General features: G+C 53.6%; 50 protein-coding genes (1 of these 50 running past the window's edge). 5 read left to right on the top strand and 45 right to left on the bottom strand.

The window, feature by feature from the left end:
- The 8 genes from rfbB to uvrB form a co-directional block, all read right to left on the bottom strand.
- A protein-coding gene (gene rfbB, locus IAE55_RS30975; RefSeq protein WP_145162992.1) for a dTDP-glucose 4,6-dehydratase crosses the window boundary here: on the bottom strand, positions 1 to 623 show its 5' portion. Its footprint begins 406 nt before the window's first position; 623 of the gene's 1,029 nt are visible here — the first part of the coding sequence; it begins with the start codon at positions 621 to 623; its stop codon lies beyond the left edge, outside the window.
- Between the two features lie 23 nt (positions 624 to 646).
- On the bottom strand, positions 647 to 1,192 hold the full coding sequence (gene rfbC / locus IAE55_RS30970; protein ID WP_105444812.1) for a dTDP-4-dehydrorhamnose 3,5-epimerase: 546 nt from the start codon (positions 1,190 to 1,192) through the stop codon (positions 647 to 649).
- A gap of 367 nt (positions 1,193 to 1,559) precedes the next feature.
- Entirely contained in the window at positions 1,560 to 4,073 is a 2,514-nt protein-coding gene (locus IAE55_RS30965) for a U32 family peptidase (RefSeq protein WP_145162990.1), read from the bottom strand.
- 506 nt (positions 4,074 to 4,579) lie between these two features.
- A complete protein-coding gene (locus IAE55_RS30960) occupies positions 4,580 to 6,544 on the bottom strand; it encodes a copper amine oxidase N-terminal domain-containing protein (protein ID WP_234489997.1) in 1,965 nt (654 codons plus the stop codon).
- Positions 6,544 to 7,698: a S1C family serine protease gene (locus IAE55_RS30955; RefSeq protein WP_076174514.1), complete on the bottom strand. Its 1,155-nt coding sequence runs from the start codon at positions 7,696 to 7,698 to the stop codon at positions 6,544 to 6,546. Before IAE55_RS30955 ends, IAE55_RS30960 begins: the two co-directional genes overlap by 1 nt.
- Positions 7,699 to 7,935: 237 nt before the next feature.
- Positions 7,936 to 8,145, bottom strand: a complete 210-nt coding sequence (locus IAE55_RS30950) for a hypothetical protein (RefSeq protein ID WP_105444814.1) — start codon at positions 8,143 to 8,145, stop codon at positions 7,936 to 7,938.
- A gap of 771 nt (positions 8,146 to 8,916) precedes the next feature.
- Positions 8,917 to 11,778, bottom strand: coding sequence for an excinuclease ABC subunit UvrA (uvrA, locus tag IAE55_RS30945; protein WP_145162986.1), 2,862 nt, complete (start codon positions 11,776 to 11,778; stop codon positions 8,917 to 8,919).
- Positions 11,779 to 11,878: 100 nt separating this feature from the next.
- Entirely contained in the window at positions 11,879 to 13,870 is a 1,992-nt protein-coding gene (gene uvrB / locus IAE55_RS30940) for an excinuclease ABC subunit UvrB (protein ID WP_105444817.1), read from the bottom strand.
- Positions 13,871 to 14,043: 173 nt separating this feature from the next.
- Here uvrB and IAE55_RS30935 point away from each other — a divergent pair, with 173 nt between their 5' ends.
- Positions 14,044 to 14,841, top strand: a complete 798-nt coding sequence (locus IAE55_RS30935; protein ID WP_076174523.1) for a flagellar motor protein — start codon at positions 14,044 to 14,046, stop codon at positions 14,839 to 14,841.
- The gene (locus IAE55_RS30930; protein ID WP_116233521.1) at positions 14,825 to 15,622 is read left to right on the top strand and encodes an OmpA/MotB family protein; all 798 of its coding nucleotides are present in this window, start codon (positions 14,825 to 14,827) and stop codon (positions 15,620 to 15,622) included. Before IAE55_RS30935 ends, IAE55_RS30930 begins: the two co-directional genes overlap by 17 nt.
- A 105-nt stretch (positions 15,623 to 15,727) precedes the next feature.
- Here IAE55_RS30930 and IAE55_RS30925 read toward each other — a convergent pair whose 3' ends face one another.
- From IAE55_RS30925 to ftsE, 5 genes are all read right to left on the bottom strand, one after another.
- A complete protein-coding gene (locus IAE55_RS30925) occupies positions 15,728 to 17,026 on the bottom strand; it encodes a PDZ domain-containing protein (protein ID WP_234489996.1) in 1,299 nt (432 codons plus the stop codon).
- Positions 17,027 to 17,116: 90 nt separating this feature from the next.
- Positions 17,117 to 18,541 carry a S41 family peptidase gene (locus tag IAE55_RS30920; protein WP_145163043.1) on the bottom strand — a complete coding sequence of 475 codons (1,425 nt, stop codon included), beginning with the start codon at positions 18,539 to 18,541 and terminating at the stop codon, positions 17,117 to 17,119.
- Between the two features lie 136 nt (positions 18,542 to 18,677).
- Entirely contained in the window at positions 18,678 to 19,973 is a 1,296-nt protein-coding gene (locus IAE55_RS30915; RefSeq protein WP_145028273.1) for a murein hydrolase activator EnvC family protein, read from the bottom strand.
- A gap of 77 nt (positions 19,974 to 20,050) precedes the next feature.
- Positions 20,051 to 20,962 (bottom strand): permease-like cell division protein FtsX, encoded by a 912-nt coding sequence (gene ftsX, locus IAE55_RS30910; protein WP_145162982.1) that lies wholly within the window; start codon positions 20,960 to 20,962, stop codon positions 20,051 to 20,053.
- On the bottom strand, positions 20,952 to 21,638 hold the full coding sequence (gene ftsE, locus IAE55_RS30905) for a cell division ATP-binding protein FtsE (protein WP_089550485.1): 687 nt from the start codon (positions 21,636 to 21,638) through the stop codon (positions 20,952 to 20,954). Before ftsE ends, ftsX begins: the two co-directional genes overlap by 11 nt.
- Positions 21,639 to 21,851: 213 nt before the next feature.
- Between ftsE and IAE55_RS30900 the strand changes: the two genes are divergently transcribed.
- The gene (locus IAE55_RS30900) at positions 21,852 to 23,291 is read left to right on the top strand and encodes a VanW family protein (protein ID WP_145162980.1); all 1,440 of its coding nucleotides are present in this window, start codon (positions 21,852 to 21,854) and stop codon (positions 23,289 to 23,291) included.
- Between the two features lie 115 nt (positions 23,292 to 23,406).
- Here the strand turns inward: IAE55_RS30900 and IAE55_RS30895 are convergent, their stop codons facing one another.
- Positions 23,407 to 23,562: a hypothetical protein gene (locus tag IAE55_RS30895; protein WP_181153024.1), complete on the bottom strand. Its 156-nt coding sequence runs from the start codon at positions 23,560 to 23,562 to the stop codon at positions 23,407 to 23,409.
- Between the two features lie 167 nt (positions 23,563 to 23,729).
- On the opposite strand from IAE55_RS30895, the gene IAE55_RS30890 reads away from it, so the two are divergent.
- Complete coding sequence (locus IAE55_RS30890) at positions 23,730 to 23,975, top strand: hypothetical protein (protein ID WP_105444821.1); 246 nt, start codon at positions 23,730 to 23,732, stop codon at positions 23,973 to 23,975.
- 9 nt (positions 23,976 to 23,984) lie between these two features.
- On the top strand, positions 23,985 to 25,112 hold the full coding sequence (gene dnaN, locus IAE55_RS30885) for a DNA polymerase III subunit beta (protein ID WP_145162976.1): 1,128 nt from the start codon (positions 23,985 to 23,987) through the stop codon (positions 25,110 to 25,112).
- A 106-nt stretch (positions 25,113 to 25,218) separates the two neighbouring features.
- On the opposite strand, the gene IAE55_RS30880 is transcribed toward dnaN, so the two are convergent.
- The 31 genes from IAE55_RS30880 to IAE55_RS30730 form a co-directional block, all read right to left on the bottom strand.
- Positions 25,219 to 26,751 carry an MDR family MFS transporter gene (locus tag IAE55_RS30880; RefSeq protein WP_145162974.1) on the bottom strand — a complete coding sequence of 511 codons (1,533 nt, stop codon included), beginning with the start codon at positions 26,749 to 26,751 and terminating at the stop codon, positions 25,219 to 25,221.
- A gap of 37 nt (positions 26,752 to 26,788) precedes the next feature.
- Positions 26,789 to 27,526: a cytoplasmic protein gene (locus IAE55_RS30875; protein ID WP_145028151.1), complete on the bottom strand. Its 738-nt coding sequence runs from the start codon at positions 27,524 to 27,526 to the stop codon at positions 26,789 to 26,791.
- A 137-nt stretch (positions 27,527 to 27,663) separates the two neighbouring features.
- On the bottom strand, positions 27,664 to 28,389 hold the full coding sequence (locus tag IAE55_RS30870; RefSeq protein WP_200634759.1) for a polymer-forming cytoskeletal protein: 726 nt from the start codon (positions 28,387 to 28,389) through the stop codon (positions 27,664 to 27,666).
- Positions 28,390 to 28,393: 4 nt separating this feature from the next.
- Positions 28,394 to 29,029, bottom strand: a complete 636-nt coding sequence (locus IAE55_RS30865; protein ID WP_200634758.1) for a YhbD family protein — start codon at positions 29,027 to 29,029, stop codon at positions 28,394 to 28,396.
- A gap of 226 nt (positions 29,030 to 29,255) precedes the next feature.
- Entirely contained in the window at positions 29,256 to 30,659 is a 1,404-nt protein-coding gene (gene argH, locus IAE55_RS30860) for an argininosuccinate lyase (protein ID WP_089549762.1), read from the bottom strand.
- A gap of 109 nt (positions 30,660 to 30,768) precedes the next feature.
- On the bottom strand, positions 30,769 to 32,001 hold the full coding sequence (locus tag IAE55_RS30855) for an argininosuccinate synthase (protein ID WP_076174549.1): 1,233 nt from the start codon (positions 31,999 to 32,001) through the stop codon (positions 30,769 to 30,771).
- 26 nt (positions 32,002 to 32,027) lie between these two features.
- On the bottom strand, positions 32,028 to 32,984 hold the full coding sequence (argF, locus tag IAE55_RS30850) for an ornithine carbamoyltransferase (protein ID WP_200634767.1): 957 nt from the start codon (positions 32,982 to 32,984) through the stop codon (positions 32,028 to 32,030).
- A 46-nt stretch (positions 32,985 to 33,030) separates the two neighbouring features.
- Positions 33,031 to 34,227, bottom strand: coding sequence for an acetylornithine transaminase (locus IAE55_RS30845; protein ID WP_183585151.1), 1,197 nt, complete (start codon positions 34,225 to 34,227; stop codon positions 33,031 to 33,033).
- A gap of 93 nt (positions 34,228 to 34,320) precedes the next feature.
- Positions 34,321 to 35,154 carry an acetylglutamate kinase gene (argB, locus tag IAE55_RS30840; protein WP_089549760.1) on the bottom strand — a complete coding sequence of 278 codons (834 nt, stop codon included), beginning with the start codon at positions 35,152 to 35,154 and terminating at the stop codon, positions 34,321 to 34,323.
- Positions 35,155 to 35,187: 33 nt separating this feature from the next.
- Positions 35,188 to 36,417, bottom strand: a complete 1,230-nt coding sequence (argJ, locus tag IAE55_RS30835; RefSeq protein ID WP_200634757.1) for a bifunctional ornithine acetyltransferase/N-acetylglutamate synthase — start codon at positions 36,415 to 36,417, stop codon at positions 35,188 to 35,190.
- Positions 36,418 to 36,434: 17 nt separating this feature from the next.
- Positions 36,435 to 37,499: an N-acetyl-gamma-glutamyl-phosphate reductase gene (argC, locus tag IAE55_RS30830; protein ID WP_200634756.1), complete on the bottom strand. Its 1,065-nt coding sequence runs from the start codon at positions 37,497 to 37,499 to the stop codon at positions 36,435 to 36,437.
- Between the two features lie 427 nt (positions 37,500 to 37,926).
- A complete protein-coding gene (locus IAE55_RS30825; RefSeq protein WP_200634755.1) occupies positions 37,927 to 38,814 on the bottom strand; it encodes a YitT family protein in 888 nt (295 codons plus the stop codon).
- Between the two features lie 127 nt (positions 38,815 to 38,941).
- Positions 38,942 to 40,055 (bottom strand): peptide chain release factor 2 gene (gene prfB, locus IAE55_RS30820; protein ID WP_105444828.1). Its coding sequence is split into 2 segments (ribosomal slippage): positions 38,942 to 39,982 and positions 39,984 to 40,055, totalling 1,113 coding nucleotides; the frame shifts between segments, so codons are not numbered across the junction.
- Positions 40,056 to 40,239: 184 nt separating this feature from the next.
- The gene (gene secA, locus IAE55_RS30815) at positions 40,240 to 42,747 is read right to left on the bottom strand and encodes a preprotein translocase subunit SecA (RefSeq protein WP_105444829.1); all 2,508 of its coding nucleotides are present in this window, start codon (positions 42,745 to 42,747) and stop codon (positions 40,240 to 40,242) included.
- Positions 42,748 to 43,194: 447 nt separating this feature from the next.
- A complete protein-coding gene (gene hpf, locus IAE55_RS30810) occupies positions 43,195 to 43,773 on the bottom strand; it encodes a ribosome hibernation-promoting factor, HPF/YfiA family (protein ID WP_145028133.1) in 579 nt (192 codons plus the stop codon).
- A 284-nt stretch (positions 43,774 to 44,057) separates the two neighbouring features.
- A complete protein-coding gene (locus tag IAE55_RS30805) occupies positions 44,058 to 44,255 on the bottom strand; it encodes a cold shock domain-containing protein (RefSeq protein ID WP_105444831.1) in 198 nt (65 codons plus the stop codon).
- A 536-nt stretch (positions 44,256 to 44,791) separates the two neighbouring features.
- The gene (locus tag IAE55_RS30800; RefSeq protein WP_200634754.1) at positions 44,792 to 45,127 is read right to left on the bottom strand and encodes a hypothetical protein; all 336 of its coding nucleotides are present in this window, start codon (positions 45,125 to 45,127) and stop codon (positions 44,792 to 44,794) included.
- Positions 45,120 to 45,518 (bottom strand): flagellar export chaperone FliS, encoded by a 399-nt coding sequence (gene fliS, locus IAE55_RS30795; protein ID WP_200634753.1) that lies wholly within the window; start codon positions 45,516 to 45,518, stop codon positions 45,120 to 45,122. Before fliS ends, IAE55_RS30800 begins: the two co-directional genes overlap by 8 nt.
- 25 nt (positions 45,519 to 45,543) lie before the next feature.
- Positions 45,544 to 47,097: a flagellar filament capping protein FliD gene (gene fliD, locus IAE55_RS30790; RefSeq protein ID WP_325168707.1), complete on the bottom strand. Its 1,554-nt coding sequence runs from the start codon at positions 47,095 to 47,097 to the stop codon at positions 45,544 to 45,546.
- Positions 47,098 to 47,112: 15 nt separating this feature from the next.
- Positions 47,113 to 47,481, bottom strand: coding sequence for a flagellar protein FlaG (locus IAE55_RS30785; RefSeq protein ID WP_200634752.1), 369 nt, complete (start codon positions 47,479 to 47,481; stop codon positions 47,113 to 47,115).
- 138 nt (positions 47,482 to 47,619) lie between these two features.
- Entirely contained in the window at positions 47,620 to 49,353 is a 1,734-nt protein-coding gene (locus tag IAE55_RS30780) for a flagellin N-terminal helical domain-containing protein (RefSeq protein WP_200634751.1), read from the bottom strand.
- Between the two features lie 144 nt (positions 49,354 to 49,497).
- Positions 49,498 to 49,737, bottom strand: coding sequence for a carbon storage regulator CsrA (gene csrA, locus IAE55_RS30775; protein WP_076174582.1), 240 nt, complete (start codon positions 49,735 to 49,737; stop codon positions 49,498 to 49,500).
- A 2-nt stretch (positions 49,738 to 49,739) separates the two neighbouring features.
- Complete coding sequence (fliW, locus tag IAE55_RS30770; RefSeq protein WP_200634750.1) at positions 49,740 to 50,189, bottom strand: flagellar assembly protein FliW; 450 nt, start codon at positions 50,187 to 50,189, stop codon at positions 49,740 to 49,742.
- Between the two features lie 276 nt (positions 50,190 to 50,465).
- Positions 50,466 to 51,032 carry a DUF6470 family protein gene (locus IAE55_RS30765; protein WP_200634749.1) on the bottom strand — a complete coding sequence of 189 codons (567 nt, stop codon included), beginning with the start codon at positions 51,030 to 51,032 and terminating at the stop codon, positions 50,466 to 50,468.
- A gap of 21 nt (positions 51,033 to 51,053) precedes the next feature.
- Positions 51,054 to 52,010: a flagellar hook-associated protein FlgL gene (flgL, locus tag IAE55_RS30760; RefSeq protein ID WP_200634748.1), complete on the bottom strand. Its 957-nt coding sequence runs from the start codon at positions 52,008 to 52,010 to the stop codon at positions 51,054 to 51,056.
- 21 nt (positions 52,011 to 52,031) lie between these two features.
- Positions 52,032 to 53,591 (bottom strand): flagellar hook-associated protein FlgK, encoded by a 1,560-nt coding sequence (gene flgK / locus IAE55_RS30755; RefSeq protein WP_200634747.1) that lies wholly within the window; start codon positions 53,589 to 53,591, stop codon positions 52,032 to 52,034.
- A 155-nt stretch (positions 53,592 to 53,746) separates the two neighbouring features.
- Complete coding sequence (locus IAE55_RS30750) at positions 53,747 to 54,247, bottom strand: flagellar protein FlgN (protein WP_152399982.1); 501 nt, start codon at positions 54,245 to 54,247, stop codon at positions 53,747 to 53,749.
- Positions 54,248 to 54,257: 10 nt separating this feature from the next.
- Positions 54,258 to 54,542 carry a flagellar biosynthesis anti-sigma factor FlgM gene (gene flgM / locus IAE55_RS30745; RefSeq protein WP_163882672.1) on the bottom strand — a complete coding sequence of 95 codons (285 nt, stop codon included), beginning with the start codon at positions 54,540 to 54,542 and terminating at the stop codon, positions 54,258 to 54,260.
- A gap of 178 nt (positions 54,543 to 54,720) precedes the next feature.
- Entirely contained in the window at positions 54,721 to 55,131 is a 411-nt protein-coding gene (locus IAE55_RS30740) for a TIGR03826 family flagellar region protein (RefSeq protein ID WP_105444841.1), read from the bottom strand.
- Positions 55,132 to 55,259: 128 nt separating this feature from the next.
- A complete protein-coding gene (locus IAE55_RS30735) occupies positions 55,260 to 56,420 on the bottom strand; it encodes a ComF family protein (RefSeq protein WP_200634746.1) in 1,161 nt (386 codons plus the stop codon).
- Positions 56,421 to 56,441: 21 nt separating this feature from the next.
- Positions 56,442 to 57,671 (bottom strand): helicase-related protein (locus IAE55_RS30730; protein ID WP_200634745.1); only part of this gene is annotated, 1,230 nt, incomplete at its 5' end.

Genomic DNA, 57,671 nt, shown 5'->3' with positions numbered 1-57,671 from the left:
TAAACAGGCAGCGGCTGCTCGTTGAGGGCGCGGGAAATCATGAGCGGGATCAGCTTTTCCGGAAACTGATACGGACCGTAATTGTTGGAACAGCGGGTGATATTTACGGGCAGTCCAAATGTTTCATAATAGGCCCGGACCATGAGATCTCCTCCGGCTTTGCTCGCGGAGTAAGGACTGTTTGGAGCCAGCGGTGTTTCTTCCGTAAAAAGGCCCGTATCTCCCAGCGTACCGTATACCTCGTCGGTGGACACCTGAACGAATTTGGTCACCTCATGCTTCCGGGCTGCATCGAGCAGCACCTGCGTCCCCAGCACATTTGTCTTCACGAAAATATCCGGTTCCAGAATGCTCCGGTCTACATGGGATTCAGCCGCAAAGTTGACGACGATATCGATCCCTTGCTGAAACCATGATTCCACAGCCTCCGCATCCATAATGTTGGTCGCCGTAAATGTATAATGAGGATGATTCTGGATGGAGCTGAGGTTTTCGAGGTTGCCGGCATACGTCAGTGCATCCATATTGACGATATCCAATTCAGGATACTTTTGCAGCATGTATATAATAAAATTACTTCCGATAAACCCCGCTCCGCCGGTAACGAGCATTTTCCTTCCCATCGTTTGATCCCTCCTGGTCGTAATCAAAAGTTAAGCTCCGCATCCTTCAGCAGAGGATGGCGCTGATCTTTATCCGACAGGATCGGACTGGAGACCGGCCAGTCGATGCCAAGCGCAGGGTCGTTCCACAAGATGCCCCGGTCATGTTCAGGAGAATAATATTCATCCACCTTATACAGAACCTCCGTACCCGGAACCAGCGTGCAGAATCCGTGGGCGAACCCTTTGGGGACAAGCAGCTGCCGCTTGTTATACTCACTAAGAATCACGCCGGTCCACTCTCCAAACGTCGCTGAATCCCGCCGGACATCCACAATCACATCATAAATCGCACCGCTCAGAACGCGGACCAGCTTGGTCTGGGCTTTGGGGTTCAATTGATAGTGAAGGCCGCGGATGACGCCCGCCTCTGCGGAGAGCGATTGATTATCCTGAACGAATGTGTGCGTAATTCCCTGCTGGCGCAGCACAGCCTCGTTATACCCCTCCATAAAAAAACCCCGGTTGTCACCATGAACAACAGGTTCAATCCATACGGCATCTGCCAAGCGTAATTGATTCACTTTCACACGGAAGGCCCCCTAATGGTAGTCTTGTAAGTAACCAAATTTGAATTCATTCTTATTAATATATGGTGCTACCAAACCGTAGGGTGATCTATTGGTCCGCCCTTTTTAAGTCATAAATCATCTTAGGGAAAACTGTTTCAAGGGAGTGGGGTCAGAGAGGTTTAGGGGAGAATCGAATGAGCTGTAGTTAACACTTCCAAATTCCATATATATACAATACACCATACATCCAGCACGAGGAAATGAATATTTTAGAGATAAAAAACAAGCCATTATCATAAGCATACGCTCGGTTGATCTCAGGGTTATCACATAAAAAAGGCAGAATCCGCACGACATGGCGGATTCTGCCTTCATTTATTTTTTCTTATTTCACCAGCTGTCCACGAGTTACGCCCAGCTGATTCGTCGCCTTCAGCGTCTTCCACACCTGTGTGCCGCTGATTTCGCCGCGCAGGGCACGGTTGTACAGGTCGATGACCTCGTGCACCTGTTCAGGCGTTTCCTCCAGGAACTCGACGCGGTAGGTCGAGACGCCGAGATCCATGAAGTTCGTCAGGTACTCGGCACCGGACTGCTCGATGGCGTTGTAGACCGTGTTGCGGCAGCCCTCGTCCACGCGGACCGGGTGGGACATGCCGATGCGGTCCTGCAGGGACGCCCGGTGCGATTCGCACGGACGGCCGCAGTTCGTGAAGTCGGTGCCTTCGCTCAGGAAGGTACAGTACACGCAGTGCTCCGTATGGAACATCGGCAGATGCTGGTGGATGACGATCTCCATCTGTGACGTCTTGGAGCGCTCCAGCAGATCGACCATCTGCTGGATGTTCAGGTCGTAAGACGGCGTGACCAGGTCACAGCCGGCTTCGAGGAACAGATCCACCGCTTTGTGGTTGGCGATGTTCAGCGAGAAATCGCCAATCAGCTGCGGATGATCGGCATCCGGGTTTTCCATCCGGTGGCGCAGGTAGAAGTACAGCGCCCCGGTGTTGCGCACAAGCACGGCGTCCGGCTTGAGGCGCAGGATGTTTTTGTGGTAGCCGTTCTCGTTCGGCATATGGATGCGCGGCGTCGCCAGCGCGATCCGCTTGCCGGCGGCATGAACGGCTTCCACCGCTGCCGGGAACTGCTTGATGAACTCGAAGTCGGCGTATATCATCTCTACGCCGGCTTCGAGCGCAGCCTCCACCTGCGGGAGGCTGCGGCACAGCGCGGTGAGCTTCGCCTCACCGCGGGCCACCGGCGATGCGCTGTGCGCGGCATCGCTGAACACGGTCGCCGCCCGTTTCACGTACACGGGCGGCTTCGGGCGCTCGCCTGCGAGCAGCTCCACCGCCCGGCGGCGAATATTGTTCAGCTCGCGCATCGGCACGATGACGTCACCCTGCAGGTCGACGTCCAGCTTCTCGAGCTGGTAGAAGGTGCCGCCCAGGCGGCCGAACTGCTCTTCGAGCAGAGCGTAATCCATCGGCCGCTTCTTGGCGATTTCCAGCTCCATCTCCGAGTCCACCTGCACCGTCGTGCCCTTCTGCACGTCGGTCCAGACGGTCGTCAGGAGACCGCCGGCATGGCCCACGGCCTTTACATGTACCGGGAACACCCGGTACGGCTTCTCCGTCTCGAACGTTTGGCGCAGACGCTTGTCGAGCGCCGGATCGTTCGTTTTCCAGATACGGTCGCCGACATGCAGCTTACGCAGATCCACGTCGCTCCGGCCCGGAACGATGTCCACGATCCAGCCTTCGCCAGCTTCCCCGTCAATCTTGACGCCTTTGCGGCGCAGGTCGTAAATCCGTCCGCCCTCTTCCTGCTTCGTCGGGTCGCCGGCGTCGAACACGATGCCGTCCCCGCGCTTCAGCGGAGCTTCGATCTTGCAGACGACGCCGTCGCGCAGGATCTTTTCGACCCGGCCGACATACACGCCGCGGCTTTTCGGGAACGTGCCGTCGACCAGCTGTTTGTTGTTCGTGCCTTCGAGGAATCCGTGCGTAAAGCCGCGCGAAAAGCTCTGCTGCAGCTCACGCATTTCCTCTTCGCTCGGCGGTGTATTGTCGCCGTCAAAGTAACGGTCAATCGCCTTGCGGTACTTGCTGACCACGTTGGCCACGTACTCGGGGCTCTTCAGGCGCCCTTCGATTTTAAAGGACGTAACACCCGCCTCGATCAGCTCCGGCATCAAATCGATGGCCGCCAAATCTTTTGGCGACAGCAGATAAGCCACATCGCCCATCGGCTTCTGTTCGCCGTCCACGATCAGGTCGTACGGCAGGCGGCAGGCCTGCGCGCATTCACCGCGGTTGGCTGAGCGGCCGCCCCACATTTCCGACGTCAGGCACTGACCGGAATAGGAGACGCACAGGGCGCCATGAACGAACACTTCCATCGGAAGCTTCGCCTGTTCCCCGATTTTTTGAATCTGCTTCAGGTTGTTTTCACGTCCCAGCACGACACGCTCCATACCCCACGGCTTGGTGAATTCCACCGCTTCCGGCGAAGTGATCGTCATCTGGGTCGAGCCGTGAATCGGGAAGTCCGGGGAAATTTCCCGGATCAGCTTCACCAGCCCCAAATCCTGCACAATCACAGCATCCACGCCCGCATCGATACAGGCGTCGATCAGTTCCTTGGCATCCTCCAGCTCGTTTTCAAACACCAAAATGTTAAACGTCAAAAAGCCCTTCACGCCATAGCTGTGAAGAAACGACATGATCTCCGGCAACTCCGCCATCCGGAAGTTGTTCGCCCGGGCACGGGCGTTAAACTTTTCCACGCCGAAAAAGATCGCATCCGCTCCGTTGGCTACCGCCGCACGCATGCAGTCCCAGTCGCCGGCCGGCGCCAGAAGCTCCACGTCTTCCCTTCTTAATGCCTGTTTGTTCATCTATATCCTCCCAAACCGGTCCTGCCGGTTCAAATTCTAGAATTCTCGTACTCATTGCTGACCTAACGAAAAGAATCACCAGCACAACTTCTGCTTTAACTTATCTAGTGTACCAGACATCTTCCGATCCTTCTACTATCCCCACGAATTATCTCGATTCCCATAGGAAGGCAGCAATTTTCGCATTTGCATATTATCAGGTTATCCGTGTTTGGTAGGGTGCAAACTAAGTGAATGGCCATGCGCGGCTTATGTGGTGTAAAAAAGCTCCATATGCAGCAAAACCGAGCACCTCTAAGACGTTTCCGCCAGACGCCCGGCACAGCTTTAAGCCATCAGATCATCTATAACGACCCAGACCACCTTCACAACTAAAGCCATCACCCTCTAATGCATCTCAGATCCCACCAGCCACACCAAAAACCGGAACAGCCTTCGGCTATCCCGGTTCCTGGTCACATATATTCTACTTCACTTATTCGGCAGCACCATCTAACATCCGCCGGTCAGCTCTGTCCGGCAGCCGCAGTCGTCTTGACTTCATCCTTTTTCGTAAACGTAAAAGAATTCAGCGTCTCATCCAGCGTCTTCTTCTGAATATCCGTGGCGTTGGCGTCATTTAGGGACGCGGACAGCGTATACACCGTACCGTTATGCTGAACGACGATTTGGCGCGCGCTGTACGGAATGCCGTCCTTCACCTGATGGATAGAAAAGACGACAGCCGGCTCGCCGGCAAAGGTCGTGTTCTCTACCTTTTCCAGCTTCAAATCTTTCTGATACTTCACGGCTTCATTGTAGAACGACTTCAGCTGGCTTACGGCTTCTTCAAAAGAGCTATCCTTCTCGGCCGTGATCATCATGCGTCCGCCCACGAACTGATACTCCACCGGCGACAGCTCAAGCTGGTCGCGATTCGCGCTCCAGTACTGCGGAATACGAATTTGGTACTGATAGGTTTTGGACGTTTTGGTCGTTCTCTTGGATTTATCGATCAGGAACGTATTCTCTTCCATACTCCCGAAGGATTCCGGTACGACCGTAAAATCAATGTTGATCCCTTTCATCAAATCCTTGAACTTGGCCACATCCGCCGGCTGGTCTTCCGGAGCTGCATATTCCACATAATAGCGGTAGCCGTCCTTCAAAATCATCACTTCATATTCACGGATCCAGCCGTCACCATAGTTATACCTGGCTTCGTTCACCAGCGCCTGTTCCCCGGATACCTCCAGCGGGTAAGTATTGACGACCTCATACGAAGTTTTGACGAAGGACTCTTCCAGCCATTTCTTCATCTGTCCGCCCCACTGATCGAGCGAGTCGCCTTTGGGTCCAGTGGACACGTTCAGCTTCAAGTAACTGCCGTCCTTGCCTTCATAATACATGTCCGCATTGTCCATGCTCCAGTCGGCCGGGATGTCTAAAGCAATGCCGTAATCCTCGTTATACACGCCGCGCATGCCATTTTTGACAGTCGACAGATCCTTCACGGTTTTGTCCGCCGGATTAAAGCTCGTATCAAAAGAGTTCAGCAGCCCGGCATATTTATTCAGGTCCTTGTAGTTGGACGCCTGCAGATCAGCAAAATACAGCTCGTACAGACGATTATGGCCCGAATACATCCGGCACTCCCAGAAGGTTCCGTCCCCATCCTTGGTCACAATACGGGCATACGGCACCTTTGCTTTCGGGAAGGTCCCCCGGTCCACTACCATCTCGCCGCCTTTTTTGGCGTCCTCCACCAGCCGATCCAGCAAATCATCGGTGCTTAGATCCGCATCCTCATCGGAAGCGTGGACTTCAATGTAGTACTTTTCCTCTGCATCGTTAAAAGACGTAATACTCTCGGTCTCATCGCCGCTGCCAACGATCAGGCCGCTCGGATAATTCATCGTCCAGCCGTAGTAGCTGTTGCCGATCTTCGTCTTGCCTACATCCGAATCGATCCCTGGATCCTGCGGACTGGCATCATCCTCCGAAGGTTTCAGGCTGATCACCCATTCCCCCGCCGACCCTGTATTCATTTGCGCTCCGATGCCTTGCGCCACCACACGAAGCGGAACCATCAGGGTGCCGTTCATCATGGACGGGGCAGCTTCCAGCTTCACTTTGCGTCCGTCCACCCAGGCCAGCTGGCTGTCGATCGTTAAGCTGATCTGATGAGGGCCGTATCCGATTTTGACCACATTGTTTTTTTCCAGCTTTACTTCGCTGCCGAACGCTTTGCTGAACACGCCCAGCGGAACCATTACGGTTCCATTTTTCTTGAACGGCTTCAAAATTTGTACCGTCTGCCCGTTAATCACCGCTGCAGTGCTTCCCGTCTTGAGCTGCAATGTCAGCTTGTCCGAGCTGCTGTCCGCCCACGCGGGCAATGCGGCTGCCAGCATGATGATGCCGGCCAGTGCCGCCGATCCGATGTTACGCAATGCGCTTCCCTTCATTCGTGACTGTCCCTTCTTCCCCATTAAAATTCTTCTCCCGGTCCGCTCTCGTCATTGTAGGCATCACCATCGGCGCCCGCCTGCGACAGAACCAGCTTCCGCTCCACGATATCCCCGCCGCTCTGCATAAGCAGCTTAACCGTTTGCCCCGGTAAAAAGGACTTAAACATTTCGTTGATGTCCACGACCGAGGTCACCCGCTTGCCGTTAATGCTGTAGAGCACGTCGTCCTCCTGAATGCCGGCTTTTTTGGCCTGATCCGAGAAGACCTTCGTTACGGTTAACGGATCGTCCGTTGGCAGTCCGACAATGGCAGACCAGCTCTCTTCCATGTTGAATCCGAGGCTTGGGCGCTTTACTTCCCCATACTTGAACAGTTGTCCCATCACGTACTGTACCGTATCCGAAGGGATGGAAAAGCCCATATTTTCCACACCGACGGCTGCGAACTTCAGGCTGTTAATCCCGATCACTTCGCCCCGCATATTGACGAGCGGCCCCCCGCTGTTGCCCGGGTTAATTGCCGTATCGCTTTGGATCAGCCGGTAAAAAGCGTTCACGCCCCGGTTCAGACCGCTGACGACGCCTACCGTCGCCGAATTGCGCAGGGAAAAAGAGATCGGCGTACCGATCGCAATGACCTTCTCCCCCACCTGCGCAGTTTGCGCTGACTTGGCAAAGACCGCAGGCACTAAAGATTTGGCATTGATTTTGATTAAGGCAATATCACTTGTTTCGTCTATGTATGAATCCACAATGCTATACGATTTGCCATCGGATGTGACGACCAGCGTACCTTCCAGTCCGTTCACCACATGCGCGTTGGTAACGATCCAACCGTTGGACTTCACGATGACTCCTGTACCGTGCGCCAAATTGTAGCGGTTGGTTGCGCCTCCCGTCAGCGTCGTATCCGTCGAGCGGCCGATAATCCCTACAACCGAAGGCGATATGTCTTTGACGATTTGCGGGACCGGATCCGCTGCCACCTGGACGTTGACCTTCTTTGCTGTAGATGCGCTTGATGCTGCTGTTTTTGCCTTCTGCGCAGCTTGTCCCGCCTTGGATGCCGCTGTGGCCGTTTTGCCTGTGCTCTGTGCCTCGGCCGCCGCGCTTCCACTGACGAGCACGATCGTACTGAGCAGCGTAATGACCCACTTTTTCCCCGTCGGTTTCATTCCCTCACCTGACCTTATCTTTATCTTGATCTGCAGATCTCCGGAGTCTATCCTTTCCCCTGAATCATAGCCTCAATGTATCACACAAACCGGGCGTGTACAATTGCTGGAAGCCCTATATTTAATAGGAAATTTCCACAGCCTGAATCCCAATGGCTTAAACAAAAAAAGACCCCTTGTCCGCCGGTTAGCGAAAGGTGTCTTCATTCGTCGCAATTTCGTTGGAGTAGTATCCGATTAGCTCATCCAGTTCTGGATCATAGCAAAGTCGGACGCTAAAAAGACCAGCAAGCAAATCACGCTGAATCCGATTGCAAATTTGTTCTTAACCGGTTGCTTCACCAGACGGATAACCCCGATCAGGATCAAAATCGTAAACAGGATCATGAATACGTCAAAGGTATTGAATTTGGATGCAGCCGATGCAGCAGCTTCTGCAAGCAACATGGTTGGACCTCCTCTTGTGGCTTCGCTCATTTTACATATCTCTCTACATGTTATCGTTCTGGGCGATGAGATGCAAGACTTCGGATGTAAAAAATTGAAATTGTCATAAAATCGCCTTTTTCTGGTAATTGGGGCTTGTGGCCTCGGACAATTACCATGTGCATGTGTAGAAACCTAATCCTTAATATTATTACCCCGGTTGGCTTCAATTTATGAAAAATGGCGCTTATTTCCGGATGGCTCATGGATCCTGCTCAGTGACCATGGAGGGTGGGATGGCGGATATATCATAAAGTATAAGGAATCCATATAAATGAAAATTGAAATGGATGATGGGGCAAGTACGTAAAATGTTCCTACGATCCCTCTTGTTTTCGGATTTCTTGATTGTATTGAACCCACCTAAGGTTGAAATCCGAAAGCCAAATGTGACCGCTTCGCTTCTTCGGAATCATTTTACTCCCTTGCTTACATCGTATTCTTTGGTTCAACTTACACAGAAGCTTCGAAGTTTATGCTTTCTTCATATAAGAAAAACGTCTTTCGACGTACCTTCAAAGAAGACAGACCGCGTCTAGCGGAAGTTTTTATTGCGAGATCAGGAAGCGGAGGCTCCGAAACGTATACTTTCTGATCTCTTCAAAAAAAATCATGCCTCCCCGCCTCGCGGCGGAATGGAGACATGATCTGAACCTATATTCCTCGTATGCTGATTTCGCGTTATGGTTCTGTCCCAGACCACCCTACGCTGATATCGTTACCGGAATGAACTTAGCTCGTCACCTTCAAAGCTTCGCTGCGCGCCGTGTCGCGCTCCAGGATCGGCTTCAGGTACTTGCCTGTGTACGACTGCTCGACCTTCACGATTTGCTCCGGCGTACCGGAGGCAATAATCGTTCCGCCGCCACTGCCGCCTTCAGGACCCAGGTCGATAATGTGATCGGCCGTCTTAATAACGTCCAGGTTGTGCTCAATGACGAGCACGGATTCCCCGGAATCAACCAGGCGATGAAGCACAGTCAGCAAACGGTCGATATCGTCGACATGTAGACCGGTCGTCGGCTCATCCAGAATGTAGAGCGTCTTGCCGGTGCTGCGCCGGTACAGCTCGGACGCCAGTTTCACGCGCTGCGCCTCACCGCCTGACAGCGTCGTGGCCGGTTGTCCCAAGGTAACATAGCCCAGGCCCACGTCGAGCAGCGTCTGCAGCTTGCGGTGGATTTTCGGAATGTTTTTGAAAAACTCCGTCGCATCCTCCACCGTCATTTCAAGCACGTCGGCGATACTCTTTTCCTTATACTTAACCTCCAGCGTTTCCCGGTTATAGCGTTTGCCTTTGCAGATTTCGCACGGTACGTAGACGTCCGGCAGGAAGTGCATCTCGATCTTAATGATGCCGTCCCCACGGCAGGCTTCGCATCGTCCGCCCTTCACGTTAAAGCTGAAGCGTCCCTTTTTATAACCGCGGATTTTGGCCTCGTTCGTCTGCGCGTAAATGTCACGGATATCATCAAACACACCGGTGTAGGTTGCCGGATTGGAACGCGGCGTACGGCCGATCGGTGACTGGTCGATGTCGATGACCTTCTCCAGATGCTCGAGCCCGCGAATTTCCTTGTGCTGGCCGGGTCTGACCTTGACCGCCTTGTTGAGCTCCTTGGCAAGCGTTTTGTACAGGATCTCATTCACGAGCGTCGATTTGCCCGAACCGGAAACCCCCGTTACTGCCGTGAAGACACCCACCGGAATTTTGGCATTGATGTTCTTCAGGTTGTTCTCTTTCGCTCCGCGGATCTCCAGCCAGCGGTTATCCGGCTTACGGCGTTCCGTATTGACCGGGATGAACTTGCGTCCGCTCAGGTATTGGCCGGTCAAGGAATTCGGATCCTTCATGATTTCCTCCGGCGTGCCTTGAGCGATGACACGGCCGCCGTGAATACCCGCACCCGGACCGATATCGATGATATAGTCGGCGGCCATCATGGTGTCCTCGTCATGCTCTACGACGATGAGCGTATTGCCGATGTCCCGCATATGCTCCAGCGTGGAAATCAACCGATCGTTGTCCCGCTGGTGCAGACCGATGCTCGGCTCATCGAGAATGTAGAGCACGCCCATCAGGCTGGAGCCAATCTGCGTAGCCAGGCGGATCCGCTGGGCCTCTCCCCCGGAGAGTGTGCCCGCGGCCCGGCTCAGCGTCAGGTAATCGAGCCCGACATTCACGAGGAATCCGAGACGCGCGTTAATTTCCTTCAAGATCAAATTCGCAATCGAGCGTTCCTTCTCGGACAGCTCCAGCTGGTCAAACAGCTTCATCGCTTCGCCGATGGACAGGCTCGTCACATGTGCCATATTGTAGTCATTGACGGTTACGGCAAGCACTTCTTTCTTCAAACGGTGACCCTTGCAGACTTCGCACGGCTTCGCGCTCATGAAGTTTTCGATAAATTCGCGGATGCCTTCGGAAGCTGTTTCACGGTAACGGCGCTCCAGGTTTGGAATGACGCCCTCAAATACCACAAACGCTTCTTTCCGCTGCCCGAAGTCATTTTCGTAACGGAAGCGGACCTTCTGGTTCCCCGTTCCGTACAGCAGCTTGTTCATGTCTTCATCCTTCAGCTGGCTGACCGGAACATTCTGAGGAATGTTGTAATGCTCACATACCGATTTCAAAAATTGCGGATAATAGTTGGACGTACTGCCTGTCCACGCCAGAAAAGCGCCGTCATCGATCGACTTCTCCCGGTCCGGAATCAGCAGCTCAGGGTCGACGATCATCTTCACGCCAAGTCCGTCGCATTCCGGACAGGCCCCGAACGGACTGTTAAACGAGAACATCCGCGGGGACAGCTCTTCAATGCTGAATCCACAGATCGGGCAGGCGAAATTGGAGCTGAAACGCAGCTCTTCCTGGCCCATAATATCGACCAGCAGCTGGCCTCCGGACAGCTTCAGCGCCGTCTCGATGGAGTCCGCCAGACGTGCTTCCACACCTTCCTTAACGACGATCCGGTCGACAACGACCTCGATCGAGTGCTTCTTGTTTTTCTCCAGTTCGATATTTTCGGAAAGATCGCGAAGCTCGCCGTCTACCCGTACGCGTACGAAGCCCTGCTTGGCCACGTCGGTAAACAAAGACTTGTGCTCGCCCTTCCGGCCGGAAATCATCGGTGCCAGCAGCTGCAGACGCGTCTTCTCCGGATACTGCATAATCCGGTCGACCATCTGTTCCACGGTCTGGGACGTGATTTCAATGCCGTGCTCCGGACAGTGGGGATGGCCCACACGGGCAAACAGAAGCCGCAGGTAATCGTAAATCTCGGTTACCGTTCCGACGGTAGAGCGCGGGTTGCGGCTCGTCGTCTTCTGGTCAATCGATATGGCCGGAGACAGCCCGTCGATCGAGTCGACGTCCGGCTTCTCCATCTGTCCCAAAAACTGCCGCGCGTACGCGGACAGTGACTCCACATAACGGCGCTGCCCTTCCGCATAAATCGTGTCAAACGCCAAGGAGGACTTTCCCGAACCGCTCAGTCCGGTTAAAACAACGAATTTATCACGGGGAATCGTGATATCTATATTTTTTAAATTGTGGGCCCTTGCACCCTTAATGACGATATTCTCGCTGGCCAATGGTCGCTCATCTCCTTTGAAAGGATCTATTTATGGGATTTATCCACAAAGAGAACGACCAGTACAAGCGGCCGTTCCCTTATCTTATCCATGTTCTTGTTTATTCCGCCTTCAGTTCCAGCAGGGCGTCACGCAGCTCGGCTGCGCGCTCGAACTGCAGGTTCTTCGCGGCATCCTTCATTTCCGCTTCCAGACGCTGAATCACCGACTGGCGCTCCTTCTTCGACATCTTGCCTCCGGTGCCGGTCAGATACTCCGCCTTCGACTCGGCCACCTTCGTCGCCTCGATGACGTCCCGCACCTTCTTGCGGATCGTCTGAGGCGTGATCCCGTGCTGCTCGTTATAGGCGATCTGCATGGTGCGGCGGCGCTGGGTTTCTTTGATCGCTTTGTCCATCGACTCTGTAATTTTGTCGCCATACATCAGAACAAAGCCCTCAGAGTTCCGGGCCGCGCGGCCGATCGTCTGAATAAGCGACCGCTCCGAGCGGAGGAAGCCTTCCTTGTCGGCATCCAGGATCGCAACCAAGGATACCTCAGGCAGGTCAAGTCCCTCTCTCAGCAGGTTGATCCCGATCAGCACATGGAACGTACCCAGACGCAGGTCACGCAAAATCGCCATCCGCTCCAGCGTCTTGATATCGGAGTGTAGGTACCGGACCTTGATCCCAATCTCTTTCAAGTAGTCGGTCAAATCCTCGGCCATCTTCTTGGTCAGCGTCGTCACGAGCACCCGCTCGTCGCGGTCGATCCGCTCCCGGATCTCTCCGATCAAATCGTCAATCTGCCCTTCGGTCGGGCGGACTTCGATTACCGGATCCAACAAACCTGTCGGACGGATGATCTGCTCAACCATTTCATTGCAGTGCTCGATCTCGTACGGTCCCGGCGTCGCTGACACATAGATAATTTGATTCACTTTACTCTCGAACTCTTCGAACGTCAACGGGCGGTTGTCCAGCGCCGACGGCAGACGGAAACCGTGTTCCACCAGCACCGTCTTGCGCGCCCGGTCCCCGTTGTACATCGCGCGGATCTGCGGCAGCGTCACATGGGACTCGTCGACGACGATCAGCATATCATCCGGAAAATAGTCCAGCAGCGTATACGGGGTTGCTCCCCGTTCCCGGAACGTTAACGGTCCGGAATAGTTCTCAATCCCCGAGCAGAAGCCGACTTCCTTCATCATCTCGATGTCGTAGCGCGTGCGCTGCTCCAGGCGCTGAGCCTCGAGCAGCTTGCCTTGGGAGCGAAGCTCCTCGAGCCGCTCTTCCAGCTCCCGCTCAATATTGACCAGCGCCACACGCATCGTCTCCTCCTTCGTTACGAAGTGAGACGCCGGGAAAATCGCGATATGATCGCGTTCACCGATCAGCTCACCGGTCAGGACGTCGATCTCCGTAATCCGTTCGATCTCGTCCCCGAACAGCTCCACGCGGATCGCCTGTTCCCCTTTGGAAGCCGGGAAAATCTCAATGACGTCGCCGCGAACACGGAACGTCCCGCGCACGAAGTTGATGTCGTTGCGCTGGTATTGGATGTCCACCAGGCGCGACAAAATCTGATTGCGCGGCTTCTCCATACCTACGCGCAGCGACAGCAGCATGCTGGAGTATTCCATCGGCGAACCCAAGCCGTAAATGCACGAGACGCTCGCCACGATAATAACGTCCCGCCGCTCGAACAGCGAGCTGGTCGCGGAGTGGCGCAGCTTATCGATCTCCTCGTTGATGCTCGAATCTTTCTCAATATACGTATCCGAAGAAGGGATGTACGCTTCCGGTTGATAGTAATCATAGTAACTCACAAAGTAATCGACGGAGTTGTTCGGGAAAAACTCCTTAAATTCGCTCGCCAGCTGGGCTGCAAGCGTCTTGTTATGCGCGATGACCAGCGTCGGCCGCTGCACCTTGGCGATGGTCTGCGCAATGGTAAAGGTCTTGCCGGTACCGGTCGCACCGAGCAGCGTCTGATGCTTCTTCCCCTGCTTCAGGCCTTCCACCAGCTCGGTAATGGCCTTCGGCTGGTCGCCCTGCGGTGTGTATTCCGACTCAAGCTCAAACGTCTTGGTACTGACGACAATATCGCTCATTGCCCAACATCACCCTTATCATCTAAAATAGATATTCTAAACTATATGTCGAGATTTCCCGATATAAGCTATAGGAAATCATTGTTGAAATAAGAATATTTGTTCCCGTCTATTATACTCTGATCAAGTGCCGTATGCAAACCCTAACTCATGAACAGGAGTGATAGCACAACATGGAAATCACAACAATACTGGGCATCCTGGCGGGACTTGCCGCGCTGGTAGGTGGCTTTTTATGGGAAGGAGGTCAGATTAATGGATTAATGCAGGCAGCGGCCGCCCTGATCGTATTCGGGGGAACTATTGCCGCTGTCGTTGTCAGTTACCCGCTTCACCGGCTCAAGACGATTCCCAAAGCGCTGCGCTTTGCCTTCAGCAAACCGGCCGAGGATACGAACCAGCTGATCGAAGACTTGGTTGGCATGGCCACGGCGGCCAGACGCAATGGGGTGCTCTCCCTTGAAAGAATGGCGATGGACCATCACAACTCGTTCCTTCGCGAAGGCATTCAGCTGGTCGTCGACGGAACGGAAGAATCCCAGATCAAACAGATTATGGAGCTCGAAATGGACGCTGTAGAGCAAAAGCATGAAAACTACGCCAAAATATTCGAGTCCGCAGGCGGCTACGCCCCGACCATGGGTATTATCGGCACCGTTATGGGGCTGATCCATGTCCTCGGCAGCTTGTCCGAACCAACCGATCTCGGGCCGTCGATCGCGGTTGCTTTTACCGCTACGTTATACGGCGTGGCGAGCGCCAATATTATCTTTTTACCCATTGCGTCGAAAATTAAGTCCCGCAGCGCCGATGAAATTCAGCAATTGGAACTTTTGATGCAGGGCATTCTGGCGATTCAGAACGGCGAGCACCCCAACATGGTGCGCAAAAAGCTCGTTTCCTTCACACCGGTGGACAGCTATCATGCCCCTGCCGTGAAGGAGGAATTCATCGATGAGACAGCGGAATAGACGCCAGGGCCGGAGGAAAAGCGAAGGAGACGGCGGCCGGGACCGTTGGCTGATCACTTATGCGGACCTGATCACGCTGCTCCTGATCTTTTTCGTCATGATGTTCGCGATGAGCCGGCTGGACGTTGAGAAGTACGAAGCGATCACACAATCCCTGCAGCATACGTTCAAAAGCGGCGACTCGATCCTCGAGAAGGGATCCGGCATCACAGGTCAAGCGGACAAAAATACGCATCGAAATCCCGACACGGCCAAAAAACCGCAGAATAGCGGTTCTCAGGAACTGACCGAACGTGAGCTTGCCTTCCGCAAGCAGGAGCAGGAGCTCCAGAACCTGATGCAGGTTATTTCGCAGTATGTGAAAGATAACCGGCTGGAGGACCAGATATTTGTAGCGGACGAGCCTCAAGGCATCTCCATTACGCTGAGCGACCAATTTATGTTTGATGTCGGTAAAGCGGACCTAAAGCCCGGCTCGGCACCGGTGCTGGACAAGCTCGCCAGCCTGTTCAAGAACCTGAGCACGGTGATCAGCATCGAGGGTCACACGGACAATCTGCCGATCGTGCATGCTTCGAATTACAAGGACAATTGGGAGCTTTCCGGAGCGCGGGCGCTGTCGGTCCTGCGGTTTTTCCTCGATCAAAAGCATCTGAACCCGGACGAGTTCCAGTACGCCGGATACGGCGACACGCGTCCTGTCGGGGATAATGGCACCGAAGCCGGAAGGCAGAAAAACCGCCGGGTAGAGATCATCGTCCTCCGCCAGCTTCAGGAATAATCCGTAACCTCCTGTTTCGCCAGTAAACCACCCGTTGGTCCTTTCATAAAGACAAAAAAAGCGTGGAAGCTTCAGAGCTCCCACGCATCTTTTTGCGTTCTTGCCTTACATGTCGGCTTCCCGCGCATCATGCGATGCAGGGGTGGACGACTTGCTGCGGGCATGAATTTTCATGCCGATCAGCTGAAACAGATTGACCGGCTTCAGCACCAGCGCCACACCGGCATCCGGGTCCGGAGCCAGGATAACGCCCAGCTGGTGATGATCCCCGTCGTAGATCGCCCGCTGCAGGAACTTGACTTCACCCTGCAGGTTTTGCACTTCCAGCTTGCAGAAGGCCGGGTTTTTGCGGATCGCCAGATGCAGCTGCTCCTTGGACCGGATCGTCACGCCGTTGACCTTCATAATCGATTCGCCAGCAGCAATGCCCAGCTCTTCGGCAGGGCTTCCCGGAATGACGGCCAGCACCTTCAGCCCCTGCGCAGGATGGACAAACACCGGGCTCCGGTGCTGCTCCTCATACCGGCTGTACCACGCCAGCCCTTCATGAAGCACAAAGGCGATCAAGGCCGCCACAAGGGCGAGCGGGCTCCACCAAGCCGACAGAATGCTAAAAGCCAGCAGTACGACGCCATAGATAAGGAGGCGTTTGAACGTCCGATCGGCCTTCACCTGCGGAAGCAGGCTCTGCGTCATTTCGCTGAAGCCGATCACCACCGGCAGCGCCATCATGCTGAAGCCGCCGCTCCATCCGTCTCCGCCAAATAAAGGCGTCCAAGGCAGAACGGTATCCGAAGCTCCCGGAATCAGCAGAAACAGAGGAATCGGCCAGAATACCTGCATCTGATAGCCTCCAACGAGCTTGCCTCGCTTCCCTTCAATAAAGAGCGGATTAGCAAAGGACGCTCCCTGCAGGCGGATAAGCAGAGCCTCAGCCAAGTGCAGCACCGCGACCAGGGCAAGCAGGGCAGGAATATCCAGACCCGCTACCGTATCCTTCACCGTTTTCAGAAGCCCGTCCGGACTCCAGGAAAACAGCCCCAAAACAAACTGAATCACGCCCAAGATCCCGATGGCGTAAGCAAAGCATAAATACCTTACCCGGAACAGCAGCAGCACGATGGCTACCACCCAAATGCAGATCACCGCTTCCGTAGTCAGCGAAATTCCCAAAAACGCCGCGGCCACCGAGACACCAATCCCGGCCAGTAGTCCGCCCCAGAAGGTCCGCCATGTCTGAAGCCCCCAGCTGTGCAGCCGGACGGAGAACAGCTTTCTCTCCAGCAGCACCTGCCTACGGTACACAAGTGCCATCAAAATGATCGAAATATAATAAAACGGCTGCGTCAGCAGCTGTAACAAAGCATCCCCTAACTTCCACAGCAGTTCCAATGCGACATCCAATCCGTCACCACGCTCCTTTACCATGACATTTACGCATATCCAGGACAGACATCAGACGCAAGAAAAAAAGAAGGCTAAAGATCAGCCTTCTTAACGATTCGACGCGGCAGCGGCAATTTCCTTCCGCACCTCGTCGATCCCGCGGTTCAATTGATTATCGTATTTCGGATCGCGGATGTGCTCGATCAGCGCGTTCTCGAGTGCTTCCGCCGTCTTCGCGTCAATAACTCCGTTCGCGCTCAGCTTCGCGCTGCTTTGAAACGACTTGACGGCCGCCGCGGTTTTCTCATCGAAGAATCCGTCTTTGCGTCCAGGCTTGAAGCCAAGGCCGTCCAGCATGATCTGCGCACTCTTCACGTCAGTGCTATTCATGTTGTATTCCAGCGATTTGTCCTTGTTGATCGGAGCCACCGAGAAGTAATCCGGCTGATCCACCGCAATGTCAGGCTTGATCCCCTTCTTGTGGATCCAGCTGCCGTTTGGCGTCAGCCATTTCGCGATCGTAATCTTGAGCAGGCTGCCGTCACCCATTTGCTTGTCGAAGCTCGTCTGTACGGTTCCTTTACCAAAGGAGTTTTCACCGATCAGCTTCGCTCCAGCCGATTGCTGCAAGGCACCTGCCAGAATTTCGGATGCGCTGGCGCTTCCCTTGTTCATCAGGAGGGCGACCGGATAGTCTTTGCCCGTTCCCTTGGACTCGCTCTTTTCGCGCTTCTTGTTCTTGTCTTCAACCTGAACGATCAGCTTGCCTTTCGGCACGAATTGCTCGGCGATATCGATCACGACGGACAGCACGCCGCCGGGATTGTTCCGGACATCGATGACGAGGCCCTTCATGCCTTCGCTCTCGAGCTTCGCCAACTCTTCCTTGAAGCGATCACCCGTGTTCAGGGAGAACTGGGTAATTTCAATCACGCCTACCTTACCCGGTTCCATGTGGGCATTGACGGTCTCCAGATCGACATCGTCGCGCACGATGGTGTACTGAAGCGGCGTCGATACGCCGCTGCGGCGGACCGTCAGCTTCGCCTCGCTGCCTTTCGGACCGCGGATTTTCGAAACCGCATCGTTCAGCTCAAGCCCGCTCAGCGATTCTCCGTTCACCGTCAGGATGATGTCCTTGGCGCGGAGTCCTGCCTTTTCCGCAGGCGATCCCTTGATCGGAGACACGATGACGACATTGCCGTCTTCCGAGGACACTTCGGCACCGATGCCACTGAACGAGCCCTCGATGCTCTCCTCAAATTCCTGTGCCGTTTGCTTACCCATATAAGTCGAGTACGGATCTTCCAGCGATTCCATCATGCCGTTGATGGCACCGTCCACCAGTTTGCTCCGGTCCACATCCTCGTAATAATTGCCTTGGATGAGATCCAGAGCCGTACCGATTTTCTTCGCTTCATCCTGCTTCAAGCCGCCGCTGACCACGCTCGCTAGCACGCCCTGGCCCGTCGAGGCCTGATTCGCAAAGCTTGCGCTTGTTAACACGAGGGTCAGTACGCTTCCCAACAGCATACCTACGACGACCAACAATGCGACCGTACGTTTCTTCAAAGTAAGTTTCACCGCCTTTTATTTTCCGGCCGAACCTCTTATGACCAGACTTAACCATCCTAGTATATGTTCGGCTTGTACGGAATATTTATACGGTCTACAGATACGGCATCGGGTCCACAGGCGTTCCATTCTGACGGACTTCAAAATGAAGGTGAGGCCCCGTGACTTGTCCCGTTGCGCCGGATTCTGCAATCACCTGACCGCGGCTGACATGCTCGCCTACCTTTACTTTAATACCGCCTTCACGTATATGTCCATAGAGGGTCCACATTCCGTCCCCATGATCGATGATGACACAGTACCCGTAACCGCTCCACCATTCGGCCAGCGTGACGGTTCCTGTTTCAGCGGCGTGGATCGGCGTTCCCTGCGGAACGGCAAGGTCCACCCCTTTATGCATCTTGCCGACTTCCCCCGTAACCGGATGGACTCTTCGGCCGAAAGACGAAGAAATGCGGGCTCCGCTAACCGGCATATACAGCGGTCCGCCGCTGCCCGAGAAGCCGCCCGAGCTTTCAACCGTCGTTGTCGCGCTCCTCTTCTTAGCCGCTGCCGCAGCTGCTGCAGCCGCTCTCTTCGCAGCAGCCGCCTTGGCTGCCGCCGCCCTTCTCGCCGCTTCTTCGGCCTTCAGCTTGTTCTTCTCCTGCTCCAGGGAAGCACGCTTGCTGACGAGCGTGACGAGCAGCTGATCCTGCTCTTCACTGGTGTCGTCGGATTCTTCAATCTTCTGGTCGTACTGTGCGATCAGAATCTGCTTCTGCCGCTCGTTTTCAGCCAGAATGGCCTTCTGGTCTTCCATCTGGGCATACAAATCCTTGGCTTTGGCGTAATCCGACTCCAGTTCCTTTTTCTTAGCCAGCACCAGCGCCTTATCCTTCTTGTGCTGCTCCAGCAAGTCCTTGTCCTGGTCTACGAATTCCTTAAGAGCGTCTGCCCGCTCCAGGAAATCGGAGAAGCTGGTCGATGAGAGCAGCACCTCCAAATAGGATACGTTGCCGTCGGTATACATAAGACGTACCCGGGACTCCAGCATTTTCTCCCGCGACTGGATCCGCTCCTCGGCAGCATCCAGCTCGGCTGCGGTCTGATGGAGCTTGTCCTGCGTGTCGTCAATTTGAACCGTCAATTTGGTCATCGTGTTGCTCACCGTACTAATCTGGTTCATAACGTACTGCAGGTTTTGCGTCGTTTTATTTTTGTAATGCTGCGCTTCCTGTTTCTGGGCTTCCGCCTTGCTCTTCTGCTGCTTGGCGGTCTTCGCCTGCTGCTGCAGCACTCTCAGTTCATGGTCGATCTCATCGACCGTCTTTTTCTTTGCCAGACCTTCCGAAGGCTGAAATACAGCCGCTGCGATCATAACTACGGCCAAACATGTGGCGATCTTTTTCAACTTGCGTTCCCCGTCCTTTTCCAAAAGTTTCTCCTGTATAACCAAGACTCTCCGTCAGCTGCTTATCGTTCTTGTTCTTATACCTTCAAAAATTTGCGAATAGATAGGGTCGTTCCCCACATGCCGATCAGCACGCCGAGGACAATCAGTAATCCTCCCCACTGCCACAGCTGGCTCAGCGGGAGAAGGGACATCTGGAGCGTAAAATCCGAGCCGATGGAGGCGGCCAGCCGGTCATAACCGACGAACAGCAGCGCCACCGTGATGACGGACCCGATCAGTCCGATCAGGGTGCCCTCCACGAAGAACGGCCAGCGGATAAAATAATTCGTCGCCCCGACCAGCTTCATAATGCTGATTTCCCGGCGGCGGGCGAGAATCGTGACGCGAATGGTGTTGGAGATCAGGAACATCGACATGACGGCGAGGCCGGCCACGAAAATAAACCCGATGTTGCGTACCAGGCGCGTCACTTTAAACAGCGTTTCGATTGTGCCTTTGCCGTACTTCACTTTCATGATCGGCTGCTCCGTATGGCTCGTGTTCAGCGCCTCGATCTTCTGGGCGACGAACGGAACCGTCGTCGGCTCGATCACCTCGACCATAATCGTGTCCGGCAGCGGGTTGTTATCCTTGCTGAAGCCTTCCAGCAGCTCCTTCCCCTCGTCTCCCATACTGTTGCGGAAATCGGCGAGGCCTTGCTCTTTGGAAATAAACTGCACTTTGCTGACCTCCGGCATCGCGGAGATTTCGTTCTGCACCTTCTCGCGCAGCTTCTGGTCGACGTTCAGGTTGAGATAAGCGCGGATCTGCACTTGTTTATCGGCCTTGTCGGCCAAAGCGTTGACATTGAGCACCAGGATGATAAATACCCCGAGCACGAACAGGGATACCACGATGGAGGTAACAGAGGCTACGGTCATCCACCCGTTGCGGAAGATGCTGTTAAACCCGACCCGCAAATGCCGCAGAAAGGTGTTAAAAGTCATACCCGTATTCCCCTCTCTGCTGGTCGCGTACAATGTTGCCGTGCTCGATCGCGATGACGCGCTTGCGCATCGTGTTCACGATCTCCTTGTTGTGGGTGGCCATGACGATGGTCGTTCCGCGGAAATTGATCTCATCAAGCAGCTGCATGATGCCCCATGACGTTTCGGGGTCCAGGTTGCCGGTAGGCTCGTCCGCAATAATGACCGCCGGGTTGTTCACAATGGCTCTGGCGATCGCGATCCGCTGCTGCTCTCCCCCGGACAGCTGCGCCGGAAGGCGGGTGGCTTTGGACTTCAGTCCAACCAGATCCAGCACCTCCATCACGCGCTTTTTCATCTGCCGCTTCGGAGCTTCGATGACTTCCATGGCAAAAGCCACGTTTTCATATGCCGAAAGCGTCGGAAGAAGGCGGAAATCCTGAAAAATGACGCCGATATTCCGGCGCACATACGGAATTTTCCGCTGCTTCAGCTTGCCGATATTAAAACCGTTCACAGAGATTTGTCCTTTGGTCGGCACTTCTTCTCTATAAATAAGCTTCATGAATGTCGATTTGCCTGCGCCGGACGGTCCGACGACGTATACGAATTCGTTGCGGTCGATCTTGACCGATACGCCTTGCAATGCATGAGTTCCATTCTGGTAGGTCTTCCATACGTCCTGCATTTCAATCACTTCGTTCATCACTTCCTAATTACATAATCAGCCATTATAAATTCGACACATTCCAGCTAATTCCTTTAAAAAAGCGTAGGAATCATCACGATGTGTTTCATTGTAACAAAATTGTTACCTTTTGAGTACCCGAAATTTTTCCACTTTGCCTACATATATATGGAAAGACAGCATCAATCACGATGAAGAGGAAGCGAAAGAGGTGGGAACCCTATGAAAAAAATTCATTTGAGCCTGATCATTATCGCCAGCATCCTGCTGATCGGTTCCGTCACCGCCGGGTGGGTACATCTTTATATCGGACAAAACACCCTTCCGGATAAGATCCAGGTTGCCGGCTACCCGCTCGGAGGAAAAGATTCAGATGAGGCGCTTAAGCTGCTGGACGCCCGTCTCAGACAGGTGGAGAGCATTCCCTTGACGCTGTCCGTGGCCGCCAAAGGCATTCCCGATGCCCAACTGACGCTGAAGGAAGCCGGCGTTTCGTTTGAAGCGGACGCCTTTAAAGAGGCGGTTGCGAAGCTGCATGAAGGGAGCTGGCTGGACCAGCTGAAATACCGCTGGCATTTTCAGACGGACTGGAACATCGTGCCCCACTGGGACATTTCCGCGCTAAAGGAGAAATTTACACCGGAGTGGGAGCAGGAGCACTTCGGCCTTCCGGTGGAAGCCACACGGCGGATCTCAGGGAAAGACGAGGTCGTGTACACGCCGGAGGTTTCGGTCTCGCGGATTGACTGGAACACGCTCAAGGAGCAGATGACAGCGCTGATTCCGAAGGACTTCGCCCTGATTGCCGGCGGTGAAAAGCCCAAGCTCAGCCTGGACCTCCCCCTGTACCGGATGGTGCCGAACGTCACGATCGGCAGCCTCAAGGAAGAAGGAATCGAGCGAAAAATCATCGAGTTCTCCACCGGGCTCGGTTCGAGCGGGCCGGGAAGGGTATACAATGTCGATTCCGCAGCCAAAGCGGTGAACGGCATGGTGCTGAAGCCGGGTGACGTGTTTGACTACAGCAAGGTCATTGCCAAGGCGGAGGAAAAATACGGGTTCCAGGAGGCGCCGGTCATCCTGAACGGGAAGCTGGTGCCCGGTGTAGGCGGAGGCATCTGCCAGGTGTCCAGCACCGTGTACAATGCGGCGGTCCGGACCGGGCTTGAAATCGTCGAGCGGCGCAACCATTCCCTGCCGGTCAGTTACCTGCCGAAAGGGCAGGACGCTACGTTTGCCGAAGGCTCGATCAACTTCCGCTTCCGGAACAATACCGGGAAGTCGCTGCTGATTCAGGCCGAAGTCAAGGATCGGAATCTGATCGTCAAATTTTTTGGCACCTTCCCGAAAAATGTCACCTATGACCTCATGTCCCGCACGGTCGAAACTCTCCCGGTCACCGAGAAGTTCGTGCAGAATCCGACCCTTCCGGTCGGCGGCCAGGAGATCCTGCAGAGCGGCAAACCCGGCTACGTCGTCGAGACTTATCAAATCAAGAAAGTAGACGGCAAGGAGGTATCGCGCAAACGTATTTCCCGTGATACGTACCGTCCGCAAAACCGGCTGATCGCGGTCCATACGGAAGATTCGGGAGAGGGCAGCCCTGCACCGGGGTCCGAAGAGCAAATCGTGGAGGACGGCGTAAGCGGGCCGAACTTCTGAGGGCAGTTGAAGGGCAGCAATGGATTGTCAGCTATAATCCAAACGAAGCAAAAGGGTGCCTCCGCCGGTTTAACGAAACCGCTGGAGACACCCTTTTTATAATCATATGTGAGCTCTACTGAATAATCCCGATCCGGCGCGCCTGCTCCTCCGTCATAATGTATTCCTCGCTTGGCCACACTTCCTCTTCGGCCTCGACGCCGAACATCTTCATGACTTCGCCCCAGATGCCCTTCTCGACCGCTTCCGCCTGCGTAATAATGATTTTCATGACACTCACTCCTTTTCGCTTCTTTTACCCTTTTATACCCCGTTTTGGGTGGGTTGATTCGCTTGGCGCTAAAAGGAGTGCTTCTTGCCCAACACTTTCGAACTGTGATAGATTAATATTAGAAAATATTTGAAATAGGTTACCTTATTCAAACAGGAGGCATGATCATGGAGCCGCGCAACAAAGTAAAAATCGGCATCCCCGATGAGGAAGGGCAGTTGAGCTTCATGTTTACCCGTGGCGGAGCACGCCGAGGAGCAGGCAGAAAAGGGATCGGGACGACCCGCAAAGTATCGTTAACTTTATCCGAGGCAACATGGAGCCGCCTTGATGCCTATTGTGACGACCATCAGTTTACTCGGTCCGAAGTTCTGCGTGGAATGATCGAACATTATTTTTCCGACCAAAATTAAAAGAAAAAGGTGACGCCCGTGTTCGTCCGTATCCCAGGTGATCTTCTGGCTCAAACCGTTCAACAGGTTGCCGTCGCAGTTTCGGCATCCTCGGCACAACCGCAGAACTCTATGATTCATTTACATACGAGTCTGAATGGACTGACTCTTGCATCAGGAACAAGCTCGGGAATGGTCATTCAAGCAAAGCTTCCACTCGATGAGGGACACTGTCAAACGGAGTCCATTGCCGTGCCTTCGCGTCTATTTGCGGACATGATTCGCAAGCTGCCTGCCGGAGTCGTGACCCTGGAAACACAGCCGCCTTTCCTATTAAAGATTAGCTCGGGCAGTACTTTATTCCGACTCTACGGAATGGATCCAGAGGATAGCTGTTCCGTTCCAGACCTCGGAAACCACCTGTTGGATGTGGAGCTATCGAGCTCTCAATTTAAAAAAATGGTTCAGCAGGTCGTTTTTGCATCCGCCAGATCCAATGAAGCCAGGCCAGTATTAACCGGCGCCCTGTTTCACATTACAAATGGCTCAATGAAGCTGATGGCTACAGACGGTGTGCGCCTGGCTTCATGCACAATCCATCTTGAACGCAATCTGAGCAATGAAGTTGAGGTCATCATACCTTCCGCATATTTAAAGCATGTCTCCAAGCTGCTGTCCGGAGAGAAGCTGCGGATCTCCTTCAGCAATCACCGGATGGTTATACAGAATCAAGATCTCGCGGCTTACATTCCCCTAATGACCGGATCCTTCCCGCCAATGGAAACGATGACCAACGCCGCATATGTAACAGAACTTCGGGTTTCCTCGGCAGCCCTCCTCAGCGCGATCGAGCGGGTTAATTTGGTTGCGGGCGGGCAAACGGTTCTGCTGAATGGAACACCCCATTCCTTGGAATTAAGCTCCAATACGCCAGAAGTTGGCGATGTTCATGAGACTACTCCTGTGCAGGACTTTCAAGGGGAGCCATTTCGTATTGCTTTCAACGGGAAGTATATGCAGGACATCATACGTGTAATTGACAGCGAATGGATCAGCATTCAATATGCAAGTCCTTTAAAACCCTTGATCGTTACTGCTGCTTCTACAAATGAGTCCCTTGTTTATCTGATCACTCCGTTAAGGACTAGAAATACGTAGATACATACACCGTGCATTGCAAGCATCTGCCAAAATAAAAGAAGAAACCAGGGCTCGCCCCAGCTTCTTCACGTCCAAGAAAGAAAGTCTCCAAATCACGTTTTCATTAATGATGCGCCCCATCCTTACGCGCTCCCGGTCCCATCTGGGACATTTGCAGCCGTGATCCGCCCATCAGGGAGACCGAAACGAGCGCCAGCGCCGCCGGTATCACGGCCCACAGAAACGCATGGTCCACGGAGACGGACAGCGCGCTGCTGATCTTCTCCATGACCGGTGCCGGAATAAGCGCTCTGCGCTCCGGAGAAAGCATCTGCTGCGGATCCATCGTGGCCGGCATATTCTGGCCGGAAGTTCCGCCCAAGGTGCTGCTCAGCCGGTCATGGAAGTCATTTCGCTGGATGATGCCGAAGATCGTAATCCCCACCGTCATTCCCAGTGAGCGCAGGAAGGAAATCGTCGAGTTGGCCGAGCCCCGCTGTCTGGCGTCCACACCCTGGATGGCCGACATCCCGAGCACGGAGAATGAAAATCCCATCCCGAAGCCGGCGACCAGCATATAGATGGACAGCATCGTCCGCGTCGTCTCCGGCGTAATCGTGCCGAGCAGCAGCATGCCGCCGCCGAAAATGACCGCCGACAGGATCATGACGCTGCGGAACGACATTTTGGTGGACAGCATGCCCCCTATTTGCGAGGCAACTACGGAACTCAGTGTCATCGGAAGTAGTATCAATCCAGAGTTAGTTGCATTTCCACCCATTACCCCTTGCACGAAAATCGGAATGTACACGGCTGCGGTAATGAAAGCCGCCCCATAGAACAAGGCCGCTGCGCTGCTGAAGGCGAACAGTCTCTTGCGGAACATGTCGTAGGACACGATCGGTTCGGCCACCTTGGCCTCCACGGCCAGGAAAACGATCATCAGCACGGCAAATGCGGCGAACAGTCCGATAATGACCGGTGAATCCCAGGCATATTTGCTGCCGCCCAGCTCCAGCGCGAACATCAGGCTGACCACGGAGCCCACCAGCGTAGCGGCTCCCCAAATGTCGATCTTTTGCTTGGAATGCTCATGAGACTCATGATAGAACAGCACCACCAGCAGAAAGGCTGCAATACCTAAAGGCAGGTTAATATAGAAAATCCAGCGCCACTCCAGATAATCGGTGATATACGCCCCGAGAAGCGGCCCGAACAAACTCGACACCCCGAATACGGCGCCAAACATGCCCGCCATCTTGCCTCTGGACTCCACCGGGAAAATATCAAACACGATCGTAAATGCAATCGGCACCAGCGCCCCGCCGCCGATTCCCTGAATTGCCCGGTAAATGCTCAGCTCAGTAATGCTGTGCGCCGTCCCGCACAAGGCCGAACCCAGCAGGAACATGATGATCCCGAATACGAAAAATCTTTTCCTTCCATACATATCGGACAATTTGCCGAAGATCGGCATGCCGGCCATCTCTGCCACCATATACGCGGAGGTGACCCAGACGAATTGATCCAGACCGCCCAGCTCGCCGACGATCGTCCCCATTGCGGTGGAGACAATCGTGTTGTCCATCGCGGCGATCAGCACGCCGAGCAGCAGTCCGGCGACGATCAGACCCAGCCTGTTCTTTTTCTCTGCCATATCACGCACTACCCCTTTATGTTATTTGTAAAATATCCTATCCCAGCCGGACAAACCGGCCTACACTTGCCGCCGTGTCCTGCTTGAATTCGTCCGTATACTCCACCAGTCCGATCTCGCATCCGATGCCGATGTTCACCCTTCTGCCCCGGACGACGGCAGCCTTGGTGTTCTCCAGATAAACGACGTCGCCTTCAATGCTCTCCGCGCTCAGATCCCCGCCGTCGTAATGGGAAGTCATCTTCCCGAACAGCGGAATCTCCAGCCCTTTCTTGACGGTGATCTTGGCACCTACGAGCTCTCCGATCCGGCTCGGTCCATACATTTTAATCTCGACGAGCTCGCCGTTCAGCATGCCCGGGACTTCCACCACGCCCCGCACGAGCAGCTCCTCTGTCTGGCCGGACGCCGCCCGAAGGCCGCCGTTGATCTTGACGAAATCCGAAGACACATTGCCGCCGACGGCCAGCTCGCCGTTAATGCTGATGCTTTTCAACTGCAGATCCCCGGAAACGCTTACCTCGCCCTGAGACTTCAGCAGTCCGCCCTGAAGGTTCTCCCGGACGTTCAGCGTTCCGTTGACGGATGCGGTTTCCGCGATCAGGGAGCCGTTCACCTGAGCCGTACCCAGGCATTTAAACAGCCCGCAATCCGCCGTACTGCTGATTTCCGCGTCACCCATAATTTTGACCTGGTTAAAGGTTCCGCCTCCCGAGCTCCCGCTGCCCGTTATTTTGATATCGCCAAGCCCTTGGCGGTTTCCATTTGCTGTCATGACCTTTTCCTCCCTTATGAATACCCGGTCGTCCGGGCATTCCCTGAATGTTATCTAATGCACCCCTGTTGGGACTTTGCTCTATTGCTGCCTAACAGCTGGTTTCAGCGCAGATTCAGATCTGCTTCAACGCTGCTTCAGATCTGCTTCGCCGATCCGACCTGAGCGTCTCCGTCCCGCTTGAAGTCGACCTTGTATTCGACTCTGCCGATTTTGCAGCCGGGGCCGATTCTCACTTCGCTGCCGCGGACGACATCCGCTTCGGTATATTCCAGGTCCACGAAGTCCCCTTCAATGAGATCGGCCTTCAGGCGGTTGTTGAAGACCGGGGCCAACTGCAGCAAAATAGGCGCTTTCTTCAACCGACGCACGGTAATATGATCCCCGCCAATTTCCTTGGCTTTGCTGGCCAGGCTCATCTTTAAGTCGATCTCGCCGGCGTTCACCAGCCCATCCACGTTAAAGCCGCCGTGAACCGAAAGCATCTCGCACTGCACGTCCCCTCTCGACTTCAGGCTGCCCGACACTTCCACTTTCTCACTGTTGAGTCCCTTTTCCAGGGTGACCTGGCCGTTGATCGCAGCCGATTCGCTGCAGCGGGTCATCTCTTTGACCGATCCCATGCCGTCCAGAATCAAACGTTCGGCCGATAAATTGCCGCCGATCGACATCGTCCCGTTGATCTTGACCGTTTCCCCAAGCACCGAACCCGAAATGTTCAGGGTGCCGTTGGAATCCAGCGTAATGCAGTCGATATCTCCCTTCACCTTGCTGATCCCGTCAATCCTAACCCTTTTATACACACCGGACGCCACTGTCCCGATGCCCGACATCGACATGTCATGTCTTTGTTCCCGCTCCATCGCCTCAAACCTCCGATTGGTTGATTTTTAATTTCAATTCCTCGATACAGCCCCTTAAAGGCAGGCGGAACACCCACTTGGCATCCCGGTCCACATATACATGCTCGGTAGTCTCGATGAGCAGCAGCAGCGGCACGCCCATTTTGCGGACGAGCGCCAGCTCGCACGGTCTGCTTGCCACTTTAGCGTAATGATCCCGCATGAGGGATAACAGCATCTTGCCTTCATCCCGGGTTATTTCTCCGCTCCTCAGCAGCTTCTCCAGTACATAGACCGAGAGAATGTCGGCGAACGTCAGCACGTCCTGCTTCCCCAGCTCCTGTTCGAACAGATCCAGCGTCATATTTGTAACAATGTTACGTTGTAAAAGCTCGCCCGGGGTGATCGATACTTCGCCGGAGCTCGGCGAAAACACATCGGCCAGTTCGTCGAGGGACAAACCGTCCTTCATATTGAGAATGCGGTCTATGCGCTGCAGTATTTTTTGCTTCGGAAAAAAGGTCTCCTGTCCCGTGAAGGAAGACTTGCGGATAAACCATTCCTCGGGAATGAGGTTTTTCCGCTTCCAGCGGTACAGCTGTCCATAGGAAATTCCGGTCAGCTCCAGCAGTTCCTTTTTAGAAATCTCTTCTTCGTTCATTGCACATCCTCCTCGCAGAAATAATGTAACATAACATTGTTACGTTGTAAATACGGCAAATGAAAAATATGGGGGACTCAACGAAAAAAGACGCCTCCACAAGGGAAGCGCCTTTTTCTATCTGCTATTTCTGATCTGCAATTTAGTATTCCTCTGCTAAAAAATAGTCCGTCTGCCTAAAGACAAATCAGGCTCAATCACATAACCACACCGTAACGGTTATCGTTTATACGTGCTCGGCAAGCCACTGCTCTGTCATGCTGAGCAGCACCTCACCCCGCTTAATCGCTTCAGCCACCTGATCCGTCGCCGTGCCCCCGTACACATTGCGGGCGTTAACGACGGTTTCCGGCCGCAGCACCTCATAAATCGTGTCGTCGAACAGCGGCGAAAACTGCTGGAACTCCTCCATCGTCAGGTCAAGCAGGTACTTGCCCTGCTGGATGCAGTACAGCACCGTTTTGCCGATGACTTCATGCGCCTGGCGGAACGGCAGTCCTTTGCCCACGAGGAAGTCGGCGATGTCCGTCGCGTTCGAGAAGTCCTGGTTGACCGCTTCGCGCATGCGGCTCTTGTTCACCTTCATTGTCGCGATCATCGGCGCAAACAGCTGCAGGGCTCCCTCCAGCGTGGCCACCGTGTCGAACATGCCTTCCTTGTCTTCCTGCATATCCTTGTTGTACGCCAAAGGCAGCGACTTGAGCACCGTCAGAAGGCCCATCAGGTTGCCGTACACGCGGCCGGTTTTACCGCGAACCAGCTCCGGCACGTCCGGGTTTTTCTTCTGCGGCATGATGCTGCTGCCGGTACAGAAGGCGTCGTCCAGCTCGATAAAGTTAAACTCCGTGCTGCTCCACAGCACCAGCTCTTCGGACAGGCGGGAGAGATGCATCATGATGATGGACGCGTGGGACAGGAACTCCACGATAAAATCGCGGTCGCTGACCGCATCCAGACTGTTCTCGTAGACCCGGTCAAACTGCAGCTGCTCCGCCACGAAATGGCGGTCGATCGGGAACGTCGTCCCGGCCAGGGCACCGGCGCCGAGCGGCAGGACGTTGATGCGCTTGTAGCTGTCCATAAGGCGCTCAATATCGCGCTGGAACATGGAGACGTACGCCATCAGATGATGGGCGAACAGAATCGGCTGTGCCCGCTGCAGATGCGTATACCCCGGGATGATCGTATCCAGGTTATCCCTTGCTTGTCCGATCAGCGACTTTTGCAGCTCATGCAGCATGCCGGCCAGCTCGACGACCCGTTTGCGCAAATACAAGTGCATATCGGTCGCCACCTGATCGTTCCGGCTGCGTCCCGTATGCAGCTTGCCGCCAACCGGGCCGATCTCGGCGATCAGATTTTTCTCCACGTTCATATGGATGTCCTCGTCCGCCACCGAAAACTCGATTTCGCCGCGGCGGATTTTATCCAACACGGTTTGCAGCCCCGCCTTGATCGTCTCCACGTCTTCCTGCGGAACGATTCCGCATTTGCCCAGCATCGTCACATGAGCCAGGCTGCCTTGAATATCCTCCTCGGCGAGCGCCTGGTCAAAACCGATTGAAGCCGTATATTCGTCTACCAGATGGTTGGTCTGCTTCGTAAAGCGCCCTCCCCACAGTTTGCCCACTATCGTTCTCTCCCCTCTTGCTTGACAGCAGAGGGCCGCTCCTTCCCGTGACCGACAAGGAACGGCCTCCCTACGACATGCTTGTGCTGTTGATTATATCATGGAAAAATTATTTGTTCTGTGCCACACCTGTGCCGACTTTAAGACGCAGGGCGTTCAAATGGATGAAGCCGGTAGCATCCCCTTGATCGTACGCTTGGGTCGGATCGGCTTCCATCGTAGCGATGTCCGGGTTGTACAGGCTGACCGGGCTCTTCACGCCGGCGGCGATGATATTGCCCTTGTACAGCTTCACGCGCACCGTACCGGTCACGTTCTTCTGACTTTCGGTTACGAGCGCCTGCAGTGCCAGACGTTCCGGTGCGAACCAGAAGCCGTTGTACACGAGCGTGCTGTAACGGGTGATCAGGCTGTCGCGCAGGTTCATCACTTCACGGTCCATCGTGATCGATTCCATTTTGCGGTGCGCGGTGAACAGGATCGTGCCCCCTGGCGTTTCATACACACCGCGGCTCTTCATGCCGACAAAGCGGTTCTCCACCATGTCCACGCGGCCGATGCCGTGCTTGCCGCCGAGCTCGTTGAGCCGCTCCATCACGGCCAGCGGGTTCAGCTTCTCACCGTTAATGGCGACACAGTTGCCCTGCACAAAATCGAGCTCCACGTATTCCGCCTCATCCGGCGCATCCTCAGGAGACACGCTGAGCAGGTACATGTCTTTATTTTCGGGAGCGCTGGCATCAAACCAAGGATCCTCAAGTACGCCGCTCTCATAGCTGATATGCAGCAGGTTGCGGTCCATCGAATAAGGCTTCGCCGCAGAGGCTGTTACCGGAATGCCGTGCTTCTCGGCAAAAGCGATCATTTCCGCGCGTCCCGGGAACTCGTTGCGGAACTCCTCAAGACGCCATGGGGCGATAACTTTGATGTCCGGAGCCAGTGCCGCAGCCGCCAGCTCGAAACGCACCTGGTCATTCCCTTTGCCCGTTGCGCCGTGCGCGATTGCCGTTGCGCCTTCCGCGCGTGCGATATCCACCATGCGCTTGGCGATCAGCGGGCGCGCAATGCTCGTGCCGAGCAGGTACTGCCCCTCATACAGCGCTCCCGATTGGAACATCGGGAAGATGAAATCCTGCGCGAACTCGTCGCGCAGATCGTCAATGTATACTTTCGAGGCGCCGGTAGCCAGTGCCTTTTCCTCCAAACCGTCCAGCTCTTCCTTCTGTCCGATATCGGCCGTAAATGCGATGATTTCGGCATCATACGTTTCCTTAAGCCACTTCAGAATGACCGACGTATCCAGACCTCCGGAATACGCCAGTACGATTTTTTCTTTTGCCATGTCTTAACTCCCTCTCCTGACTAATCTTAACCCATCAATGCGGCCATCAGCGCTTTTTGCGCGTGCAGACGGTTTTCGGCCTGATCGAAAATAACCGAGTTTTTGCCGTCGATGACCCCTTCGCTCACTTCTTCCCCACGGTGTGCCGGCAGGCAGTGCATGAACAGGTAGTCTGCCTTCGCCAGCTGCGCCAGCTTCTCGTCGACTTGATAGTTTTTGAACGCCGCCTCGCGGACCTTCTGCTCTTCCTCAAAGCCCATGCTGGCCCATACATCGGTATAAATGACGTCCGCGTCCTTCACTGCTTCTTCCGGACTGTGCGTAACGACGATCTGCGCGCCGCTCTCCTTGGCAATCTCTTGGCTTGCCTTCACCACGGCCGGATCCGGGGTGTACCCTTCCGGACTTGCGATCGATACGTTCACGCCCAGCTTGGCGCCGCCGATCATCAAGGAATGGGCCATGTTGTTGCCGTCGCCGATGTAGGCGAGCTTCAGGCCTTTCAGCTGGCCCTTGTGCTCATAGATCGTCTGGTAATCCGCCAGCACCTGGCACGGATGCGCCAGATCGCTAAGGCCGTTGATCACCGGAACGGAGGCGTATTTCGCCAGATCCGTCACATTGTGATGCCCGAAGGTGCGAATCATGATGCCGTCCAGATAACGCGACAGCACCTGCGCCGTATCGCTGATAATTTCTCCGCGTCCGAGCTGAATATCGTTTTTGCTTAAAAAGAGCGCGTGGGCTCCGAGCTGGAACGCCCCCACCTCGAACGATACCCGGGTACGGGTGGATGATTTTTCGAAAATAAGTCCGATCGTTTTGCCCTTCAGCGGCTGGTATTCCTCGCCGTTTTTCTGCTTGCGCTTAAGTTCGATCGCCAGATCGATCAAGTACTGAATTTCCTCCGGCGTATAATCGTCGAGCTCCAGCAGGTCTCTTCCCTTCAGCTCGATATCCTGCAGCAGCCCGGTTTGGCTCAACATCGTTACGTCCTCCTTTATCAGTGCATGCTCTAATGCTGCCTGGCTACGCCTTATTTACTGCGGTATGATCATGGATCAGCTCGGCAATCATGCCGACGGCCTGATCGATTTCTTCTTTGGAAATATACAGGTTCGGAAGCAGGCGGATCACGTTCGGACCGGCGGTCACGAACAGCAAACCGCGTTTCTGCCCTTCCAGCACGATGTCGTTCACCGGCTCCTTGCATTCGATGCCGATGAGCAGCCCCAAACCACGCACTTCATTGACAAAAGGATGCACAGCCACCTTTTCGTTCAGCTGCTGGATCAAATACTCGCCCATGTCCGCGGCGCGCTGCGGCAGTTGATCTTCGAGAATCGTCTCGATCGTGGCGATCATCGCTGCCGTCGCGATCGGCGTGCCGCCGAAGGTAGAGCCGTGGCTGCCCGGCGTAAACGCGTCTTTCAGATAGCCTTTGCCGAGCATTGCTCCCGCCGGGAATCCGCTGGCAATGCCTTTGGCGAGTGTGAAAATATCCGGCTCAATGCCGTAATGCTCATACGCAAACAGCTTGCCTGTACGCCCCATGCCGGTCTGCACCTCGTCGACGATGAGCAGAAGCCCATGCTGTTCGCACAGCGCCTTCACTGCCTTCAGGAAGTCCGGCTGCACGACGAGCACGCCGCCTTCCGCCAGTACCATCTCGATCATGATCGCGGCAGTGTCCGGGCCGATGGCCGCTTTCAGCGCGTCCAGATCATGCAGCGGTACGCTCTTGAAGCCGGCAGGCAGCGGCAGAAAGCCGTCTTTTACCTTATCCTGGCCGGTTGCCGTCAGGGTAGCCAGCGTGCGTCCGTGGAAGGATTGATGGAAGGTGATGATTTCAAAGCGTCCGGTGCCTTTCACTTTCTGGTGGTAGCGGCGGGCCAGCTTGATGGCCGCTTCGTTCGCTTCGGCGCCGCTGTTGCAGAAGAACACCGCATCCGCGCAGCTGTTCGCCGTCAGCAGAGAAGCTGCTTTTTCCTGGTTCGGAATGTGGAACAGGTTCGATACATGCCACAGCTCATCCAGCTGAGCTTTCAGCTTCTCGGTCACTTTCTTCGGCGCATGGCCCAGATTAGTCACCGCTATACCGCACATAAAGTCGAGGTATTTGTTCCCTTTATCGTCCCATAGCCAGCTCCCTTGCCCTTTCACCAGGCTGATCGGATATCTGGCATAGTTCTGAAACAATGAGCTTGCCTGTTCGCTTGCACTCATCCCTAATCACTCCTTCTCCCGGAGCCGCAGGTCCCTCCCTGTGCCCCTGTATTAGAAAAACGTTTATCGATGTAAATTCAAAGTACCTTTATCTTAATCCCGCACGATGCGGGTACCCAACACTTCACCCTGCAGCACCCGGCTCAGTACCCGGGGCTCACTGCCGTCCACGATGACAACTTCCTGCACGTCTCCTTGAATGCAGCTCACCGCGGCCCGAACTTTCGGAATCATGCCGCCGTAAATGTCGCCGCTGGCGATCATGTCTTCGATTTGCTGCACCGTCACCGACGGCAGCACCTGCTTCTCGCCGTCCACGGCTTTCAGGATGCCAGGCACGTCCGTGACCACGATCATCCGGTCGACTCCCAGATGGGAAGCGACGGCGCCCGCCGCGGTATCGGCGTTAATGTTGTAGCGCTGCCCGGCCGCGTCCACCCCGACCGGTGCGATGACCGGCATGTAGCCCATGGCCGTAATGCCTTTAACGATCGCCGATTCCACGTAAGTAACGTCGCCGACATGGCCAACCTCGGCTGCGTTGGCAACCGGCTCGGCCTGGATCAGTCCTCCGTCGACGCCCGACAGGCCAAGAGCCCGGCCGCCCGTGCTCTGGATCCGCCGCACGATCTGCTTGTTGATCGTTCCGGCCAACACCATCTCCACGACGTCGAGGACGTCCTCGGTCGTCTTGCGCAGGCCGTTCACGAACTCCGTTTCAATGCCCAGCTTGGCGAGATTGTCCGAAATGGCCGGACCGCCCCCATGGACGATGACCGGCTGCACGCCCTGCTGCTGCAGCTGCTTCAGATCCTCAAAGAAGGAGTCCGGCAGTGCCGCCAGCGTGCTTCCCCCGCACTTCATGACAAACGTCTGCTGGCCATCCGCCCCAATATGGGAGCCCTGCTCATTCTCCAGCGTCTTCATATGCATTCACTCTCCCCCGCAGCTGCCTTCGCCTTATGTCCGGTAAGCCGCATTGATCCGCACGTAATCATAAGTCAAATCACAGCCCCAGGCGGTGGCTTGCCCGGCTCCGCCGTGCAGATCCACGACGATGCGGACGGTGTCCCCTTTCAAGTAGGCCAACGCTTTATCTTCATCAAAAGCGACCGGACGCGATTGTTCCAATACGCTGATATCGCCAAGCCGGATGTCGACCGTCTCCGGATTTACCGGCTCGCCCGCACGCCCGACGGCAGCGATGATCCGTCCCCAGTTAGCATCGGCGCCAAACACGGCCGATTTGACGAGGCTCGAGCCGATGACCGTCTTGGCAATCGCCCGTGCCGACAGGTCGCTGACCGCTCCAGTAACGCTGACCTCAACCAGCTTCGTCGCGCCCTCGCCATCCCGCGCAATCGCTTGGGCCAAGCTCCGACACACATACGTAAACCCTTCGGCAAACGGCTCCCAGTCGGGATGCGCCGGTGTCAGCACTTCGTTCCCCGCCAGTCCGCTGGCCATGGCGATCAGCATGTCGTTCGTGCTCGTGTCGCCGTCCACCGTAATCATGTTGAACGTCACGTCCGTCGCCTGCCGCATCAGCTGCTGCAGTGCTTCCTGGTCAATGGCCGCGTCCGTCGTCATAAAAGCGAGCATCGTCGCCATGTTCGGATGAATCATCCCCGAACCTTTCGCCGCGCCGCCAATCGTCACCTCTTTGCCGTTCACCAGCACCGATACACAGGCTTCTTTTTTCACCAGGTCCGTGGTGAGGATCGCCTGCGAGAAGTCCTCCGCGCCCGAATTGGCGCTGCTGAGCCGCGGCGGCAGCGATTCGATGCCCACGTTCACGCGGTCCATCTTGAGCAGCTCGCCGATCACGCCCGTGGACGCGACGGCCACGTCCTGCTCCGCCACGCCGAGGTGGCGGGCTGCGGCCGCCCGCATGTCATAGGCATCGGCTTCGCCCTGCTGCCCGGTGCACGCGTTGGCGTTGCCGCTGTTCACGATCACAGCCTGCAGCGTGCCATTCTGCAGGCTCTCGCGCGTCACCTTCAGCGGTGCCGCTTGAAACACATTCGTGGTGTACACGGCCGCAGCCACGGCCGGCACCTCGCACAGGATCGCGCCAAGGTCATGGCGATCCGTCTTCTTGAGTCCGCAGTGCACGCCTCCCGCCGAAAAACCTTTCGGGCTGACGATCGATCCGTCCTTCACCTGCGTAAACGTCGTTAATTGTCCCATGTCTATGTTCATCCCGCTTACGGATACACCGGAGTATAGCCGAGTCCGAGATTCTCCTCCCATCCCATCATCAGATTCAGGTTCTGTATCGCCTGGCCAGCCGCACCTTTGACGATATTGTCAATGACCGAAATAATGGTGACCCGGCCCGTCCGCGGATCCGCCGCAAAACCGATATCGCAATAATTGGAGCCCAGCACTTCCTTCGTCGCCGGCCAAATACCCGTGTCGCGCACGCGCACGAACGGCCGTCCTTGGTAATACTGCCGGTACAGCTCCACAAAATCTTCGTCGTTATACACGCCGTTCAAGTTCGCATACATCGTGCTCATAATGCCCCGGGTCATCGGCACGAGCTGGGTCGTAAACGTCACGGTCACCTGCTCACCGGCTACTTGGCTTAGCACCTGTTCGATTTCCGGGATATGCTGATGCTTATTCACTTTGTAAGCTTTGAAATTTTCATTAATTTCCGCAAAATGGGTCGTCAAGCTCGTTCCGCGTCCCGAACCCGATACGCCGGACTTGGCATCGATGATAATGCTGTTCGGGTTAATCCAGCCGGCGCTGATGGCCGGAACCAGACCGAGCAGGGTAGCCGTCGGGTAACAGCCGGGATTGGAAATAAAATCCTTGCCAGCGACTTCTTCTCCAAACAGTTCGCACAAACCGAAAACGGCTTGGTCCAAATAAGCCGCATCCGGCGCGGTGTGCTTATACCATTTTTCGTACGTGGCGCCGTCCTTGATCCGGAAATCCCCGGACAAATCAATGACCTTAAGCCCCTCTTCCAGTAGACTCGGCACCAGCTTGGAGCTTACGCCCGAAGGAGTGGCCGTAAAAACGATATCCGCCTTGGCGGCGATTTCCTTCGGATCGGTACCGTCCAAATTTTGCACGATAATATCCGTTAAATGCGGAAAACCTTCCGAAATCGGCGTTCCCGCGCTCGATGATGAAATCACTGACGTAATGACTGCTTTGGGATGTCCCTGCAGCAGCCGGATCAGCTCAACCCCGCCGTAGCCGGTTGAACCGACGATCGCAATCCTAACCTTCTCCCCAGTACCGTGTTCTCCCATTCCCCGCGTTCCCCTCTCTACTGCCGCTTCTGTATAAATCATGAATAATTATGTATTATTATACGACCGCTTTTATATAAATACAACACTTTGGAACGAATTTCCCTTATCCTGTAAGGGCTTTTCCACTCCCGCCTCCTATGGTCCGAGCCTATGTACCTTTCGATCTCCAAGAAAAAAAGACCCTGTTCAAGGTCCGACCAGATTCATTCCTATGAAGTGATCCATGCGTTGCTCCCAAACCGCCCTTGTTATGTATGATGGTCGTTTATTTTTTGGTACCGGTAACGATTCGGACGGGCGGAACATCTAACCATTCCCTCCGACCTTTTCATAATGAAAAAGAGGCTGCCCAGCCACGCATGGATAACTGTTCGCCTCTTTTTGTCGTTCATTATTAAACTATGATGGATGGTGAAAAAAATGCTCAGCTGCCCTGCAGCTTAAAGCCCTCGCCCAGCACCTCATGCGCATTGCTGATGATGACAAAAGCCTCCGGGTCCACCGACTGCACCAGCGTCTTCAGCCGCGTCGTTTCGCTCTGGCCGATGACGACCATCAGCACGGTCCGGTCCGTTCCGGTGTAGCCCCCGGTGGCGTTCAGCTTGGTGCAGCCGCGGTCCAGGTCCTTCAGCACCGCCGCCGTTATCGGCTCGATATGGTCCGAAATAATATAAGCCACTTTCGAGTAATTGAAACCGAGCTCAATGGCGTCGATCACCTTGCCGGTGACATACAGTCCCACCAGCGCATACAGCGCCTTCTCCAGCGACAGCGTACAGGCAGCCAAAAGGATGACCGATCCGTCCAGGATCACGACGCACAGGGAAAAGCTGAGTCCGCTGTACTTCTGAATAATTTGGGCCAGCGTCGTCAGTCCGCCAGTGGAGCCCCGTCCCCGGTACACAATCCCGATGCCGAGACCTACCGCAATCCCGCCGTAAATCGAAGCGAGCAGCGGGTTGCTCGTCGGCAGCGGCCAGTCCTTCGTCAGATAGACGAACAAAGGCAGCACCACGCTGCCCAGCAGCGAGCGGATGCCGTAATTTTTTCCGAGCAGCAGGATGCCCAGAATAAACAACGGGATGTTGAGGGCCCACTGGGTAAAGGCAGGCTCCATGCCAAACCAGGCTTCGGTCAATACGGAAATCCCGGATACCCCGCCGGAAGCAATCCCGTTCGGCAGGAAAAACAAATTAAACCCTAAAGCGATAATAAAGGAACCGACAATGATGAGCAGCGTGTCCACCACGTGGCGCTGGGGTCCGCTCATAGGCAGCGATGCCTTTCTGCGGTTCGATGATTTCTGAGACATGAACAATTTTCTCTCCTTACCTAAAATATAAATCGGCCATCATGAAGCTAACCCTTCCGGAATGCAAAAATCAGTCCATTACACCAAAAAATTCCTACACGAATAGCGTGTAGGAATTCACTTGGTTTTATTCGGTTTCCACCTTAATTTGGCTGCGCAAATAACCGTCAATGAAAGGATCCAGGTCCCCGTCCATGACAGCGCCGACATTGCCGGTTTCCACTGAGGTACGGTGGTCCTTTACCATACTATAGGGATGAAACACGTAGGAGCGAATCTGGCTGCCCCAGGCAATATCCGACTGTTCCCCTCGGATTTCATCCAGCTGTTTTCGCTGCTCTTCAAGTTTGCGTTCGTACAGCTTCGATCGAAGCATCGTCATCGCGCGCTCCCGGTTTTTGATCTGCGAGCGTTCGTTCTGACAGGTCACGACCACACCCGTCGGGATGTGGGTAATCCGTACCGCGGAGTCCGTCGTGTTAATGTGCTGACCACCGGCGCCGCTGGCCCGGTACGTATCGATCTTGAGATCCTCTGTCCGGATCTCCACATCGACGTCCTCGGTAATCTCCGGCACGACATCGCAGGAGACGAACGACGTATGGCGGCGTCCCGACGAGTCGAACGGCGAGATGCGCACCAGACGGTGCACGCCCTTCTCGGCTTTCAGATAGCCGTAAGCGTTAAAGCCTTTGATCAGCAGCGTAACGCTCTTGATCCCGGCCTCGTCACCCGGCAGATAGTCCAAAGTTTCGACTTTGAAGCCGTGCTTCTCTGCCCAGCGGGTGTACATCCGCAGCAGCATCTGTCCCCAATCCTGGGACTCGGTGCCGCCGGCACCCGGATGCAGTTCGAGAATAGCGTTCATTTTATCGTAAGGCTGGTTCAGCAGCAGCTTGAGTTCAAAATCGTCCAGCTTCTTGGTTAACGACCCCACCGCTTCCGCGATTTCGGCGGCCAGCGATTCGTCGCCTTCCTCGTCGGCCAGCTCCGCCATCATGGAGGCGTCGTCGTATTCCTGCTGCAGCTTCTCATACTCGTCAACCGATGACTTCACCGCGTTCATTTCTGCGATGACCGATTGAGCCTTTTCGTTGTCATCCCAAAAGTCGGGAGCCGACATTTTCTCTTCGAAGTTCGAGATCATTTCCTGCTTCAGATCTAAGTCAAAGAGACCCCCTAAGATTGGTGAGTTTCGTTGCGATTTCCCGCAAGTCGTGCTTAACGCTTGGATCTAACATGATTTACTCTTCACCTCTTTATCGACATAAACTCCCTTAAGCGGAAAGACCCTGCGGCCACCCTCCTCTTCAGAGCAGCGCCGCTACGGGTCTCCCGGTTTAAGGGAGTTTTGGCTCCGCTTCTTAGGGTTGCCTAAGAAACGGCTGTTGTATGAATCATTGTACCATTTGCTTCTATATTATCTTATGCTTCTTGGCCGTGGCAGTGTTTGTACTTCTTGCCGCTGCCGCAAGGGCACAAATCGTTGCGTCCGATCTGTTCGCCGACTTGCACCGGCTTCTTCTCGGTCGGCTCGCCATTTGTGGAAACCTTGCTCTCTTCCACGACCGCCTGGCGCTCCTGGTTCGCTTCGATATGGGCCTTCATCACGTACATGGCCACTTCCTCCTGGATGCTGGCCGTCATCGTGTTGAACATCTCGAAGCCCTCGAATTGGTATTCGCGAAGCGGATCCGTACCGCCGTATGCACGGAGGTGAATACCTTGACGGAGCTGATCCATCGCGTCGATGTGGTCCATCCACTTGCTGTCGACGGAGCGGAGTACGATTACTTTCTCGAACTCACGTACCAGCTCGGAACCGATCCGTTCTTCGCGTTCGTCGTACTTCTTCTTCACCTTATCGAAGATGAACTCTTCAATCTCCTCAACCTCTTTGCCCCACAGATCGTCGCGGGTAATCGAACCTTCGTCGAGGAGCTTGCTGTTCACGTAATCAGCCACTTCCTGAAGTTCCCAGTTTTCTGGAATGTCGTCGGAGCAGTGCACCTCAACCGCACGGTCAATGACCGGCTTGATCATCTCCATGACGATATCCTTGATGTTGTCGGATTCCATAATTTCGCGGCGCTGCTTGTAGATGATCTCCCGCTGCTGGTTCATGACGTCGTCGTATTGGAGGACGACCTTCCGCAGGTCGAAGTTGTTGCCTTCGACGCGTTTTTGCGCGGATTCGACCGCACGGGTAATCATCTTGCTCTCAATCGGCTGGTCTTCCTCGAAACCGAGGCGTTCCATCATGTTCAGCACGTTGTCCGCGCCGAAACGCTTCATGAGCTCATCACCCAGCGACAGGTAGAACTGCGTCGAGCCCGGGTCGCCCTGGCGTCCGGCACGGCCACGAAGCTGGTTATCGATCCGGCGGGATTCGTGGCGCTCCGTACCAATGATATGCAGACCGCCCACATCAGCCACACCTTCACCCAGCAAAATATCGGTACCCCGTCCGGCCATGTTGGTGGCGATCGTTACCGTACCCGGCTGACCGGCGCGGGAGATAATGTCCGCTTCTTCGGCATGGTACTTGGCGTTCAGCACCTGGTGCTTGATGCCCTTACGCTTCAGCATTTCCGAAATGAGCTCGGAGTTCTCGATGGATACCGTACCAACCAGCACCGGCTGGTTCTTTTTGTGGCGCTCCACGATCTCGTCAACAACGGCTTTGAACTTGCCATTCACGCTCTTGTACACGATGTCCGGCATGTCGTTCCGTTGGTTTGGTTTGTTTGTCGGTACCTGGATAACTTCCAGGCCGTAAATTTTCTTAAATTCTTCTTCCTCCGTCTTCGCCGTACCAGTCATGCCGGCCAGCTTGCGGTACATCCGGAAGTAGTTCTGGAAGGTAATCGTCGCGAGAGTCATGCTCTCGTTCTGCACCTCGATGCCTTCCTTCGCTTCGATTGCCTGGTGCAGTCCGTCGCTGTAACGGCGTCCGGCCATCAGGCGGCCCGTAAACTCGTCGACGATCACCACTTCGTCCTCCGTTACGACGTAGTCGACGTCGCGGCGCATAATGACGTTCGCCTTCAGCGCCTGCACGATGTGGTGGTTCAGCGTAATATGGCTGTGGTCATACAGGTTTTCGATGCCAAAAGCGCGTTCCGCTTTAGCCACACCCTTTTCCGTCAGAGCAACGGATTTGACCTTGATATCAACCGTATAGTCCTCTTCCTTCTGCAGCTGCTTCACAAAGCGGTCCGCTACGTAATACAGCTCCGTCGACTTTTGGGCTTGTCCTGAGATGATCAGCGGCGTACGCGCCTCATCGATCAGAATCGAGTCCACTTCGTCAATCGTACAGAAGTACAGCGGGCGCTGCACCATTTGTTCCTTATACAGCACCATGTTGTCACGCAGGTAGTCGAAACCGAACTCGTTGTTCGTACCGTACGTAATATCACAGGCATATGCCACTTGTTTATCCGCATGGTCCATGCCGCTCAGGTTCACCCCGACGGTCATGCCCAGGAATTCGTAAATTTGTCCCATTTCCGCGCTGTCCCGCTGAGCGAGATAGTCGTTGACGGTGACCACGTGCACACCTTTGCCGAGCAGGGCGTTCAGGTATACCGGCAGGGTACCTACCAGCGTCTTCCCTTCACCGGTCTTCATTTCGGCGATCTTGCCTTCGTGCAGCGTCATGCCGCCAACCAGCTGAACGTCGTAATGACGCTTACCGAGCACGCGCTTGGATGCTTCGCGTACGGTGGCAAACGCTTCAGGCAGGAGATCATCGAGGGTTTCACCCTTCTCCAGACGCGCACGGAACTCCGCTGTTTTCCCTTTCAGCTGCTCATCGGAAAGGTTGACGAATTCCGGCTCTAATTTGTTGATCTGATCAACCGTCTTCATCAGACGCTTGACCTCACGATCGTTGACGTCACCGAAGATTTTTTTGACTATACCTAGCATGGTTAACCCCTTTCGCGCAAAACAATTGTTAGAATCAACTTCAGTTATTTCAGGGTTATGTTCAAATGAAATAGATTCTTCATGAACCAATTCACACAGACAATCGGCTGAACGATATGGATTCAGAAAGAATCGATTCATACAGGAGTATTGAAGATCTGCTGCTTGTTGAAATTGATCCGGGCAGAATCGGCTTCATACAGACAAAATGCACTGCTTGAAGTTCATTCCAATCGTGTTCAAACCGGTAATTAGAATAAAAACGGGTTTGCATAAATTGTAACAGTTTGTAAGAGATGCCGCAACAACTTACAGCCCTTACAAACGGCCTCTATTTATATACGCACGAAGAGCCCCATCCGTTGCAGGACAAGGGCTCTTTTTTTGCTCGAAACTCAATCAATATTTACATAATCATGAAAATTGTTACAACGGACCATCAATTTGTTAATACGCGCGACCTTCATTTTGCTCGATCAAACCGTATTTTCCATCATTCCGTTTGTAAACGACATTCACTTCCTGGGTATCAATGTTCGAAAAAACAAAGAAATTATGTCCGACCATGTTCATCTGCAAAATGGCTTCTTCCACGTCCATCGGCTTCAGGGTGAAGCGCTTCGTGCGGACCACTTCCAGATCGTCGTGCTCTTCCTCCGTCATCGTCGGCAGCAGGCCGGTACCGGTCGCGGCTTCTTCCGTGAACAGCATCTTCAGGCTTCCTTCCTGGCGGAACTTGCGGTTGAGCTTGGTCTTGTGCTTGCGGATTTGGCGTTCCAGCTTGTCCACGACGGCATCAATGGATGCATACATGTCATCGCTGCGGTCTTCGGCCCGGAGCATCACTCCAGGGAGCGGAATCGTTACCTCCACACTGTGCAAACCTCGAGTAACTCCAAGTGTCACATTTCCTTCTGAGGCGGGGGGTGCATCGAAATACTTCTCAAGCCTGCTGAGCTTCTTGTCGACATAGTCCTTCAAAGCGTCAGTAACCTCGATTTGTTGACCTCGAATAGCTAAATTCATAGGGCACTCCTCCTTTGCAGTTCCATTATATCACAATTGTTAACGCTAAGTAAAAAGGCGTTTTCGGGCGGCTGTCCGCCAAATGAAAGCCCTTTACTCACCCCCGCTGTCCGCCTAAAGCAGGGTAAAATTCCTTAACCGCCCAGGAGGAAATGAAACAGGTTCGATCGTGGTAAAATCCGCCGGAACACAAAGAAAGACCCTGGAGATCCAGGGTCTTATCGCTACCGTTCTTCAATTACTTAACCATCGAACCGTATATGTAGGTCGGCCTTGCCGGATGATTATAATTTCGTTACGTTAGCTGCTTGCGGTCCACGAGCGCCTTCGACGATGTCGAATTCAACGTCTTGACCTTCTTCCAAAGTCTTGAAGCCATCAGATTGGATTGCGGAGAAGTGTACGAATACGTCGCCACCTTCAGCAGTCTCGATGAAGCCATAACCTTTTTCTGCGTTGAACCATTTAACTTTACCTTGCATGCACTAACATTCCCTTCGTCGTCAAATAAAGTGTGACTTACGCCCACATTCCTGAATATACCACCCAAACTTGTCCATTGTCAATTGGAATGGAAAGGGGTTTAATTGTATAAAATTCCAAGTGGATGGGTATTCAGAACGTCGTTACGTAATCATTTATATGCTGTATTAACCGGATTTAATACGAGTGAAACGGGAAAATAATTAATTATTTGTTCCCAGTTCTTGTGTGTCTTGCGGCCCTTGTTGCTCTTCGGTCGGCCCCAGTGTCTTGTGGTTGTTGTGGTTCTCCGGACTCTTGTTGCATTACTAAGCGGGAGCTTATTCCCAATAACATCAAATCCCAAACCTTCGGCCAATTTAAATTTACCCCCTACCATTTTAATCTTGATCTATAAGACTTTTAATCAAAAATTCTCTTTGGTATAAATGACTTCTATACTTTCTGCTAGACAAATGAAAACAAAAAAGACTAGAACTCCTTTTCTAGTCTTTTCAGTGTCTTGCTATATCCGGCTTTTTTGTCAGGCTATGTGTTACTTCCTTTGGTCCATCAAAAAGCTATCCGGTGTGTATGCTGCTTCGTAAGCGCTCCGCTGCATCTTGGCTTGTCCTCTGTGCTGAAGCCAGTCGGAGGCTTCCATTTTTAGCTGGTCCATGCGGTTAAGGATGAGCGGATCCGCCTGTAAGATGCTTTGTAATTGCTCAACTTGGCTCGGTGAAAATGGGGTATGCTGCTTGAGCCGGTTCAGTTCATCAATCAGCTGCTGACGTTCCTGAACAAAGTCCTGCAGCTCCTCATAAGCCGTATACTGCAGGCGTGCTACGACGTTTTCGGTTAATGCTTGGAGCGAAGAGATCAAGTTATCCATTGGCTGTCTCTTGGCTCAAGCTGCCAGCTGTCATTTTAGCAGCTTCGGCAAAGGTCTCCCGCAGATCCATCAAATACCCCAGCGCCTCTTCAGCAGGTGCCACTGTCTTTTTCACGTTGGACTCGATCAGCAGATGATTAATATATTCATATAAAGAAGCGAGTCCTTCCGAAACCGCAAAACTTCGGTCCAGCGTAGAAAGCAGCTCGTTGACGATACTTTGGCTTTTGCCTAAATTCAAATTGGCCTTCTGCAAATCTTTCTTCTGCAAGCTGTCGATTCCAGCACGGACGAAGCGGATCGCTCCGTCGTACAGCATCAGAAGCAGCTGCCCTGGCGTAGAGGTTTGAACGGATGACTGACGGTATTTTTCATATGGAGATGTTATCAAGTGTCTTCACCCTTTACTAAAAAAATTATTGGGTAGTTCCGAACAGACTGGACGACTGGGACTGCAGTTGGTTCATGGCCGTTTCCATCGCGCTAAATTGCTGGTAGTATCGGGTCTCCTGATCATCAAGCCGCTTCATTAAATCGCTGATTCGCGACGTATATTCCTTCATTTGTTTCCCCATGACGCTCTCGTCTTTGAAAGCCGCACTGAGGTCCCCGCTGAAGCGGTTCGTACCGGCACGATCGGAGAACTTTTGGAGCGTGTTTGTCATGGTGGTGGACAACTTGCTTACGATCCCGTCTGAGCCTTGGAAGACGTTGGACAACTGTTGAGGATTGCTTTGCAAAGCCTGTTTCAGCTTGTCCTCGTCCAGATATAGCTTGCCGCCCTCGTAGTATTGGCCCGTTGTGATACCCATAGAGCTGAGTTGACCAATACTGTTGTTGATGACAGAACGCATAGCGGTAATGGTGTCTTTAAGGATGTCGTCATTTTTCAGAAGACCACTTTTCGCCTTGGCTTCCCAGGCTGTGATCTCGGTTTCTTTCATGGCCGCTCTTTGCTCGTCGGTCAGTGGCGGAAAGTCACGATATTTCTCCTCGTCCACCTTGGTGTTCATGGTGTTGAGCAGATCGTTGTAGGTGTCGATGAAGGATTTGATGGTTTCAACGGCTTTGGACGTATCAATCGTAGTTGTTATAGTAGCCGGATTAGACCCTGTCTCTTTTAAAAATGTCAAACTAATCCCGTTAACTGTTAACGTATTATCTTTAGTTGTAAACTTATTGGTTCCTACGACTTTCCCGCTAGAATCCAAAGTGTTGATTTCAACTTCTCCATCCTTGCCGCCCTGAACGGTGGCACCTTTAAGATTCAATAATCCTAATAAGCTAGAAGTTTTGGTACCGGTATTACCGTAGTCACCTTCGCTAATGCTAACTTTCTTATCAGTTCCGTAATCTTTTGCAGTAATCGAAAACTTACCACTGACTTCGTCAAATGCTGCCACAACGTTGGCACTGGAATTATTGATTTTGCTAAGTACATTGGAAATCGTGTCTTTTGTTGAAAAGTTAAACTCTACGTCATTGACCTTAATTTGGAATGTTTCCGGTTTATCATCTGTTGGTGCCGGATCTGTGGCTGCAACATAACCATTTAAATTTCCAATTGTGGTATTCAAACTGGCTTTAGTTGGCGTCGGTCCGGAAGAATCTTTAATATTTATTTCACCCGTGGACTCGACCGTTGCTTTGGTAGCCAACTTCGTCACAGTAACACTCATAGGAACGGAAGACGCATTAGCTGAAGCTTCGGCCTTAATGGCATCCTTATTCCCATCAACCACTGCGGTTTGAGCCGTCATGTTACTGGTTTTACCAAAGAGATCTGTTGCAGATAGTTTAGCTTTAAAAGCAAATACCTTGCTGTTCATTTCTCTGTAGCTATCACGCTGCCAAGAGAGGTATGTTTTCTGTTGGTTTAATTTATCCAGTGGGGCACGTTTAGCAGTCATCAATTGCTTGACCATACTGTCGATATCCATACCTGAAAAACCGTTTATACGAAGTGTCACTTTCGGAATTCCTCCTTACACTTTAGCGTCAATCATAATGCCCGCCAATTCCATCATCTTGGCCACCAAGTCCAAGGTTTTCTCCGGCGGAACTTCTCTGATTACTTCTCCTGTTTCTTTATTGAGCACTTTGACCATGATTTCATGGGTTTTATCGTGAATACTGATATCTAAGGTTGTCTCCGGTCCTTGAAGGGTTTTTACGGCCCGGTCAATATTGCGGATCAGCTGCTCTTCCCCAATCGAAACCGAAACGCCCTGTTTTTCTTTCAATGCCAAATCCTCACCATTTCGGATCATGGATGCTGCACCACTCATAGATGCCGCCGAATCTGTTTTGTTCTGAGATGAGGTACTCGCAGTCAAGGAAAATTGCACATTCATCCTGGCTACCTCCGACTAAAGGATATATATACTATTTATCGGCTTGTATCGCTTGGAGGTTTAGTTGATGTTGAATAAATGTAGAAAATAAAAAAGAGCCCTGGGAAAATCCCAGAACTCTTAATGAACATTTTAAGATTAACGAAGCAATTGCAGAACGCCTTGTGGCTGTTGGTTCGCTTGAGCCAACATCGCTTGTGCAGCTTGAGCTAGGATGTTGTTCTTCGTTTGTTCCATCATTTCTTTCGCCATATCAACGTCACGGATACGGGATTCAGCTGCTGTCAGGTTCTCGGAAGCTGTTCCCAGGTTGTTGATCGTGTGCTCCAGACGGTTTTGAACGGCACCCAGTTTGGAACGAGCGCTGGAAACGGTTTGAGTAGCTTTGTCAAGAACTGCGATAGCTTTAGAAGCATCTTCAGCAGTAGAGATGTTCAAAGCAGCTTCAGTTTTCACGTCGTTCGTTCCGTTAGTAACGGAGTTTTCTTTCGTGAAGCCAGCTTGACCAGCGTTACCCGTGATTCCAAGAGCTGCGGAACGCATGTCGTCAATTGTCAGAGACATCGATTGACCTGTGTTCGCACCGATTTGGAATTTCGTGTTGAAACCGGATCCTTGAGCACCAGGTCCAACGACTTGGTCAACGTTATCGATAGCTTCTGTTCCAGCAAAACCAAGCTGTGTCAGTGCAGCACCATTACCGTTTGCTACAGAAATGTCTTTACCAGTTTCAGAAATAAATTGAATTTCGTTATCTTTGGAGAGAGAAGCTGTGACTTTACCGTCAAGCCCTGCTTTTTGCAGTGCTGCATTCAGGTCTTTTACCAGATCATTCATAGCGGCCTGAGCAACGTTTTTATCAGCATTCGCTGTATCATAAACTTTAGGAGTTGTACCGTCATTCAACTTCACTTCAACTGCACTGTCAGAACCCACAGTGAATTTCAGGGTATCATTTGCATTAATTGTTGTTTGTGCAGTAATTGCGTTTGTAGCTTGAAGCCCAGCACGTTCAACTGTAGCAGGATTACCTTTTCCCTCAACAACTACTGGTGTTGCTGCAGTATCGTCAATAGTAAATCCTAACTTAGCTCCTTCTGTTGCATCACCAGAAACCTGAATATTGCTTGTAGTACCAGTGGACTTTGCTGTAATAACAAGTTTGTTAGTTGCGTCTACTTTAATGTCAACCAAATCAGACAGTTTGGTACCACCAGATGTTACTTGTCCTAACTTTGTAGCCAAGTCTTTAGCAGTTTGTGTGGCATCACTTGCAGTTCCAGCGCCGTCGATATCATCTGATCCATAATTTATTGCGCCAATATTAAAGGTTTGGCCATCAACTGTAATTTTAACTCCGGCACCAAGGGACTGTGCACCTGTGTCAGCAAGAGCAGCACCAGTAACCTCGGCACTTGTAGCTTTAGTCAGCTTAGTTCCATCGTTAGAACCAATACCACCATTCAGCAACTTCTGAGTGTTGAACTCAGTTGTGTTACCGATACGGTTGATTTCGGAAGTCAATTGGTTCATTTCGTCTTGCAGAGCGTTACGGTCTGTATCTGTGTTCGTTCCGTTCGCAGATTGGTTGGAGATTTCGCGCATACGTTGCAGGATGCTGTGAGTTTCGTTCAGTGCGCCCTCAGCTGTTTGGATCAAGGAGATGCCGTCTTGAGCGTTACGGGAAGCCTGGTCCAAACCGCGGATTTGGCCGCGCATTTTTTCGGAGATTGCCAGGCCGGCAGCGTCATCGCCCGCACGGTTGATGCGAAGACCGGAAGACAGTTTCTCGATATTTTTGTTTGTGTTTGCTGTGTTAATGGACAGCTGGCGGTGAGTGTTCAACGCCGCAATGTTGTGATTGATAATCATTGGGTATTTCCTCCCTGAAATATAGTTAGTACCACGTCCATGTGGTAACGCTGCCTCTTTAAGGTCGGCCGCCCCGCCAAAGCAGCGTCTAAACTATATATCGACACAGCGAACATCTCTTTTTAGACTTTTCTCGTGATTTTTTTATTTTTTATTCGGATCACGCAATTTTCCCAGGAGAGCTTCCAGCATAGCCGGTGCGGGTGCCGCCGACTCCTGGTTGCTCTCTTTGATCGAGAGGTAGATCTCTTTGCGGAAAATATCAATATGCGGCGGAGCGGAAATGCCGACTCTCACCGTATCCCCTTCCACACTCAATATCGTGATCTCGATTTGATCCTGAATGACGATGGACTCATTTTTCTTACGCGATAATACCAGCACGATTATTCACCCGCCTTTGCTGAGGGTTGGGAGCCGTTTTCGCTCCAAAGTGGATGCCGCGTCTGATACGGAGAATGGTGCAGCACCACCTGCTTGCCCAGTTTTTTCTCGGGGTTCAGTACCACAGGCGCAAGCAGGTTCATGGTGGACTGATCGATTTGCTCTTTTAACGAGATGATGCAGCGGATCACGACCTGGGATTGAATGTCCAGCTCCTCCGTGTCCGCCTCCGGCAGCTCGAACTCGTACTGAGGGAAATAAACAAATGGATCTCCCAGCAAGAAAGCAAAGCCGGGTTCCTTCGTCGACTGCAAATAATCAAACGGGCCGTCCTCCAGCGAAATCAGCGCGAACTCCGTTTCCTCCTCGAATCCCGGCATGCCTTTCGGAAACCGATAAATTTGCTCCTCGGCGATGTCGAGCTCTCCCCAGGATGCGGTCTGTATAATCATGGCGGTCACTCCTTGTTCATCGATTGATAGTTGGGGGCAAGTACGTAAAATGCCTCTACGATCACTCTTGTTTTCGGATTTCCTGATTGTATTGAATCCATTTAAGGTAGAAATCCGAAAGCCAAATGCGACCGCTTCGCTTTTTCGAAATAATTTCACTCCCTTGCTTGCATCGTATTCTTATGCTCAACTTATCTCAAAATAAAAAGAAAACTATAGAAGGCGATCGAGAATCCCCCTCTATAGTCTACTCTATCAACTCATACCTGCCCAACATCAGCGCTGGGTATCAATTTCCGGTGGGATATACTGCACCGACGCGTACTGCTTCATATAAATGTCCAGCTTGCCCCGGGTATATTCGATCTCCGGCCGATTCACCTGCACCTGAATATCCGTGTGCGCCTTCCGGAACTCGATATCCGGCGGACGCGTGTCGATTTGGATATCGACGTTATCGATGGAAGCTGGCGTGCGCGTCTCCGGAAAAGGAACCGACTGCCAGTCCTCGCCATAAATATTCGCGATCGTGTTGCTGGCGATATGAATGGCCGCAGCGCGGTTACCTTCCTCGACCCTTCGGGCAATCCCTTGTAGATACAGCTCCTGAAAGCCGGAGTAGATCCGGCTGTTCATATCAATAATGTTGCCGCCAGTGAAGGCCGAAAACGCTTTGGACTGATCCACATGAAGCTCCGGCTTGTACTGGTGAATTTCCAGCTCCGACGGAGTGGTGGTCATAGTCACGTCAGCCTTAGGCTGGCGAATGGAATACTGACCCAGGTCAGCATCGATTCCAATCTGGGCCCGGGTCTGGCGGATTTGCAGAATAGGCTGTATCATACCTTCCTCCTACAAACGATACTATCTCAGAAAATCAACCAGAGTTGGTTGAATGATTTTGGAGCCGGCAGACAGCGAGGCGTTATAAATGTTCTCCTGGATTTTGGAGTTCATGATCAGCTCCGCATAGTCGGCGTCTTCGGTTTTAGCCTGAAGATCCGTCAGGTTGATGTTAAGATCGGACAACCGGTCCTGCATCAGCTCGATCCGGTTCGTTTTGGCGCCGAGCTCCGCGCGGGACGTGAGCATTTTCTCGGTGCGGCTGTCGATCAGTTCGAGCTGGGAAGACAGTCCTGCAAAGTTGCCGTCATCCAGATTTTTCGTAATATTTTCAATAATGTTAAAAATGTTGTCCGCATCGTTCCCGTTCCCGAACACTTCTGTACCGGTCATGTTGATCGGGAGCTTCACGCTTTCGCCAACGCTGAAGTTGATAAGACCCTTATCCGTAACGATATCGGCAATCCCCATACCATTTGGTGACCCGTCCGCGTTCAGACCTGTCGTGTTGGAGGTACCGTCATCGTTTTTCGGAAAATCGTACGGCTTCTTGTCATACGCTTCCCCGTTAAAAACATACTTCCCGTTCAGCTTGCTGTTTGCAATATCAATCAGCTGTTCTTTCAGCTGGGACACTTCCTGCTTGATACTATCCAGGGCAGACTGCGGATTCGTGCCGTTCGCCGCTTTGGTTGTCAGCTCGCGCAGACGCTGCACGACATCTCCAGCTTCGCTGAGCACTGTATCATTAAAATCCAGCCAGGACAGCGCGCTGTCCACGTTGGATGTGTATTGGTCATTGGAAGCCAGCTCCGAACGGTAGCGCAGCGAGTAAGTAATGCCCACGGGATCGTCCGAAGGACGATTCAGCTTGCGGCCGGTGGCCAGCTGGTTCTGCGTGTTGTTCATCTCGCGCGCGTTGCGGTTCAAGTTCAGGAGCAGCTGGGAGTTCATCATATTGGAAGTCACTCTAAGCATTTCATTAACCCACCTTTACCGTTATCTTCCTACAGTTCCTGTTGAGTTGATCAGTTTGTCCAGCAGCTGGTCGAACGTGGTCATGAACCGCGCGGACGCGCCATACGCATGCTGGAACTTGATCAGGTTCGCCATCTCCTCGTCCAGAGAAACGCCGCTGACCGATTGACGCTGGCTCTCGACCTGCTGTACCAGAATGTCCGAGTTTTGCGTCTGCCGGCTCGCTTCCTGGGCTTGTACCCCCAGCTGTCCCACCATCGAGCTGTAATAGCCGTCGATCGTCGTAGAGCGGGTGCCGTCCGGCGAAGTAAAGTTGGTCTGCTTCATATTAGCCATGAGCAGGGCCAGCGTATTGCTTCCTTTGACAACCTTCTCGTCCGTTCCCGAGCCTTCGGTTCGCATTGAGGTAGCAATCAGGGTGGGATCTTCCGCAATCTTCGTGTTCAGGCGGATATTTCCCGCCGTAATCGGACCACCATCGCTAGATTCAAAGAAAGGCAGACCGCCCGTGGTGGTCCCATCCATCGTATATCCCAGCTGGTGCAGGCCGTTCAGGCCTTTGACGGTTACGACCGTATCCAGATCGACCACCCGCCCGGTAATGCCCGGGAGGGTGACGCCGGCCGGCAGTACGCTGCCTTTAGGAATCGTGATCTGGATATCGCCGTTCGCCAAGGTGTTGGCCAAGTCATTGAGCTGCTTCTGGTAATCCTTCACGTAGCCTTCGCGGGACGCAATGATGCCATAAACCTCTCCGCCCTGCAAATTTCCTGACGCGTAGGCTGCTTCAAGAAAAGCACCCCGGTCATCCGGACCCGTACCATCCACATCCGCACTCACGGCAAACCCTTCGACGAGGGCTTGTCCGCCCATCGAAATATTATAACCTTGGTCGGTGTCCTGGACCGTGATGTTAATGATTTTGGACAGCTTGTCCGTCAGGAGGTCGCGTTGGTCTCTAAGGTCATTGGCATTGTCCCCGAGTCCCTCAATCCGCGTGATCGACTGATTCAGGTCCGCGATCGAGTTCAGGTAGTTTTGAACCTCACTGGCTTTGACGCCGACGTTGGCGGTCAAATCCTGGCTCATTTTATCCAATTGGCCGCTCATGTAGTTCATTGCATCCGTCAGGGCTGTTGCATTTTCCTTGACGACTTTGCGCGCCGCGGCGCTTTCCGGATCTTTGCTCAAGTTGGACCAGGAATTCCAGAAGTTGCCGAGCACCTTGCTGATGCCCGTATCCGACGGCTCGTTAAAAATACCCTGCAGCTTGTCCAGCGTATCCGATTTGATCGTCCAGCTGCCGTTGGCGTTGCTTTCGCTGCGGAACTGCGTATCGAGAAAGCTCTCGCGGATCCGTTCAACCGACTGGTATTCAACCCCCGTGCCCAGCTGTCCAGGCGCAATGGAGCGGTTCATGCCGTATGCCTCGATCGGACGGGACGCCTGCATTTTCACCGTTTGCCGGCTGAAGCCTTCCGTATTGGCGTTGGCGATGTTATGGCCGGTCGTACCCAGTGCAGCGGTCTGCGTAAACAGACTTCGTTTGGCCGTCTCGATGGAATGGAATGTGGATGTCATGCAACAAAATCCTCCTTCACGTTCGGGGGAGAGCCGGGCTCACCCATGTCTCAATTGCCCCACGTTGTGGGTCTCTGCTTCTTCGTTGGTTCATGTGAAAATCTGCGGGGAGCCCCGACACTCGTAATGCTCATTAGAAAAAGACTTCTAAGGACCTAAGCCCTTGAATCGAAAAGGCCGCTCCGGGCCGTGTTCCCGCTCCGATCCGCCGGATGGTGGTAGGTGACATCCTGATTCGGTCGGCCGACCAGAATATCCAGGGACAAATCTATAAACGAAAGCGACTGCTCGATCAGCTTCTGGTTCAGCTCGTTCGCCCTTTTCAGCTTCTGCAGGGTCTCCGACAGCTTCTCCTGAATGGCAAGCAGCCGCTTCTTCTCTTCCACGTCAAAAACAAGCCGCGACAGTTCCGTCAGATTCAGGTTCAATTCCGATTTGATGCCGCGTTCGCGTAAATACTGCTGGGCGGAGACCGCGCGCTTCTGTTCGAGAATTTCGATCTGCTTTACCAGCTTGGCTTCCTGGTTCATGATCTTGATGAGAGACTCTACTTCGTTGGCAATGATGGCTTTCTTCTTCTCCGCGGTCAAGTCCAGCATATGGAGATGAACCGTATCCAACTGCTCCAGCAGGTCGATTAAAGTATGAACAGACATATGGGGTCACCTAATTCCTTGGGAAATCTTTAAAATAAGGCATCAGCTTATCGGCCAACTTGCCTGCATCGACTTGATAGGTGCCGGAGGATATTCTCTGCTTCAGATCCTCGAGCTTCTTCGCTCTCTCCGGGTCAATGACACGGCTCTGGGCCTCAAGCATTTCAATCGCCTCCGAAGAAATGGAAACCTGGTCCTTCTTGCGTGCAGGCTTTTGCGCTTCCTGTCGCTGCGTCTCCATATTCCGTTGATAAGGGTTAACTCCACCAATTCTGCCGGTATCATTAATTTTCATATCTTCCACCTTCTTTCACAATATGCGGGCTGCTCCGCCGGGTACTCACCCGGCCTCCCAAGCCGACACGTCAGCCCGTTCGCATGCAAAATGCAAACAACCGATAATCTTTACTAAGTTTATCGGTCGTCACTGAAGCATTATTAATAGCTGCTGCCGTTTTTAGTGCGGCAGTCGGTTATTTGTGGAATTTATCCACGACGCGGTAGGCACCTTCGCCCGGTTTTCTAGGACCGGAAGCCTGATCTTGGCCTGCTTGTGCAGCCTGGCTGAGCTCCCGGGTCAGACGGGTGCGGCAAGAGTCGCACATATGCCCCTCACGAATCAGTGTACCGCAAACCTCGCACGGATACATCAAGTTCGGTGCATTCACGATCGAGATCCGGCCCTCACGGACAAAACTCGTAATCTGCTTGACGGAAACACCAGTGGCTTCCGAAAGCTCCTGTATATTGGCACCCTTCTGCTCCCGCAGATAATCCACGCAAATCTCGTATTCGCGTTCGATCTCCTTGATGCAGTTCGGGCAAATGTCTCTGAAATTGGCAGCAAACAATCTGCCGCAGCGAGGGCAATTCGCGAGATTCATAATAACTCTCCCCTTATCGAATACCAAATCAAGCCATGATGATATGGTTCTAGATTACCTTATTCCGGCTCCCCTCGTCCATCTTAATTTACGAATTTCGGTAAATCTTGACATGATTTTTGTCGTTATTACGACCTGGCCCACGTCAGGCTATACACTTCAGAGGCAAGCCCCATTCCTTGGCGCAAAGTACCCTGCAGCACCTCTGCACACGCATTGATCGTGCTTCCCGTCGTATAAATGTCGTCTATTAAAAGAATTTGCATGGGCAGAGGGGCATCCTGAGCCGTTATAGCATGTCCATGGCTTTCATGACGAGTCATCTTGCTATTACTATGACTTGCTTTAGATGGCATCCCATATGTACGCATATACAACGATAAGGCTGCTGTCACCCCCTCCTCATGCACAGCAAACACATTCTTCATCGAATCGATCCGCTCCTGACGGGATTTATAGCTCTGCTTGGCGGTGTGCTCCCTGCGGACCAAAAGCGGCATGACGGGAATCCGATGCTTGCTTCCAAGCCCTCTCGCCAACACCTCCGCCTGATTAAATCCCCGTTCCTTCAACCGGACGTCGCTTACGGGTACATAAGTAATCACGTCCGGCTTCCATAAAGCCTGCCCCGATGATTCTCTTAATCTATGGAAAAAGGGAAGCTCTGGCAAAACGGAGCCGACCCTTGAAATAACCATGGAGCTAAGCGTTGAAAAGAACCCAATAGAGGCATCCGATTGAATACGCTGATTTTGGGGGTGGAATGTGCGAAATGTGTGGCCTGGTACAGTGCCTGAACTTCTCGTTGAAAATAAACCTGGCGAGGATGCTGAAATTCCAGTAGATGAAGTTGAATCCCCAGAAGACGGCAGAAGCTTTCCTTGCGCCAGTTTAGGGTTAAGACCGAGCAATAGGCTGCTCAGCTCCTCCTGCATCTGCACAAAAGCTTGATTCAGCATATGGACAATCAGATCCGCGTATTTCTCATGTCCGCGATACTTATATTGGGCCAGCCACTCTCTCATTACCCCGTTATACTGGACGGCGCTCCGGTTACAGACAAAAGATCGGTGGCTCATCTCTTCTCGCAAACAGTCCGGACAGCCGATGGCGCGGCCGCAGCAGAGGCAGCGCGGATTATGAATCCAGGGGATCGCCACTACGCAGGATCGGCAAATGCCCGGCCATTCGCGCACAAGACGGCTAACGCCGCCGCAGGTCAGGCACGTTTCGCCGGGTGGAGACAGCAAATACTGCATCATCTGTAACAATGAATTACTGGACTTCAACTTATCATCCCTCCTATCGGCTTATGACTTAGAAGGCTGCTCCTTTAAATATCCGTGCTTGCCGGCAATCCAATTCATCGCCTTGATCTGGTTTACGGCCAGCTTTTGGGACAACGTCCACTGGGATGAAGCAAAAATGACCCTTCCTGCCGGATCCTCGGAAGACCGTCCGGCCCGGCCGGCCATTTGGACGAGCGACGCCTCGTCGAACAGGCTGCTGTCCGCATCCAGGATATACACGTCGCTGCGGGGAACGGTCACCCCCCTCTCCAGAATGGTTGTCGTGACGAGCAGGCGAATTTCCTTCTTCCGGAAGGCCATGACTTTCTCACCCCGCCCAGAGTCTTCCGAGGATGTCCCTTCCACCGCAGTATCTTTGAACCGGCGGCGTAAAATTTCGACGAGCGGTCCGATATGGCGTATCCGGGAGACAAATAAAAAGATCTGCGCTCCCCGGTCAATCGACCGGCGGAGCTCCCCAGCCAGCGGTCCCAGCAGCTTCGGCTGCCGCAGGCAGGTTTCCACGCTGCGCATCGCGATCCGCTTCGGCACAGGCAGCGGGTGGCCGTGATACCGGACGGGTACCTTGGCATGCGGCAGCGTGCCCCGGGATACCTCCCGCTGCAGCGGACGCGGTGGTGTCGCCGACAGGTACACAAATTTCCCGTCAGCCTTGCAGGCATGCTGCGCCGCATAGGCCAGCATAGGGTCGTTATGATAGGGAAATGCGTCGAGCTCATCGATTACCACCAGGTCAAAGGCGTGATAGAAACGCATCAATTGGTGGGTGGTCGCGAGCGTCAAGGCGCCGCTTTCCCAGCGCTCGGCGCAGCCGCCGTACAGGGTGACGATCCGGACACCGCTGAATGCTTTGGCCAGGCGTGGGGCGAGCTCGAGCACCACGTCCCTGCGCGGCGTGGCCACAAGCACGCGCCCACCCACCGCCAGCACGGAGTCCAGCAGCGGGAAGATCATTTCGGTTTTGCCCGCGCCCGTCACGGCCCACAGGAGGAAGCGGGAGGGCGCGATGCTGGTGCCGCTTCTCTGCGCGGCACCCCATCTCGGCCGCATCCAGCCGGTGCGGCCGCCTGTCGCGGAGCCCCCACGGGGTGGCTCCGCCAGAAACCCCAGCGCGGCCCAGGCGGCATCGCCCTGGGCTGCGCTCAATCCCCACCGCCCCGCGACGGCGGCGGTGGACTCCCGGGGCCGGGGCCCCCGCGCGCCCGCCCCAGCGGGGGGGACGCCGCACCC

This window comes from Paenibacillus sp. S28, from assembly GCF_016624415.1.
Classification (GTDB): domain Bacteria; phylum Bacillota; class Bacilli; order Paenibacillales; family Paenibacillaceae; genus Paenibacillus_AQ; species Paenibacillus_AQ favisporus.
This window is presented reverse-complemented; position numbering and strand designations above follow the sequence as displayed.

Excerpts from the sequence above, each read along its gene's own strand:
- IAE55_RS30965 (WP_145162990.1), bottom strand. The coding sequence starts at position 4,073 with ATGAACAAACAGGCATTAAGAAGGGAAGACGTGGAGCTTCTGGCGCCG.
- IAE55_RS30960 (WP_234489997.1), bottom strand. The coding sequence starts at position 6,544 with ATGGGGAAGAAGGGACAGTCACGAATGAAGGGAAGCGCATTGCGTAAC.
- IAE55_RS30955 (WP_076174514.1), bottom strand. The coding sequence starts at position 7,698 with ATGAAACCGACGGGGAAAAAGTGGGTCATTACGCTGCTCAGTACGATC.
- IAE55_RS30950 (WP_105444814.1), bottom strand. The coding sequence starts at position 8,145 with ATGTTGCTTGCAGAAGCTGCTGCATCGGCTGCATCCAAATTCAATACC.
- uvrB (WP_105444817.1), bottom strand. The coding sequence starts at position 13,870 with ATGAGCGATATTGTCGTCAGTACCAAGACGTTTGAGCTTGAGTCGGAA.
- IAE55_RS30935 (WP_076174523.1), top strand. The coding sequence starts at position 14,044 with ATGGAAATCACAACAATACTGGGCATCCTGGCGGGACTTGCCGCGCTG.
- IAE55_RS30930 (WP_116233521.1), top strand. The coding sequence starts at position 14,825 with ATGAGACAGCGGAATAGACGCCAGGGCCGGAGGAAAAGCGAAGGAGAC.
- IAE55_RS30920 (WP_145163043.1), bottom strand. The coding sequence starts at position 18,541 with ATGCTGTTGGGAAGCGTACTGACCCTCGTGTTAACAAGCGCAAGCTTT.
- ftsX (WP_145162982.1), bottom strand. The coding sequence starts at position 20,962 with ATGACTTTTAACACCTTTCTGCGGCATTTGCGGGTCGGGTTTAACAGC.
- IAE55_RS30900 (WP_145162980.1), top strand. The coding sequence starts at position 21,852 with ATGAAAAAAATTCATTTGAGCCTGATCATTATCGCCAGCATCCTGCTG.
- IAE55_RS30895 (WP_181153024.1), bottom strand. The coding sequence starts at position 23,562 with ATGAAAATCATTATTACGCAGGCGGAAGCGGTCGAGAAGGGCATCTGG.
- IAE55_RS30890 (WP_105444821.1), top strand. The coding sequence starts at position 23,730 with ATGGAGCCGCGCAACAAAGTAAAAATCGGCATCCCCGATGAGGAAGGG.
- IAE55_RS30880 (WP_145162974.1), bottom strand. The coding sequence starts at position 26,751 with ATGGCAGAGAAAAAGAACAGGCTGGGTCTGATCGTCGCCGGACTGCTG.
- IAE55_RS30875 (WP_145028151.1), bottom strand. The coding sequence starts at position 27,526 with ATGACAGCAAATGGAAACCGCCAAGGGCTTGGCGATATCAAAATAACG.
- IAE55_RS30870 (WP_200634759.1), bottom strand. The coding sequence starts at position 28,389 with ATGGAGCGGGAACAAAGACATGACATGTCGATGTCGGGCATCGGGACA.
- IAE55_RS30865 (WP_200634758.1), bottom strand. The coding sequence starts at position 29,029 with ATGAACGAAGAAGAGATTTCTAAAAAGGAACTGCTGGAGCTGACCGGA.
- IAE55_RS30855 (WP_076174549.1), bottom strand. The coding sequence starts at position 32,001 with ATGGCAAAAGAAAAAATCGTACTGGCGTATTCCGGAGGTCTGGATACG.
- IAE55_RS30845 (WP_183585151.1), bottom strand. The coding sequence starts at position 34,227 with ATGAGTGCAAGCGAACAGGCAAGCTCATTGTTTCAGAACTATGCCAGA.
- argB (WP_089549760.1), bottom strand. The coding sequence starts at position 35,154 with ATGAAGACGCTGGAGAATGAGCAGGGCTCCCATATTGGGGCGGATGGC.
- argJ (WP_200634757.1), bottom strand. The coding sequence starts at position 36,417 with ATGGGACAATTAACGACGTTTACGCAGGTGAAGGACGGATCGATCGTC.
- argC (WP_200634756.1), bottom strand. The coding sequence starts at position 37,499 with ATGGGAGAACACGGTACTGGGGAGAAGGTTAGGATTGCGATCGTCGGT.
- IAE55_RS30825 (WP_200634755.1), bottom strand. The coding sequence starts at position 38,814 with ATGTCTCAGAAATCATCGAACCGCAGAAAGGCATCGCTGCCTATGAGC.
- secA (WP_105444829.1), bottom strand. The coding sequence starts at position 42,747 with ATGCTAGGTATAGTCAAAAAAATCTTCGGTGACGTCAACGATCGTGAG.
- hpf (WP_145028133.1), bottom strand. The coding sequence starts at position 43,773 with ATGAATTTAGCTATTCGAGGTCAACAAATCGAGGTTACTGACGCTTTG.
- IAE55_RS30805 (WP_105444831.1), bottom strand. The coding sequence starts at position 44,255 with ATGCAAGGTAAAGTTAAATGGTTCAACGCAGAAAAAGGTTATGGCTTC.
- IAE55_RS30800 (WP_200634754.1), bottom strand. The coding sequence starts at position 45,127 with ATGGATAACTTGATCTCTTCGCTCCAAGCATTAACCGAAAACGTCGTA.
- IAE55_RS30785 (WP_200634752.1), bottom strand. The coding sequence starts at position 47,481 with ATGAATGTGCAATTTTCCTTGACTGCGAGTACCTCATCTCAGAACAAA.
- IAE55_RS30780 (WP_200634751.1), bottom strand. The coding sequence starts at position 49,353 with ATGATTATCAATCACAACATTGCGGCGTTGAACACTCACCGCCAGCTG.
- fliW (WP_200634750.1), bottom strand. The coding sequence starts at position 50,189 with ATGATTATACAGACCGCATCCTGGGGAGAGCTCGACATCGCCGAGGAG.
- IAE55_RS30765 (WP_200634749.1), bottom strand. The coding sequence starts at position 51,032 with ATGATACAGCCTATTCTGCAAATCCGCCAGACCCGGGCCCAGATTGGA.
- flgL (WP_200634748.1), bottom strand. The coding sequence starts at position 52,010 with ATGCTTAGAGTGACTTCCAATATGATGAACTCCCAGCTGCTCCTGAAC.
- flgK (WP_200634747.1), bottom strand. The coding sequence starts at position 53,591 with ATGACATCCACATTCCATTCCATCGAGACGGCCAAACGAAGTCTGTTT.
- IAE55_RS30750 (WP_152399982.1), bottom strand. The coding sequence starts at position 54,247 with ATGTCTGTTCATACTTTAATCGACCTGCTGGAGCAGTTGGATACGGTT.
- flgM (WP_163882672.1), bottom strand. The coding sequence starts at position 54,542 with ATGAAAATTAATGATACCGGCAGAATTGGTGGAGTTAACCCTTATCAA.
- IAE55_RS30740 (WP_105444841.1), bottom strand. The coding sequence starts at position 55,131 with ATGAATCTCGCGAATTGCCCTCGCTGCGGCAGATTGTTTGCTGCCAAT.